Source organism: Mycolicibacterium wolinskyi str. Jessa 2025, from assembly GCF_049241375.1.
GTDB classification, from domain to species: domain Bacteria; phylum Actinomycetota; class Actinomycetes; order Mycobacteriales; family Mycobacteriaceae; genus Mycobacterium; species Mycobacterium wolinskyi.
The window spans coordinates 2883712-2941382 of sequence record NZ_CP185960.1 but is presented as its reverse complement, the minus strand read 5'-3'; the positions used below and the strand labels follow the sequence as shown (position 1 = coordinate 2941382).

At 65.2% G+C, this 57671-nt stretch carries 47 protein-coding genes, 1 tRNA gene and 1 pseudogene (1 of these 49 running past the window's edge); 14 read left to right on the top strand and 35 right to left on the bottom strand.

What is annotated here, in order from left to right; genetic code table 11:
• Nucleotides 1-191 precede the first annotated feature (191 nt).
• The 10 genes from pdxS to ACOI2T_RS14410 all read right to left on the bottom strand — a co-directional run bounded on the left by pdxS (nucleotide 192) and on the right by ACOI2T_RS14410 (nucleotide 11633).
• Entirely contained in the window at nucleotides 192-1103 is a 912-nt protein-coding gene (gene pdxS / locus ACOI2T_RS14455) for a pyridoxal 5'-phosphate synthase lyase subunit PdxS (protein WP_409501711.1), read from the bottom strand.
• A 395-nt stretch (nucleotides 1104-1498) separates the two neighbouring features.
• Nucleotides 1499-2164, bottom strand: coding sequence for a TetR/AcrR family transcriptional regulator (locus tag ACOI2T_RS14450; protein ID WP_409501710.1), 666 nt, complete (start codon nucleotides 2162-2164; stop codon nucleotides 1499-1501).
• Nucleotides 2165-2226: 62 nt separating this feature from the next.
• Nucleotides 2227-3384, bottom strand: coding sequence for an aspartate aminotransferase family protein (locus ACOI2T_RS14445; RefSeq protein WP_421877308.1), 1158 nt, complete (start codon nucleotides 3382-3384; stop codon nucleotides 2227-2229).
• A gap of 142 nt (nucleotides 3385-3526) precedes the next feature.
• Entirely contained in the window at nucleotides 3527-4909 is a 1383-nt protein-coding gene (locus tag ACOI2T_RS14440; RefSeq protein ID WP_409501709.1) for an amidase family protein, read from the bottom strand.
• 126 nt (nucleotides 4910-5035) lie between these two features.
• Complete coding sequence (locus tag ACOI2T_RS14435) at nucleotides 5036-6373, bottom strand: MFS transporter (protein ID WP_409501708.1); 1338 nt, start codon at nucleotides 6371-6373, stop codon at nucleotides 5036-5038.
• 219 nt (nucleotides 6374-6592) lie between these two features.
• Nucleotides 6593-6904: a hypothetical protein gene (locus ACOI2T_RS14430; RefSeq protein WP_421876841.1), complete on the bottom strand. Its 312-nt coding sequence runs from the start codon at nucleotides 6902-6904 to the stop codon at nucleotides 6593-6595.
• A 50-nt stretch (nucleotides 6905-6954) separates the two neighbouring features.
• On the bottom strand, nucleotides 6955-7320 hold the full coding sequence (locus tag ACOI2T_RS14425; protein WP_409501706.1) for a YidH family protein: 366 nt from the start codon (nucleotides 7318-7320) through the stop codon (nucleotides 6955-6957).
• A gap of 135 nt (nucleotides 7321-7455) precedes the next feature.
• Nucleotides 7456-8805 carry an aminotransferase family protein gene (locus ACOI2T_RS14420; protein WP_409501705.1) on the bottom strand — a complete coding sequence of 450 codons (1350 nt, stop codon included), beginning with the start codon at nucleotides 8803-8805 and terminating at the stop codon, nucleotides 7456-7458.
• Between the two features lie 287 nt (nucleotides 8806-9092).
• Complete coding sequence (gene kal / locus ACOI2T_RS14415) at nucleotides 9093-9503, bottom strand: 3-aminobutyryl-CoA ammonia lyase (protein ID WP_409501704.1); 411 nt, start codon at nucleotides 9501-9503, stop codon at nucleotides 9093-9095.
• A 33-nt stretch (nucleotides 9504-9536) separates the two neighbouring features.
• Complete coding sequence (locus ACOI2T_RS14410; protein ID WP_409501918.1) at nucleotides 9537-11633, bottom strand: acetate--CoA ligase family protein; 2097 nt, start codon at nucleotides 11631-11633, stop codon at nucleotides 9537-9539.
• A 116-nt stretch (nucleotides 11634-11749) separates the two neighbouring features.
• Between ACOI2T_RS14410 and ACOI2T_RS14405 the strand changes: the two genes are divergently transcribed.
• Nucleotides 11750-12757 (top strand): acrylyl-CoA reductase family protein, encoded by a 1008-nt coding sequence (locus tag ACOI2T_RS14405; protein ID WP_409501703.1) that lies wholly within the window; start codon nucleotides 11750-11752, stop codon nucleotides 12755-12757.
• Between the two features lie 63 nt (nucleotides 12758-12820).
• Here the strand turns inward: ACOI2T_RS14405 and ACOI2T_RS14400 are convergent, their stop codons facing one another.
• Entirely contained in the window at nucleotides 12821-13792 is a 972-nt protein-coding gene (locus ACOI2T_RS14400; RefSeq protein WP_409501702.1) for an IS481 family transposase, read from the bottom strand.
• 613 nt (nucleotides 13793-14405) lie between these two features.
• Between ACOI2T_RS14400 and ACOI2T_RS14395 the strand changes: the two genes are divergently transcribed.
• Nucleotides 14406-16013, top strand: coding sequence for a PucR family transcriptional regulator (locus ACOI2T_RS14395; RefSeq protein ID WP_409501701.1), 1608 nt, complete (start codon nucleotides 14406-14408; stop codon nucleotides 16011-16013).
• Between the two features lie 998 nt (nucleotides 16014-17011).
• Here the strand turns inward: ACOI2T_RS14395 and ACOI2T_RS14390 are convergent.
• Nucleotides 17012-17142 (bottom strand): annotated as a pseudogene (locus ACOI2T_RS14390) (IS481 family transposase); the annotation flags it as partial.
• A gap of 260 nt (nucleotides 17143-17402) precedes the next feature.
• Here ACOI2T_RS14390 and ACOI2T_RS14385 point away from each other — a divergent pair.
• Genes ACOI2T_RS14385 through ACOI2T_RS14375 form a run of 3 tightly spaced genes read left to right on the top strand, consistent with a single transcriptional unit; the run spans nucleotide 17403 to nucleotide 18873 of the window.
• Nucleotides 17403-17720 (top strand): ArsR/SmtB family transcription factor, encoded by a 318-nt coding sequence (locus ACOI2T_RS14385; protein ID WP_067858827.1) that lies wholly within the window; start codon nucleotides 17403-17405, stop codon nucleotides 17718-17720.
• Nucleotides 17717-18223, top strand: coding sequence for an SRPBCC family protein (locus ACOI2T_RS14380; RefSeq protein ID WP_409501700.1), 507 nt, complete (start codon nucleotides 17717-17719; stop codon nucleotides 18221-18223). The genes ACOI2T_RS14385 and ACOI2T_RS14380 overlap by 4 nt, the downstream gene beginning before the upstream one ends.
• Nucleotides 18224-18225: 2 nt before the next feature.
• Nucleotides 18226-18873: a flavodoxin family protein gene (locus ACOI2T_RS14375; protein WP_409501699.1), complete on the top strand. Its 648-nt coding sequence runs from the start codon at nucleotides 18226-18228 to the stop codon at nucleotides 18871-18873.
• Here ACOI2T_RS14375 and ACOI2T_RS14370 read toward each other — a convergent pair.
• The 6 genes from ACOI2T_RS14370 to ACOI2T_RS14345 all read right to left on the bottom strand — a co-directional run bounded on the left by ACOI2T_RS14370 (nucleotide 18824) and on the right by ACOI2T_RS14345 (nucleotide 24280).
• Entirely contained in the window at nucleotides 18824-20200 is a 1377-nt protein-coding gene (locus tag ACOI2T_RS14370) for an FAD-containing oxidoreductase (protein ID WP_409501698.1), read from the bottom strand. The genes ACOI2T_RS14375 and ACOI2T_RS14370 overlap by 50 nt on opposite strands.
• Nucleotides 20201-20203: 3 nt before the next feature.
• The gene (locus tag ACOI2T_RS14365) at nucleotides 20204-20686 is read right to left on the bottom strand and encodes a DUF4126 family protein (protein WP_085149553.1); all 483 of its coding nucleotides are present in this window, start codon (nucleotides 20684-20686) and stop codon (nucleotides 20204-20206) included.
• 65 nt (nucleotides 20687-20751) lie between these two features.
• Nucleotides 20752-21606, bottom strand: a complete 855-nt coding sequence (hisG, locus tag ACOI2T_RS14360) for an ATP phosphoribosyltransferase (protein ID WP_409501917.1) — start codon at nucleotides 21604-21606, stop codon at nucleotides 20752-20754.
• A gap of 14 nt (nucleotides 21607-21620) precedes the next feature.
• A complete protein-coding gene (locus ACOI2T_RS14355; protein WP_067858838.1) occupies nucleotides 21621-21902 on the bottom strand; it encodes a phosphoribosyl-ATP diphosphatase in 282 nt (93 codons plus the stop codon).
• Nucleotides 21903-21938: 36 nt separating this feature from the next.
• Nucleotides 21939-23540: a sugar porter family MFS transporter gene (locus tag ACOI2T_RS14350; RefSeq protein WP_067858843.1), complete on the bottom strand. Its 1602-nt coding sequence runs from the start codon at nucleotides 23538-23540 to the stop codon at nucleotides 21939-21941.
• 56 nt (nucleotides 23541-23596) lie between these two features.
• Nucleotides 23597-24280 (bottom strand): HAD family hydrolase, encoded by a 684-nt coding sequence (locus ACOI2T_RS14345; RefSeq protein ID WP_067858845.1) that lies wholly within the window; start codon nucleotides 24278-24280, stop codon nucleotides 23597-23599.
• A gap of 77 nt (nucleotides 24281-24357) precedes the next feature.
• Here ACOI2T_RS14345 and ACOI2T_RS14340 point away from each other — a divergent pair, with 77 nt between their 5' ends.
• Entirely contained in the window at nucleotides 24358-25152 is a 795-nt protein-coding gene (locus ACOI2T_RS14340; protein ID WP_409501697.1) for an SDR family oxidoreductase, read from the top strand.
• A gap of 3 nt (nucleotides 25153-25155) precedes the next feature.
• Here the strand turns inward: ACOI2T_RS14340 and metH are convergent, their stop codons facing one another.
• Entirely contained in the window at nucleotides 25156-28944 is a 3789-nt protein-coding gene (gene metH, locus ACOI2T_RS14335; RefSeq protein WP_409501696.1) for a methionine synthase, read from the bottom strand.
• Between the two features lie 442 nt (nucleotides 28945-29386).
• Between metH and ACOI2T_RS14330 the strand changes: the two genes are divergently transcribed.
• On the top strand, nucleotides 29387-30265 hold the full coding sequence (locus ACOI2T_RS14330) for a PAC2 family protein (protein ID WP_067858854.1): 879 nt from the start codon (nucleotides 29387-29389) through the stop codon (nucleotides 30263-30265).
• Here ACOI2T_RS14330 and ACOI2T_RS14325 read toward each other — a convergent pair.
• The 9 genes from ACOI2T_RS14325 to ACOI2T_RS14285 form a co-directional block, all read right to left on the bottom strand.
• A complete protein-coding gene (locus ACOI2T_RS14325) occupies nucleotides 30262-31671 on the bottom strand; it encodes a DUF1254 domain-containing protein (protein ID WP_421877305.1) in 1410 nt (469 codons plus the stop codon). The two genes, ACOI2T_RS14330 and ACOI2T_RS14325, sit on opposite strands and share 4 nt — an antisense overlap.
• A 23-nt stretch (nucleotides 31672-31694) precedes the next feature.
• On the bottom strand, nucleotides 31695-32570 hold the full coding sequence (locus tag ACOI2T_RS14320) for an SDR family oxidoreductase (protein ID WP_409501695.1): 876 nt from the start codon (nucleotides 32568-32570) through the stop codon (nucleotides 31695-31697).
• 36 nt (nucleotides 32571-32606) lie between these two features.
• Nucleotides 32607-33854, bottom strand: a complete 1248-nt coding sequence (mshC, locus tag ACOI2T_RS14315; protein WP_409501694.1) for a cysteine--1-D-myo-inosityl 2-amino-2-deoxy-alpha-D-glucopyranoside ligase — start codon at nucleotides 33852-33854, stop codon at nucleotides 32607-32609.
• 117 nt (nucleotides 33855-33971) lie between these two features.
• Entirely contained in the window at nucleotides 33972-34733 is a 762-nt protein-coding gene (locus tag ACOI2T_RS14310) for a 3'(2'),5'-bisphosphate nucleotidase CysQ (RefSeq protein ID WP_067858859.1), read from the bottom strand.
• A 61-nt stretch (nucleotides 34734-34794) separates the two neighbouring features.
• The gene (locus ACOI2T_RS14305; protein ID WP_409501693.1) at nucleotides 34795-35634 is read right to left on the bottom strand and encodes an Rv2133c family protein; all 840 of its coding nucleotides are present in this window, start codon (nucleotides 35632-35634) and stop codon (nucleotides 34795-34797) included.
• Nucleotides 35618-36205, bottom strand: coding sequence for an Rv2134c family protein (locus tag ACOI2T_RS14300; RefSeq protein ID WP_067858865.1), 588 nt, complete (start codon nucleotides 36203-36205; stop codon nucleotides 35618-35620). Before ACOI2T_RS14300 ends, ACOI2T_RS14305 begins: the two co-directional genes overlap by 17 nt.
• A 35-nt stretch (nucleotides 36206-36240) precedes the next feature.
• The gene (locus ACOI2T_RS14295; protein ID WP_409501692.1) at nucleotides 36241-36912 is read right to left on the bottom strand and encodes a histidine phosphatase family protein; all 672 of its coding nucleotides are present in this window, start codon (nucleotides 36910-36912) and stop codon (nucleotides 36241-36243) included.
• A gap of 10 nt (nucleotides 36913-36922) precedes the next feature.
• Entirely contained in the window at nucleotides 36923-37753 is an 831-nt protein-coding gene (locus tag ACOI2T_RS14290; protein WP_409501915.1) for an undecaprenyl-diphosphate phosphatase, read from the bottom strand.
• 56 nt (nucleotides 37754-37809) lie between these two features.
• Nucleotides 37810-38121: a hypothetical protein gene (locus ACOI2T_RS14285; protein WP_067858873.1), complete on the bottom strand. Its 312-nt coding sequence runs from the start codon at nucleotides 38119-38121 to the stop codon at nucleotides 37810-37812.
• A 123-nt stretch (nucleotides 38122-38244) separates the two neighbouring features.
• Between ACOI2T_RS14285 and ACOI2T_RS14280 the strand changes: the two genes are divergently transcribed.
• The 3 genes from ACOI2T_RS14280 to ACOI2T_RS14270 are packed head-to-tail and all read left to right on the top strand — an operon-like array spanning nucleotide 38245 to nucleotide 40606.
• Nucleotides 38245-39279, top strand: a complete 1035-nt coding sequence (locus tag ACOI2T_RS14280) for a YncE family protein (RefSeq protein WP_409501914.1) — start codon at nucleotides 38245-38247, stop codon at nucleotides 39277-39279.
• Complete coding sequence (locus tag ACOI2T_RS14275) at nucleotides 39276-39545, top strand: DUF5703 family protein (RefSeq protein ID WP_067858879.1); 270 nt, start codon at nucleotides 39276-39278, stop codon at nucleotides 39543-39545. The genes ACOI2T_RS14280 and ACOI2T_RS14275 overlap by 4 nt, the downstream gene beginning before the upstream one ends.
• Nucleotides 39545-40606 (top strand): quinone-dependent dihydroorotate dehydrogenase, encoded by a 1062-nt coding sequence (locus ACOI2T_RS14270; RefSeq protein WP_409501691.1) that lies wholly within the window; start codon nucleotides 39545-39547, stop codon nucleotides 40604-40606. Before ACOI2T_RS14275 ends, ACOI2T_RS14270 begins: the two co-directional genes overlap by 1 nt.
• Nucleotides 40607-40708: 102 nt before the next feature.
• Here ACOI2T_RS14270 and ACOI2T_RS14265 read toward each other — a convergent pair whose 3' ends face one another.
• Nucleotides 40709-41236: a YbhB/YbcL family Raf kinase inhibitor-like protein gene (locus ACOI2T_RS14265; protein WP_067858885.1), complete on the bottom strand. Its 528-nt coding sequence runs from the start codon at nucleotides 41234-41236 to the stop codon at nucleotides 40709-40711.
• A gap of 30 nt (nucleotides 41237-41266) precedes the next feature.
• Nucleotides 41267-42610 carry a M20/M25/M40 family metallo-hydrolase gene (locus ACOI2T_RS14260; RefSeq protein ID WP_409501690.1) on the bottom strand — a complete coding sequence of 448 codons (1344 nt, stop codon included), beginning with the start codon at nucleotides 42608-42610 and terminating at the stop codon, nucleotides 41267-41269.
• Between the two features lie 115 nt (nucleotides 42611-42725).
• Here ACOI2T_RS14260 and ACOI2T_RS14255 point away from each other — a divergent pair.
• Nucleotides 42726-42811, top strand: a tRNA-Leu gene (locus ACOI2T_RS14255).
• A 337-nt stretch (nucleotides 42812-43148) separates the two neighbouring features.
• Here the strand turns inward: ACOI2T_RS14255 and ACOI2T_RS14250 are convergent.
• The 4 genes from ACOI2T_RS14250 to ACOI2T_RS14235 form a co-directional block, all read right to left on the bottom strand.
• Nucleotides 43149-45134 carry a lipase family protein gene (locus tag ACOI2T_RS14250; protein WP_409501676.1) on the bottom strand — a complete coding sequence of 662 codons (1986 nt, stop codon included), beginning with the start codon at nucleotides 45132-45134 and terminating at the stop codon, nucleotides 43149-43151.
• A 792-nt stretch (nucleotides 45135-45926) separates the two neighbouring features.
• Nucleotides 45927-46217, bottom strand: coding sequence for a hypothetical protein (locus ACOI2T_RS14245; protein ID WP_421876828.1), 291 nt, complete (start codon nucleotides 46215-46217; stop codon nucleotides 45927-45929).
• A 7-nt stretch (nucleotides 46218-46224) separates the two neighbouring features.
• Complete coding sequence (locus ACOI2T_RS14240; protein ID WP_421876825.1) at nucleotides 46225-47265, bottom strand: serine-threonine protein kinase; 1041 nt, start codon at nucleotides 47263-47265, stop codon at nucleotides 46225-46227.
• A 16-nt stretch (nucleotides 47266-47281) separates the two neighbouring features.
• A complete protein-coding gene (locus ACOI2T_RS14235) occupies nucleotides 47282-49102 on the bottom strand; it encodes a S8 family serine peptidase (protein ID WP_409501674.1) in 1821 nt (606 codons plus the stop codon).
• Nucleotides 49103-49659: 557 nt separating this feature from the next.
• Here ACOI2T_RS14235 and ACOI2T_RS14230 point away from each other — a divergent pair.
• The 3 genes from ACOI2T_RS14230 to ACOI2T_RS14220 all read left to right on the top strand — a co-directional run bounded on the left by ACOI2T_RS14230 (nucleotide 49660) and on the right by ACOI2T_RS14220 (nucleotide 55351).
• On the top strand, nucleotides 49660-51432 hold the full coding sequence (locus ACOI2T_RS14230; RefSeq protein ID WP_409501673.1) for a peroxidase family protein: 1773 nt from the start codon (nucleotides 49660-49662) through the stop codon (nucleotides 51430-51432).
• 45 nt (nucleotides 51433-51477) lie between these two features.
• On the top strand, nucleotides 51478-52587 hold the full coding sequence (locus ACOI2T_RS14225) for a catalase family protein (protein WP_409501672.1): 1110 nt from the start codon (nucleotides 51478-51480) through the stop codon (nucleotides 52585-52587).
• Nucleotides 52588-52708: 121 nt separating this feature from the next.
• Nucleotides 52709-55351: a LuxR C-terminal-related transcriptional regulator gene (locus ACOI2T_RS14220; RefSeq protein ID WP_409501671.1), complete on the top strand. Its 2643-nt coding sequence runs from the start codon at nucleotides 52709-52711 to the stop codon at nucleotides 55349-55351.
• A 2-nt stretch (nucleotides 55352-55353) separates the two neighbouring features.
• Here the strand turns inward: ACOI2T_RS14220 and ACOI2T_RS14215 are convergent, their stop codons facing one another.
• Nucleotides 55354-57671 carry the 3' portion of a bifunctional nitrate reductase/sulfite reductase flavoprotein subunit alpha gene (locus tag ACOI2T_RS14215; RefSeq protein ID WP_409501670.1) on the bottom strand. The gene runs 1720 nt beyond the window's last position, so the window shows 2318 of its 4038 coding nt (coding positions 1721-4038); its start codon lies off the right edge, out of view; the stop codon is at nucleotides 55354-55356.

The following is a 57671-nucleotide window of genomic DNA, read 5'->3' as shown; positions in this document are numbered from 1 at the left end:
TTGAAGATTCGAAAGACATGACGGGCCATCGGTATCGCCGCGCGTACTCCCACCGCTCCCCCAGTTAGGCGGCGTGGTCGTCACGCGGCTGCCTACCCGGCCGCTTGCCTCGCTCGCACGGAACGACCGAGGGCAGCACAGCACACTGCCCAGAGACGTGCGAGGTTTCACCCCGCTGTGGCGGTGATTCGCTACCAGCCGCGTTCTGCTAGCCGGTGTGGGGCCGGGATGTCTTCGACGTTGATGCCGACCATGGCTTCACCCAGACCACGTGACACCTTGGCCAACACATCGGGATCGTCGTAGAACGTGGTGGCCTTGACGATCGCGGCGGCCCGCTGCGCGGGGTTGCCGGACTTGAAGATGCCCGACCCGACGAACACGCCCTCGGCGCCGAGCTGCATCATCATCGCCGCATCGGCCGGCGTCGCGATACCGCCCGCGGTGAACAACGTGACCGGCAACTTGCCGGCCCGCGCCACCTCCACCACCAACTCATACGGTGCCTGCAGCTCCTTGGCCGCCACATACAACTCGTCCTCAGCCATCGAGGTCAACCGGCGGATCTCGCCACCGATCTTGCGCATGTGCGTCGTCGCGTTGGAGACATCGCCGGTGCCGGCCTCACCCTTGGAGCGGATCATCGCCGCGCCCTCGGTGATCCGGCGCAACGCCTCACCCAGATTGGTCGCCCCACACACGAACGGCACGGTAAAGCGCCACTTGTCGATGTGGTTGGTGTAGTCGGCCGGGGTCAACACCTCCGACTCATCGACATAGTCCACACCCAAGCTCTGCAGGATCTGGGCCTCCACGAAATGGCCGATGCGGGCCTTGGCCATCACCGGGATGGTCACCGCATCGATGATGCCCTCGATCATGTCCGGATCGCTCATCCGCGACACCCCGCCCTGGGCGCGGATATCGGCAGGCACCCGCTCCAACGCCATCACCGCCACCGCACCCGCACCCTCAGCAATGCGAGCCTGCTCCGGAGTGACCACATCCATGATCACGCCGCCCTTGAGCATCTCAGCCATACCACGCTTCACACGCGCCGTGCCGATTCCGTTCTGCATGGCAGCAGCATTCGGAGTGTTCATAACGGTTTCTCCAGGCAACTCGTCGCAGGGTGTGCACCATGCGTCCTCAGAAGTGAGCCCACCCGGCCCGGCGGGCACGAAATCGACGCGGCACACAGAGCATGGTCGATTCGCGGGCGGTGAAACACTTGGAAGGTCGATGGGTAGGCGCTATGTGTGGGCGACGAATGGTTCTCGCGGGTGTCGGACCACAGCATCGCTAGTGTTTCAGTAGCGGGGGTTTTATTGGCCCGACGAATTGTCGCCTACCAACAGCTGCGGCCAACACACTGTTGTGCCGCAGGGGTTTTGGCAGCACGAAGGCCGACATCCCACCTTGTCCGGGAACCCGGGGCCTCCGGCGAGCGTTGTTGGTTCTGACCTGAATGTTAACTACAGTCGAGCGACGGAACGCGCTACTTCAGCAGCGCGCGAATCAGTAGATCGCAAAATTCGTCAATCTGCTTTGAGGATGTTTCGGCCATCTCGAAGATCCGCCGGTACACCATGGGGGAGGCGATGAGCGTGGCGGCGGCATCAATGTCGATGTCCGGCCGTACGTCCCCCCGCGCAACGCCGCGCTTCAGGATCGTCCGTGAGGGGGCCATGAGGCGCGCGGTCGATTCGGCGGCCGCCACTCGGAAGCCTTCGTCTTCCGTAGCTGCGCTGGCCAATCCGGCCAGCACCTTGTCCGCTCCGGGAGCTGCGTAGATCTTGGCTCGGGCGGTAAGAAGCCAACGCAGTTCCTTTCTTAGATCACCGAGGTCAGGCGGATCGAGGTCGGTGATGACGGCACGGTATGCATCTAGCAGCAGCTCGTACCGGTTGCTCCAACGCAGGTAAATCGTCGGCTTGGTCACTCCGGCGCGCTCGGCGACCGCCTCGATGGAGACCGCCCCGTACCCACGTTCAAGGAGCAATTCGACGGCACTGGCGACGACGAGCTTGGTCGTGCGCTCTTTGCGGGGGCGACCACGGCGTGGGCGAGGGGATTCGCCCACGGCGTCGGTATCGCCGTCTACAGCTGTTCTCGGGCGGCGCGGCTTTCGATCTGCCAATTTGTGCCCATCACCGTCTGTCATAACTGGTCCACCCATTCGGAGTCGTCAACGGCGTGAACTGCAGCGTTTTCCACCATGTCGATTCAGTACAGTACCGACCCGCTTTGACTTGTAGGTGCCGTGGCCACGGGCTGTTTCGCAACTTCGGCGATCGATGTCGCGATGGCTTCGCAGGCGAGGGTGATCTCTGCATCGCTGATCAGCAGCGAGGGCGTGAGCCGCAGCGCACTACTGGTCACGGCGTTGACAGCCAGCCCCTGGCGCAAGCATTCGGTCGCCACTGCCACCGCCTGGCCAGTGTCGAGTTCTGCCGCCAAGAGGAGCCCCTCGCCCCTGACCTCGGCGATGCCGGCTACCCGTCTCAGTTCGACCCGTAACCGCTCGCCGGCACGCCGGGCCAAGGCCGGTGCATCTAGCTCGGCCATGATCGTAAGTACTTCCCGCGCAGCGGCCATGGCCAGCGGCTGGCCACCGACAGTGCTGCCATGCAGGCCGGGACGAAATCCGGTTCCTGCCTTATTGTTTGCCCAGCAGGCGCCAACCGGCACACCGTTGCCGAGGGCCTTGGCCAACGTCACTACGTCTGGTCGGAGGTCGTATAGCTGATGTCCGAACCAGGCTCCCGTACGAGATAGCCCGGTCTGCACTTCGTCGAGCATCAGCAAAGCGTCGTATCGATCACACAGGACACGGGCGCGATCCCAATACTGCTGCGTTGCAACATGTACACCGCCTTCAGCTTGCACGGTCTCCAGCAGCACCGCGGCGACGTCGCCGCTGGCCAGCTCAGCCTCGAGAGCGTCGTGGTTGCCGAATTCGACGTATCGGAACCACGGTGGCATCGGCGCGAAGGGCTCGTGCCGAGACGGCTGTCCCGTTGCGGCCAGAGTTGCGAATGTGCGTCCGTGAAACGACCGCTGGGCGGTAACGATCATCGGGCGCTCCCGCCCACCGTGACGGCGAGCGAGTTTCAGAGCGCACTCGTTCGCCTCGGCCCCCGAGTTGGCGAAGAACACCTGCCCGCCGCCGAGCAACCCGGTTAACTGCTCAGCGACATCGGTGGCGACATCGGTGGCGTAGTAGTTGCTGACGGCCAATAGCCGACTCGCCTGGCTCGCCAGCGCCGCGGCGACCCTCGGGTGGCTGTGGCCGAGGCTCGTCACTGCCACCCCGGCCACCATGTCGAGATAGCGCTGTCCCCGCGAGTCCCAGAGCCATGTTCCCTCTCCGTGAACGAACATGACCGAAGGCGGTGCGTATGCGGGCAGAAATGGGCACATGGCCCTTTTCGACTGCCCCATCGCGACGCGATGCTGATCGACGTCTGTCATTGCGCTCCTATCCCCTCACCGATCTTGCTCTCGCGCACGGGCGAGAATCCCGTCAGTCCGTGGTATTCATCGCTCGGTACCTCTCTAGCTGCCGAGCAGCCTGCAGAACGAGCGCGTCCTGGTGCAGGTCGCCGACGATCTGTATCCCGATGGGTAACCCTTCGCGGCTGGTTCCACCCGGCACTGAAATCGCCGGCTGCCCAGTCATATTGAGCGGATAGGTCATGGGAGACCATTTCGGCCACGTCAGCGCCGGTCCCCGTGGATCGCTCTGCGCACCCACGAGAGGAGCAGGTTGTGGAGTTGTTGCGGAGAGCAGAATGTCGAACCGCTGATGGATGTGACGCATGCGTTCGCGTAAACGTGCGCACACCGACAGCGCGTTCGCGTATTGAGCACCGGTGATCTGCATACCTTCCCGGGCGACCGCCGCCATACTCGGATCGAGAAGCTCGACATCGGCATCGGACATCGACATGAGAATTCCGGCCAGACCGGATCTCCACATGACGAGGAACGCGGCCTCGACCTCATCTTGATCCCACGCTGGACCCATGTCGGTGACGTCGGCGCCCATCGCCTGAAAGTGAGCGACGGACTCCGCAATTGAGCGTGCGACGTCTTCGGTGGCGCCCGAGGAGTTCTGCTCAATGACTCCTACACGCATCTTTTCGACGCTGCGCACGGGATGATCATGAGCGTGGCTGTTCCAGCCGAGTGTTCGGTCCACTCCGGTGGGGTATTCGTATGCGGCGAGAACCTCGAACACTGCCGCGGCGTCGGTCACGTCTTTGGTGAAGGTGCCCACATGTGCGAGGGTGCCGTACGGTGTCGGAGGCCACAGCGGCACTCGGCCTTGCGTCGGTTTGAAACCCACGACACCACAGAACGCTGCAGGAATGCGGACCGACCCGCCGCCGTCGGTACCGAGGCTTATCGGCCCGAGGTTCGCCGCAACAGCGGCTGCCGACCCTCCGCTGGACCCGCCGGCGGTGCGTGTGGTGTCGACGGGGTTACGCGTAATCCCATGCAGCACAGTATCTGTCGTCGCGGTCCACCCGAACTCGGCCATTGCGGTCTTGCCCACGGCAATGCAACCAGCCGCCAACATCGCCTCCACGGCTGGGGACTCTGCGGTCGCAGGATCTGTGTTCGTCGTTCGGCTCCCACGACGCGTTGTGGAACCGGTCAGATCGAGGGCATCCTTGATCGTGAAGGGAACACCGTCCAACGGGCTCAATGGACGACCTTCATGCCAACGCTTTTCACTTTCGCGAGCTTCAGTCCGCGCGCGGTGATCGAGCACGGACACCAAGGCATTGATCCGCGGTTGCTCGGCAGCCATGCGGTCGAGGACGCTGGAGACCACCTCGACAGGAGAAAGTCGCCGCGTTCTGAAGCCTTCCGATAGCTGTGTCGCTGTCAATTCGGCCAAGCCCGTTTTCTCTGGACATGTTTGGACGTCGTTTCGAGGCACTTCACTTCTCGCGTTTCTTTTGTGGCGGCACATACCGTCAAGCTCATTTTCAGCCATGGCGCTAGCTCGGTGTGAGGGCTTGAGTTAGAGATAAGTGAGGCGGCGCATTTGGATTCGGATTCCAAGCAGACCAACGATGCTGACGACTGCCACCATCGCCACGAGCACGCCCACCATCCATAGTTGCCCGTCGACCAGTGACATGACTGCGGTTGCTAGTAACGGCGTAGCACCGCCGACGGCACTCGAAATGTTAAAGGAGACAGCCGTTCCACTGTACCGAGTGCGCGTCGGGAACATGGAAGCCAAGAGTGCCCCGATGGGGGCAAAAGGTATTGATACACACCCGATGACGACCACGATTCCAAGCACGATGGCCCCAGATGACCCTGATCCGATAGCCAACGTGCATGGGCCGGCGACCACGATTGTTGAGACGCAGCCGAACATGCACACCTGCCAGGGCCCGTATTTCGGTGAGAGGATGCCCGCGATGGCAATAACTATCAACTCGACAAATGCGCTGATGGCACTGGCCTGGAGGACCAGGTTGCGCGACAGTCCGAGCGTGGTTGTTCCGTAGCTCATCATGAAGGTTGTCATCAAGAAGTATCCGCCGATGCCGATGAACGCTGCCGCCGAACCCAGCAGGATCCGTGGCCAATCCTTGCGCATCACCTCAATCAGCGGCGATCTCGTGGTGACGCCTGAGCCATTGCCTCCGGCACAGTCCTCTTCGGCCTTCGAGGCGACGAACATCGGCGACTCGTCGACCTTGAGGCGCACCCACAGACCGATTGCCAACAGGCCGAATGAGACCAGGAACGGAATCCTCCAACCCCAGCTGAAGAAATCTGGATCCGGCAGTAGCGCAACAACAGTGAAGAACCCCGTGCCGAGCAGTTGACCGATCGGCGAACCGAGCATGGGGATAGCCCCGTACAGTGGGCGAAGCCGCGGCGGGGCGTGCTCCATCGACAACACGACTGCGCCTCCCCATTCGCCGCCCGCCGCGAGCCCTTGGCAAAGGCGTAAGAAGACCAGGGCAAGGGGTGCAGCGACGCCAATCGAGGCGTGAGTCGGCAACAGCCCGATCACGCCGGAAGCGACGCCCATCAGCACGATGGTGTAGATGAGCCCGATCCGCCGGCCGTACCGGTCACCGATGTGGCTGAAAATGACCGCTCCGATCGGCCTCGCGACGAATCCGACGGCAAAAGTCGCCAACGAGGCCAGCGTCGCTGCAAGGGGCGACGACGCCGGAAAGTACAAACGATTGAACACCAACGCAGCGGCGGTGCCGTACAGGAAGAAGTCGTAGTACTCGGATGCGGTTCCGACCAGCGATGCCGTCGCAACACGCGCCGGCGACGCCCCCGCGCTCTTACTGGTACTGGGCGATCGAACTATCGGGTGGTGCATGACTGACTCCCATCAGAACAAGAATTGCAGAGGATGCGGTCTGAGAGCCGACGAAAGTCCGCAGCAATTCACTCGATGAACCGAGCCCCTGCGTCGCGTGGACGCGAAAGCCCGAACGAAGTGATGACGACTATGAAGAGGTGAACGGTGTGGGCCGCGTTACATTAATATACGGTATCGAACCGTAAACGAATAGCCTTTGGGAAGGGTGATCTTCGGTCACGCGATGTTAAGGACGTGTACCAGGGCGACAGTGCTGCTACACGAGGCGATGAGTGCCAGTAGCGCGAGGGTTAAACCGTCGGGTCGTGAGGGGCTCGTCGGTAGATGCCCACGGTGGTACAGATCAGCCAGGGGGAAGCTCTCCATAGTGTGCTGCCTCCGGCGGTGCGCAAGAAACCACAGAACGCCCAGTGCAACAACTGAATTGACCACCCCAGCGATAACCCAGCTAGTCAGTTCAGGGAAATAGAGGCGCATGCCTATGGTGTTGGCTGCGGCGAGCGAGACGATGGTGCGCTGCCAGGCCATCACCGTCCGTTCGGGTTGCAGTCCGGGGTCACGTCCACGCCGGCAGTCCATCAGGAAACGATCGTCGCGTAGGTAAGCGCCACGCCAACGACGAGTAGCCCGCCGACCAACAGCCCCGACACGATCGAGCTAGGTGGCAGCGGTTCGTCGCGTCGCAACGCGCGCTCAGTGCGGCCCCAGTGCCACCACGATGACAGAGGGAGGGAAATGCCCATGATCAGCAACGTGATTGACGCCGCTTGTTTGAGATGGACATTCAGAGGCAACGCGATCGCCTCCAGCGCGACCCCCGCGGCCACAAGGGCCAGCCCGGTGCGGATCCATGCGAGGAAGGTCCGCTCATTAGCAAGGGTGAACCGCGGGTCTGGTTCTTCGCCGCGCCCGTACACCCAACGTGGAAAACGCCGTCTCACCATGCTCTTGCGCACCTCAAACGCGGCTATGTAGGGAGCTACAGGAGGCGTCGACACAAAGCTGCATGCTCGTCGACGCGACCCGGTCACCGCTGGGGCAGGCAGTTTCAAGCCCCCGCAGCGGTGACTGGGCAGTTCTTAGTACTGCGATTTCAGCCATTTCTCGACACCGCGCACGGTGGCGGCGGTGCGGTCTACGATCTGCGCAAGCTCACTCTCACTTGACACATATGCAGGGGAAAGAAGGGTCTGGTCCCCCGTGTATCCATCCCTCGTCGCCTGCGTCGAATAGAGGAGAAGTTCGTTGGAAAGCGCTTCTTCATCAATACGCCGGAACACCTTGAGCGCGGGGTCGATGAAGGACGCTCCATCGCGCGGATCGACGTAATCGATGCCGAGCAGGTAGCCCGCGCCCCGCACCTCGCGCACCATCTCGCAGTCCGAAAGCGCTGCTTCCAAATCCGCTCGAAGCCGGGGGCCACGCTCGCGGACGTGCTCGATGATTTGAGTTCGTTCGAGTTCGTCTATGACGGCGAGCGCGACGGCGCACGGCAAGGGCGCCCCATCCCAGGTATGTCCTAACTCGAACCGACGCGATCCTCCACCGAGGCCTTCATAGATCCCGTTGGTGCACATGACGGCGCCAATAGCGGTGTAACCTGCGCCGAGGCATTTCGCGGTGGTGATGATGTCGGGTTGGAGCGGCAGCTGCTCTGTGGCGAACCAGGTGCCGGTTCGGCCCATCCCGGTCACCACTTCATCGAGAATGACCAGGAAACCGAACTCTTGGCGCAATTCGTCGACACCCCTCCAGAACCCCTCCGGTGGGCTGTATGCGGGCAGTGCCGAGCCGCTGAAGGGTTCGGCGATGAAGGCGGATACATTCTCGGGGCCGGCTTGTTCGATCAGCTGACGCATCACCGCCAACGCTTGGGCACCGTCTGGGTCGTTCGCGCGCCAATTGCACGGTGGCACGTGGAGCTGTGGCGTGCGATAGGGCCCGTAGGGCGCGACGAAGCTTGGACGACCGGTGATCGCCAGTGACCCTGCGGTCACGCCATGGTAGGCCTGAGCCGGTGAGATTAGCAAATGTCGACTCGGTTGCCCCCGGTCGACGTGGTAGTGGCGGGCCAGCCGGATGGCCATCTCGTCGGCCTCGGACCCCCCGGTGACGAAGTGAACTCGGTCCATTCCAGGCGCATGGCCGAGCAGACGTGTCGCGAGTTCTTCTTGGCGCGGGTTCGAGAATTGTTGGTTGTAGACATACGCCAGCTCTCGGGCCTGAGCGTCGGCGGCATCCATGATGGAGGTCACTCCGTACCCCAAACTGGTAACCATGGCGCCGCCGCCGACGGCATCGAGGTGGGCACGACCCTCACCATCAAAGAGCCAGACGCCCTCACCACGAACCATCAGCGGGTACTTGCGGTCGAGGTCACGTGGCAACACGGAGGTCTCGTCGCTGGACACGAATGTACGGGTGCTCATGAACTACTCCTGTGAATCGGATACTGCGCGAGAGAGATTCGACCGCGCCGAATCCATGGGGTGAAAGTGGGGCGGCAGTAACGCCAGTTGACTCTGCTGCCAGCTCAGCCAGGTTCAGCGATCTGGGACTGACAATTCGGAAGCGCCACTCATATGATGCTGACCGGGGTCCTGTGACGTAAGCGGCGATGTGTCGGACATTCACCACTGGCGGCGTCAGTCTGTCGCCATCGGGGAGGGTCAGAACAGCTGACGCCCGTCTCCAGTGCGTGCGTGTCGTAAGCCCGTCAGGCGTTGCGCTTTCGACTGTGAGCCGACGGAATAACAGTGGTCCCGACCGCCCGTACGACGACAATTGGCTCTTCGAGGACGTCGGCTGCCGAGGCGCCCATGTCGTAACGAGCTGCGATCACCTTGCGCGCCTGCAGTTCGACGGTGCGGCTCGTATTGCCGATCCGGGTGACCCTGCCGCTGACTTCAAGGAAGTCGCCGGCGTACACCGGGGCGAGAAATTCCACCTTGTCGTATCCAACGAACAGTCCTTCGTCACCGTCGGTGATGATGGCGACCTCGGTGACGATATCGCCGAACAGTTTCAGGACGCGGGCGCCTTCGACGAGGTTGCCGCCGTAGTGGGCTTCTTCCTGTCCAATGCGGACGCGGAGGTTCGCGGTGATGGTCTGGGTGATCTCGGACATGGGGCTTCCTTTCGGGGTGGGTTGTGCAAGGTGTCAGGGGCTGACGGTTATGGCGGCGTCGACTGCGACCGCCCTGGTCCTGCCCACGATGATGGGGTTGACATCAATGGCGTTGATCTGTGGGGAGGACACACCCAGCTTGCTCACAGCGCACAAGGCGCTCAGGACGCCGCCGCGGTCGAGCGCTCCTCCGCGTGCGTTGGCCATCATCTTGCCGACGCGGCTATTGTCGAGGAATCGGCTAGCGCCGGCTTCATCCAGTTCCCCGACGTGGATATCCACGACGTCGAGATACTCGGCCCACACGCCGCCGAGTCCCACCAGGCAGGTTGCACCGAAAGTCGGATCGCGGTGATAACCGACCAGAACCTCCAACTCACCGCGAACCATCTCCGCCACAAGCAATTCCAGATCAAGGTCTTGTCGTAGGGCCCAGTCGAGCATCCGCTCAGCTTCGCGGTGTACCTGCTCTGCGGTGGTCAACCCAACTGCGACGAGACCGGCCTCTGTCTTGTGCAGCAGTCCTTCGGCGACTCCCTTCACGACGACGGGGCCGCCTATTGCTACGAATGCCTGGACGGCAGTATCGCTGGAGACGACCCGGATTGACTGCGGCACGTTCAATCCAAGGCTGCCGAGCGCAGTGAGCAGCTCGTCCTCCGTTGAAGGCAACTCCGCTGCGTCACCAGCGTTCCTGCTGGCGTTGGGCTCTACGATCGGGTTCTCGGCTCGCAGTGAAGTACGAATGTCACGGTTGGCTTCGGATTCCGCCCGCCTGCCGAGAGCGGCGAGCACGGCTAGGCCGGGCCGAGCACCTCGCAGTAACGGAATATCCGCGCGCGCGCAGAACTCGACGAGCCGGTCTGGAGGATCTTGGCTGGCCGGACTCAGCATGACGGGGACGGCGGTGGCGTCGTTGCTGGCGTGTGACAGCGCGCGGGCGAGAAACAGTCCCAAATCCTTTTCGTATTCACCAGCTGTGCGTTGCTGATCAATGCCGACTACCAAGAGGTCTGTTGACTCGTGCGCCATCACGCGCAGCACCTCCGGGTAGATGATCTCGTGGTCGTCGGCGCCCCATGGGTCGATCGGGTTGCGAGCCGTAAACAGTGGCCAGCGGGCGGTAAGCACGTCGGTGGCGGCGTCACCTAACGGGGGCAGCTCAAGTCCGGCGGCGGAGGCCACGTCAGCGAGCATGTTGGCCTCGCCGCCGGAGTTGGTGATCAGGTGCATCCGGCGTCCTGCGACGCGACGGCGTGTGCCGAAGATCTGACCGAGGTTGAGCAGCTCGTCGAGATCAGCGGCCAGCACGGCGCCTGATTGAACAAGCGCGGCAGCGGCCGTACGCACCGAACCCGCCAGTCGACCGGAGTGGGCCTGTACGCCTTTTTGAGCGATTTCGGAGTGGCCGACCAGACATACACCGAGTGCCTTGCCGGCTTCAGCGAGTTGCCGACAGGCGGCCAACGCTTCGGGGCCATCGTCAATCGCTTCCACGAACGCAAGCACCGCGGTTGTCTCCGGATCGTCGACGAAGAATCTCAGATGATCGGCGAAGGTGAGTACGGTCTCGCTGCCAGAGGAGATGGCCGTAGAAAGCGGCACGCGTGGTCCGGCGTTGACGAAGGCTTCGACGATGGCGCCGCTGTGTGCGACGAGGCCCACGCTGCCGCGTCGGAGGTGGGCCCCCACCGTGCCGATGTACGGCGCGGCGCCCGAGACCAGATCCAACACGCCCATGCAGTTGGGGCCGATGACGGCCACCTGTTGGTCCTGCTGAAGTCGTTGCAGTTCCCGTGCCAACGCGGCCGCCTGAGACCCGGAATCCGTCGTTCCCGCTCCTGGAATGACGAATGTCTTTACACCCGCGGTGATCCCGTCTTCGACGATCTCGAGCACGCGTTCGGTACGGACTTGCACGACAGCGACGTCGACCGGCTCACTGAGATCGGTGAGCCGGGGCACTGCGGGTACGTCGGCAACTTCGGTGTATCGGGGGGTCACCGCTACGAGGCCGCCTTGGTAGCCCAAGCGCCGACAGTTGTCGAAGACAACCCTACCGATGAACCGCGACGGTGATGCGCCGACGACGGCAATGGAGCGGGGTCGATATCGCAGGGACTGTGACATACCCAAATCCTGCAGCGGCCCAGTAGAATTCGATGGCGACATTGTGTCGCCAATCACCCCAATCGTCGAACGCGGTGTGTCATTCGGATCCGATTCGCGCGACTTAGCATCGCTGCATGCCTAAACTTCCCCCTTCATTTCGAGCCCTCGTCGCTGAATCATCCGGCCCTGACACGCATCTGAGCATCCAGGAGCTGTCTGCCGATCGCCTCGGCGAGGGCGACGTCACCATCGCCGTCACTTGGTCGAGCGTGAACTTCAAGGATGCGTTGGCCTCGCACAAAGACGGCAAGGTCGCCCGGATTGATCCCATCGTGCCGGGTATCGACTTGGCTGGCACCATCGTGGATCCTGGACCATCCGGGTTGGATATAGGCGCGTCGGTCCTAGTCCACGGCTACGACATCGGGGTGGCCCATCACGGTGGCTACAGCGAATACGCGCGCGTGCCGGCTAGCTGGATCGTGCCCATCCCCTCCGGGCTATCCGAACGCCAGACAATGACACTGGGCACAGCTGGCTTTACCGCAGCATTAAGCATCATTGCGCTTGAAGAGCACGGTTTACGACGCGATACCGGACCGGTCCTGGTCACCGGGGCAACCGGAGGTGTGGGCAGCGTCGCCGTGTCAATCCTGGCCGCTCGGGGCTACGAGGTCACAGCGCTGACCGGAAAAGCAGATGCCGAGGAGTGGTTGCGCTCACTTGGTGCACACACCATCATCGACCGATCTTCCCTCGGAGACGCTGCACGACCGCTGCAGCGCGAGACGTGGGCAGCGGCAGTCGATTGCGTCGGAGGCGCGACTTTGGCCACAGTACTAGCGTCTCTGAAGTACGGGGCCACGGTAGCGGCCTCGGGCAACACCGGCGGCGCCTCCCTAAGCACCACAGTTTTCCCCTTCATTCTGCGCGGGGTCTCACTAATAGGGATTGACTCGGTACAGTGCCCCATCGAACGACGTCGCCAGGTGTGGGAACGGCTCGCCGAGGATTTGCGGCCGCCAGCGCTCGACAACCTGGCTACCGACGAGGTGGATTTGTCGGGCCTTCACCTGGCGCTAGCGCGCATTCGTAACGGTAGCAATCGTGGCCGCACCTTGGTCCGACTGCATCCGCGATAACAGCCACCCAAAGAGGTCGAGGCAGGGCCCGTCGGCTAGCTGTCGTGACCTGACACGTTGTTGTCAGGCGGCGAGCCGGCTGATGGGTGGTTGACCGCCGAGGGCGGAGTGGCCTCGTTGAGTGTTGTAGCGATGCAGGAATCGGTCAAGGCCTTGTGCGCGCAAGCTGTTTGAGGTCCAGGGGCGGGCGTAGGCCCATTCGGTGAGCAAGGTTCGGTTGAAGCGTTCTGCTTTGCCGTTGGTCCAGGGCCGGCCGGGTTTGATGAATCGGCGTTTGAGCTGCCACGCTGAGCACACCCAACCCCAGTTGGTGCCGCGCCGGTAGACCAACGCGTTGTCGGTCAGCAACCGCCGCACGCGCACGCCGTGAGTGGTGAACCAGGCCAACGCTCGGTGCAGGAATCCCGCGCAGGTCATGTCTTTCTCGTCGGGCAGCACTTCGCTGTAGGCCAGGCGGGTGTGGTCATCGACAGCGGTGTGGACGTAGTCGTAGCCAATCTTGATCTTCTTGTGCCGGTTGGCCACCGATACCGCGGCGTCGCGGCCGTGCAGGCGCCACCCGCCTCCCTGGGGGATGCGGCCGAGCTTTTTGACGTCGACATCGACCAGTGAGCCCGGGGTGCGGTGTTCGTAGCGGTTGGGAGTGCGCCGCGAGCAGCGCACGGCCTGGCCGGTGATCGGATCGATGGCAGACAGGTGCGGCACCTGGTGGCGGGCCAGGATCCGTCCGACCGTGGACGGATTCAAGCCGAGTTCACCAGCCAAGACGACAGCGCCGCGCTTGAGGCGGCGTCGGGCGTTGAGCACTTTCTGCTCGACCCGAGGACTGGTGCGCTGGGGCATTCGGATCGGGCGCGAGGATCGGTCGGCCAACGCTTCCTCGCCGCCCTCGGCATACCGGCGCAGCCACTTGTAGACCGTCGCTCTCGAAATGCCCAGTTGTTCAGCGACATGCGCCGGTGGCCAACCGGCTGCAACACGCTCAACGATCAGGCGACGAGCGAACACGTTGGTACGGGCGTTAGCGTGAGACACGCGGACCTCCTACGGGTGAATGCCAGACACATCCACTCCGTCAGGAGGTCCTCCCACTTTCAAGCAGGCACGCCGTCAACAACCTCACAGGTCACGACAGCTAATCCGCTGCTCGGGCCGCGGTTGCTACGCTTCATTGCCGGCCTGGCAGAACCGAGCGGTCGGGCGTGTTCGTGTCCCATTGCATGCCCATTCCTTCAGGTCGCGGGCCTCGAACTTGCCAATCGGGTTGCGCTCATGGCGCTTTCCGTAGTATTGCGTCCGCATTTGCCGATGGCATCGACCAGATGTCGCTGCGGGGCGTGGCGCGCGCCGCTGCCTCACACGTCTCCTAATCCACCATGGGCGTGAGCAAGCCGCCAAAACAGCAGCCCCGCACGGACAGTCGGCTTGGCCGCGGCTCGCTCTCTGCGGCTAACTCACTCATGCCTGGCGCCCCTTCCGTGGCTGGCTCTTACGGCCTAACGGGTCGCCCTGCGCTAATCGCCTCCGTACGACCAAAGCTGTATATTTACGATTCGGTACCGTATAGTTACACGGTACGGCAGAGAGGCTGTCACATGAGCAACTCGTATCTTGAACCGCCGCAGAGTCAACAGTCACAGGGCCAGCAATGGTACAGATGACTGTGGGCGAGGCCCTCTCCGTTCCCGTGCTGCGCGCCGCCGGCCCCGTCCTAGTCGCGGGCGCAAAAGGCTTGACGCGCACGGTTCTGTGGGTGCACACCACTGAACTCGCCGACATTGGCCCCTTACTGCGGGGCGGTGACCTTGTAATGACGACCGGAATCAGCTTGCCTGATGCTGCTGAGGCACTGACGACGTTCGCATTGAGCCTCGACCGCAGCGATGTCGCAGGTCTCATAGTCGAGCTGGGACGCCGCTGGCGCGAAGTACCCGAAGCTTTGATAGCCACATGCGAGCAGCTGCAACTGCCCCTCGTGGCGTTGACACGAGAAGTCCGCTTCGCTGCGGTGGCCCAAGCCGTAGGCGAACAAATTGTCGATCGCCAACTCGAGGAGTTACGCCAGACCCAACACATCCACGAGGTATTCACCGAACTCAGCATCGCCGAGGCGAGTCCTGTCGATATTCTCGAATCCGTGGAACGCCTGGCCGGCGCCGCGGTCGTCCTCGAAGACGGACAGCACAGAATTGTCGACTACAGGTTGGGCCCAAACGATACAACGACGTTCGCAGCCGACTGGACTGGCCGCTCGCGAGCCACATCACTCATCGGACGCACCACTTGGGATGAGTCTCAAGGGTGGCTACTGACCCGCATCGGCAAGCCTGAACGCGGCTGGGGCCGTTTGATCATCGAATCACCACAGCCTCCAAGCCCACGCCTCAAAGCCACCGCGGAACGAGCCGCCGCGGCTCTAGCCCTACACCAGCGTCATGCTCGCCAGCGCGATAGCCTAATCCGCCGCACTCACCATGAGCTGGTAATGCGATTGTTGAGCGACCCTAGTGCCCCAGACATCGCCCGGCGTTGCGAGCTGGCCGGCGTTCCGCTGGAATCACGCTGCTTGGTCGGAATGTCCATACGGGTGCCAGGACCAGCAGTCGAACCGCTACGACGCGTCGAGCGGATCGACTCGGTAGTCACCGCAACCGTCAACGCCGCCGCAAGGATGACGTTGCCTGCACTAGTCTGCGACATCGACGACACAATCCGGGTGCTGATGTCCGTCCCACTAACCACCGATGCCGACCAGATCGCCAATGAACTAGCTGCACGACTGCTCGATCGTGTACGAGTCACCATCGGCGTGGGGCGTCCGGTGAGGCGCGCGGCCGAAGCCGACCGCACACTGCGCGAGGCTTTACACGTCCTGAATTCACTGCCGCCTACCGCCCCGCATCGAACAGTGTACCGGCTAGAAGACGTACGTTTGCGCGGCTTGTTGAGCATGCTCGCTGACGACGACCGGTTGCGTCTGTTCTGTGCCCGAGAACTCGGCCCAATCAAAGCGTGGGACACCGAACGCAATGGCGATCTGCTCGCCACGCTGCGGGCCTACCTTCGCCACCCAACAAGCAAATCTGATGCCGCCGCTGAGTTGCACATGTCGCGCTCGGCGTTCTACGACCGGCTGGCACGCATCGCCAGCATCCTCGATGTAGATCTCGAGGATCCCGATATCAACGTCTCGCTTCATGTGGCATTGGTTGCCGAAGACGTTCTACGCGAGAACAATTCAGAGCAACGGACCTGAACGATAGAACCGCCGCTGCACAGCACACTTGTCATCCGAGAAGCCACCCCCAGCAGATTCAGCCGCGGCTCCGGCAACCCCTGCCCGAACGGTGGTTCAGCTTGTCTGCCAACCGGATCCAGACGCTGAAGTCGCGACCTTCCACCTGGATTCCTGACCGGGAAGGTGGGGCCTGGACGCAAGTATGCGGCGACGACGCGGGCGCATTCGGAGACGGCGCTTCGCAGCTTCTACGAGTTCCATCGTGAGGCTGGGACCGCCCAGACCCTGTTGATCGCCTCGGGCAGCCGTTTGAGCCCGACCCGCTGGTAAATCCGTTTACGTCGTCCCGCAATCTCAGTCGCGCGGATCGGCCGCATGCGGGCATCACAATCCGATGGAACCGCATAAACGGGAGCGGCCGGGGCAGTTTCGGCCGCGGTTGCCGCCGCGCAGCATTCCGGATGCCCGGTTCGATGAGTTGTGCGCCCGACTGGGGTCGCATCGGGATCGCGCACTTGGTGGCGTTGTGGGTGTCGACCGGTGCTCGGGCTTCAGAACTGCTCGGCGCCTGCAAGGGCGATGCGGATCCGAGTAGGCAGATGATCGCGGTTGTGTGCAAGGGCTCTCGAGTGTTGCCGCAGGTTCCGGCGCCACCGGATGCGTTCGTGTGGTTGCGGCACCAGCATCAGATGCGTGGTCTAGCTAGTGCCCGACGGGTCCGATCAGCGCGTAGTCATTACCTTGGCAGCCAACGGAACCCAACGCGCATCGCCTAGTCAACTTCTTTGCCGTACATCCGGAACAGTCACCGTCGGATCGACGTTCTGATTATCGACGCGCGCCTCCGCTGCAAAGCCCTGACGAGTCCGCCTGGCGTGTTCCCCGTGAATGAGTCCGGTGGCCCGAGGTCGGGCCGGAAGGAACGATGAAAACACATGGCTAGTCGCAAGCGGCATTCCGCGGAGGACATCGTGCGCAAGTTGCACCGCGCTGACGAGTTGGCTGCTGAGGGCAAGACCGGTGAGGAGATCGATGTGCGATAGCCAGTTGATCGGCACCGGATCAGTACCGCGTCCACCGTGGATGCCGCCATGCCGAGCTGGCCGATGATCTGAACTGGCCCCAGTCGCTGGCGCCACCGTAGTTTCACGACCCGCCGCACGGTGCTCATTGGGCGACATACTTATGGCGAAACAATCCGACGAGACGAGTGGATATGGCATCGCCGAACAAATCCGACGTAATCCCAACTCGGTGTCACAGATGCCAAATCGCATGACACTCAGCTGGGACTACGACTTCGAGATTGGGATCCTACAGGCGCCCCAGGTCGACCTCGTACCTCGCGGGCGCCCGGGGCGTAAATATTCGCTTGCATCTATATAGACGTGATGCAATACTCAACACATGGACGTCTTCGAGGCCGTAGCCGAACCGAACCGGCGGGCGTTGTTGGATGCGCTCATCGACGGTGAGCGCACCGCCGGTGAGTTGGTCGCGACCCTGCCCGAACTGACACAGCCGACCGTGTCGCGCCATCTGAAAGTGCTGCGGGAAGTCGGCCTGGTCGAGATGCGACCCGATGCCCAGCGGCGCATCTACGCGCTGCGTGCCGACGGCCTGGTGCAGATCGACGAATGGATCGAACGCTATCGCCGCTACTGGACCAACCATCTCGACGCCCTGGAACGCCACCTCACAAAGACCCAGAAGGAGACGAAATGATCGGCCGCGAAGGAAAACTCACGATCGAGGGTGATCTGGCGGTGCTCACATTCGAACGCCGGCTCCCCTTTCCGGTCGACGCGGTGTGGTCGGCGATCACCGATCCGGCAGAGCGCAGACAGTGGATGGGCGAGACGACAATCGATGCCCGCGAAGGCGGCACGATCGAGACCGTCGCCGACGGCCCGCCGGTACCGCCCGAGGTCAAGAAGATGACCGGGCGGATCCGGGTCTGGGATCCGCCGAACGTGTTCGAGCACGAGTGGAGCCAGCCGATACTCACCGACACCGGTTGCGGTGTGGTGCGTTACGAGCTCACACCGGATGGCGACGGAACCCTGTTGAGGTTCAGCCATCGTGGCCTGACGGTCCGGGACGGACAGGGATTCTTCCCCGGAACGCACGCCTTCCTCGACCGGATGGAGGCCCACCTCGCCGGCGAACCGCTGCCGGAATGGGACCAGCGTTATCAAGAAGTCGCACAATCACTGGGAGAGAATTAGCCATGTACCACAACGGAATTGACATCGCAGCACCGACCGTCGCAGTCGCATACCACTCCGGCTTCGGCCACACCGCGACCCTCGCACAAGCGGTCGCCGCAGGCGCCCACGAAGGCGGCGCGGCCGTCAATGTCATCGCCGTCGACACCATGACCGAGGCCGACTGGGATGTCCTGGACAACGTGGACGCGATGATCTTCGGCAGCGCGACGTACATGGGCAACGTATCCGCCGGATTCCAGGCGTTCGCCGAACAGACCGGGCGGCGTTGCCTCAACGGCACATGGCGCGACAAGATCGCGGCTGGATTCACCAACTCCGGCGCCAAGGCCGGTGACAAGCTCAACACGCTGAGCTCGTTGGCGATATTCGCCGCGCAGCACCACATGCATTGGGTGAACCTCGGTTTGGGCGCGGGCTGGAACAGCTCTGCCGGCAGTGAGAACGATCTCAACCGGCTGGGCTTCTGGCTCGGCGCGGCCGCGTCGACCGATGTCGATGCCAACCCCGACCAGGTTCATCCCTCCGATGTGCAGACCTGCCGTCACCTCGGCCGGCGGGTCGCCGAGGTGACGCGGCAACTCAACATCGGCCGAACCGTCAGTTCAGCGGCTTCAGGTCCTGCAGCATCGTCGGCACCAGTTCGCTGACCGTCGGGTGGATGTGCATGGTGCGTGAAATCGCGGTGTAGGGCTTTTTCGCGGTCATGATGTCGAGAATCGAGTGAATCACCTCGTCGCCACCGACGCCGAGGATGGCCGCACCGAGTATCTCCTCGGTCTCGGCATCCACCACGACTTTCATGAAGCCCTGCGTCTCGCCCTTCTCGACCGCACGGCCGACTCGTGTCATGGGACGCTTGCCCACCAAGGCTTTTCGGCCCGATGCCCGAACCTGGTCGACGGTCATCCCGGCCCGGCCCAACGGTGGGTCGATGTACAGGGCATAGGTCGTGACGCGGTCGCTGACGCGGCGTGGATCGTCGTCGAGCAGATTGGCCGCCACGATCTCGAAGTCGTTGTAGGACGTGTGGGTGAACGCACCCTTGCCGTTGCAGTCCCCCATGGCCCAGATGTGCTCGACGTTCGTGCGCAACTGATCGTCGACGACGACGTAGCCCCGCTTGTCGGTCTCCACACCGGCGTTCTCGAGCCCGAGATCGTCGGTATTGGGCACCCGGCCTACCGCCATCAGCAGATGAGTGCCGACGATGGGTTCCGCCCCATCTGCCGGCACGACCTCAAAGCCGTTGTCGCGCTTGGTGAACCGGATGCCGGTCGCGTCGAGCACCACCGTGATGCCCTCGGCCTCCAGGATCTCTTTGATGGTGGCCGAAACGTCCTCGTCTTCGCGCGAGGTCAGGCGCGGCCCTTTCTCGATCACGGTGACCTGAGCGCCGAAACGCCGGTACATCTGCGCGAACTCCAGGGCGATGTAGCTTCCGCCGATGATGACGAGATGCTCGGGCAGTGAATCAAGTTCCAGGATACCGACATTCGTCAGGTACTCGATACCGTCGAGGCCCGGGAAGTCGGGCGCGACAGCGCGGCCGCCGACATTGAGAAAGATCTTCTCCGCGGTGAGAAGCTGCCCGTCGACGTCGACCGTGTGCGGGTCGACGAACCGGGCATGACCGCGAATCAGCGTGGCGCCGTCCATACCTTCGAGCCACGATTCGACCCCGTGGCGATCGTCGAGCATGATTTTGTCTTTGCGCGCCTTGACTTTCGCCATGTCCACCGCGATGTCGCCGGTGCCGACACCGTATTCGGCGCCGCGACGGGCGAGGTGGGCGGCGTGGGCACTGGCCACGAGCGTCTTGGTGGGGATGCAACCGTAGTTGACGCACGTACCGCCGACGAGTTTGCGTTCGATGACCGCCACCGTCTGGCCGTCAGCGGTCAGGCGCCCGGCCAGCGACGGTCCGGCCTGGCCCGCGCCGATGACGATGGCGTCGTACTTCTGCGCCGGGGCCATCGGTTAGACGACCGCAGTCAACGCCGCAACGGCGAATCCACCGAGCACCGCGACGGCGTCTTCGACGAGGGCGATCGGCAGATCACGTCCATCGTTGGCCGCCACCAACCGTTTACGCGCCTCGTACCCGCCGAGCGTTCCCAGTACCGCACCCACGATCCCCGCACCGAGACCGCCGATGGTGTAACCCCACGCCGTGCCGATGACCGCACCCGCGAAGCCACCGGTGATCAGGCGGGCCCCGAACTGGATGGGGGTCTTGCGGCTGGGCGTGCTCGGAAGCTGGTCGGTAACCAGTTCTCCCACAGCAAGAATCGTCAGAATCGTGACCGTCACGGGATGTGCCAGCCATTCGACCCACGTGCCGTCGAGGTTGATCCAGCTCAGTGCCGCCGCCCATGCCACCGCCGCGGGGGCGGAGAATGCGCGCAACCCTGCCACCACACCGATCAGCAGAGCCAGCAACAGAACCAGAAAGTGCGTCATGGCAACCTCCGAGGCGGGAATGTCACCCGGACGCTAGCACGCACGACGCCGCAGTGCCGGACTTATCAGAAGCGGCAGAACCGGATGTCGGAGGCCAGTATCGCTTTCGCGCCGATCGCGGCGATCTCGTCCATGATGGAGTTCACGTCACGGCGCGGCACGAGCGCCCGCACCGCCACCCAGTCCGGATCGGCGAGCGGCGCGATCGTCGGCGACTCCAGGCCCGGCGTGACCGCGGTGGCCTGCTCCAAAACCGCACGCGGACAGTCGTAGTCCAGCATCAGGTACTGCTGGCCGAACACCACGCCCTGGACCCGTGCGGTCAGCTGATCGCGCGCCGCCGCGGCCGCGTCGCCGTCGGCCCCGTCGCGTTCGATCAGCACGGCCTCCGATTCGCACAGCGGTGCGCCGAACGCCACCAGATTGTGCAAGCCGAGCGTGCGCCCGGAGCCCACCACGTCAGCGATCACGTCGGCGACGCCGAGCTGAATCGAGATCTCGACCGCACCGTCGAGCCGGATCACCGTGGCGTCGATCCCCTGTGCCGCCAGGTCTTTTCGGACCAGGTTGGGAAACGACGTCGCAATCCGCTTTCCGGCCAGATCCTGCGGGGTCCACTCCCGCCCGGCAGGCGCTGCGTAGCGGAACGTCGAGGCGCCGAAGCCGAGCGAGAGCCGCTCACGCACCGGCGCGTCGGAGTCGGCGGCGAGGTCACGTCCGGTGATGCCCAGGTCGAGCTGACCGGAGCCGACGTAGATCGCGATGTCCTTGGGCCGCAGGAAGAAGAACTCGACGTTGTTGGCCGGATCGACGACCGTCAGGTCTTTGGGATCGCGGCGGCGCCGGTAGCCGGCCTCGGCGAGGATCTCGGCGGCCGATTCACTGAGCGCGCCCTTGTTGGGGACCGCGACGCGCAACATCTGGTCAGCCACGCTCACAGCTTCCGGTAGACGTCGTCGAGGGTCAGACCGCGCGAGATCATCAGCACCTGGGTCCAGTACAGCAACTGGCTGACCTCCTCGGCCAGCGCCTCGTCACTCTCGTGCTCGGCGGCCAGCCACACTTCGCCGGCTTCCTCAAGGATCTTCTTGCCGAGCCCATGCACGCCGGCATCAAGCGCCGCGACCGTGCCGCTGCCGGCGGGCCTGGTCTGCGCTTTGTCGCTGAGCTCGGCGAACAGGGCGTCGAAGGTCTTCACAGGCATGAATTGTTTCATGCGTGCCGCCGGTCATTGTGCGGGGTGGGGACGCTGTCAGGTTCGCAGCGCCTCGGCGTGCATGTCCTCGAGGTGCTTGCCCTTGGTCTCCTCAACCCAGCGCCAGACGAAGATGAACGACAGCACCGCACACAGCGCGTAGAAGCCGTACGCCACGCCGAGCACGTTGCGAAGCTCCGGGAAGGACACGGTGATGAGCCAGTTCGCCACCCACTGGCCGGCCGCGGCAAGGCCGAGCGCCGCAGCGCGGATGCGGTTGGGGAACATCTCGCCGAGCAGCACCCACACGACCGGCCCCCAGGACATCCCGAAGGCCACCACGAACAGGTTGGCCGCGATCAGCGCGATGGGCCCGGCCGCGCCGCTCAACTGAGGCTGGCCGTCGACCTGCGGAGCGGTTCCGAAGATCACCGCCATGGTGCCGAGGGTGACCGCCATTCCGGTGGAACCGATCAGCAGCAGTGGCTTGCGGCCGATCTTGTCGATCAGGGCGATCGCGATGAGCGTCGTGACGATGTTGGTCACCGACGTGATCACCGTGATGGTGAAGGCCTGGCTCTCGTCGAATCCGACGGCCTCCCACAACACATTCGAGTAGTAGAAGATCACGTTGATACCGACGAACTGCTGAAAGATCGACAGACCCAACCCGACCCAGACGATGCCGTAGAGCCCGCCGATCACCGCGACCCCGACACCGAGCGCCCCGAACACCAGCGCCAGCAGCCACCATCCGAAGAAGACCGCCACCACGGCCAGCACAATGAAAAGCAGCATCAGCCACCACAGATACCGCCGCACCCATGCGGTGAAAGAGCTCGCGGACATCCCCGGCAGCCGCGGCTTGAGCAGGTCCTGCCACGACGGCGGTTTCTCCGACTTCAGCGAGTCTTCGATCCGGTGGATCGTGATCTCCAAGTTCTTCTCGCCGAGAAGCATGGTCAGGACTCTGCGGGCCTCCGGGATCCGGAACTGGGCCACCAGATACCGCGGTGACTCCGGGATGGTGTAGGCCAACACGCCGTAAACGACGGCAGGCACAGCCATCACCAAGAACATCCACCGCCAGGCCGCCATCCCCAGCCACAGTTCTTCGCGCGAGCCGCCGGCCAAATGCGCGAGCAGGTAATCGATCGACAGGGACAGGAAGATGCCCGTCACGATCGCGAGCTGCTGCAGGGAGCCGAGCCGACCGCGGATACGCGGCGGTGCGGTTTCGGCAATGTAAGTCGGTGCGATGACCGATGCCACGCCGACGCCGAGACCGCCCACGATGCGGAAGATGACGACGAGCCAGATGTGTGTGGCAAAGGCGGTGCCGATCGCACTGACGAAGAACAACACCGCCGCGAGCTTCATGACGGAGCGCCTGCCGATCTTGTCGGCCAGCCGCCCCGCGGTCAGCGCCCCGACGGCCGCACCCAGTAGTGCCGAGGCCACCGCGAAGCCCAGTGTCACGTCGTTGATGGCGAATTCGTCCTGCAGGGCGGCGACCGCCCCGTTGATCACCGCGCTGTCGTAGCCGAAGAGCAGGCCCCCCAGCGCAGCGACGGAGGCGATGCGGACCACCTTGCCGCTGTGCTCGGATTCCTCGTAATCGACGCCTGATCCAGAATCACCGACCGGCCCATGAGTCATGTGACACCCCTCCGCAGCAATGCGTGATCAGGATCACATTCAATCACAGGGCGGGATCAGGCGGTGCGTTCTCCGGCTTGCGAATTCAAGCTGTGGTAGACCGCGCGAAGCTCTGCCACGTCGAGTTGGGTCAGCGATGAAACATGCCTGCGGTGCGGACCGTGCGGCACCTCGACGTCGTTGGGCACGACGAGAACCGGGCAACCCGCGGCCTCGGCCGACGTCGTGCCCGTCACCGAATCCTCGACCGCCAGGCAGTGCGCTGTCGACACACCGAGCAGTTCGGCGGCACGGAGGTACGGATCTGGTGCCGGCTTGCCGCTTTCGACCTCGTCGCCGCACACTGTGACCGAAAAGTAATGGCGGCCAATGCTATTGAGGGCTCGCTCGGCGAGTTCACGGCGGGTGTTGGTCACCAGAGCCATCGGTATACCTGCCGCGGTCAGGCTGTCGAGCATCTCTTGCGCACCCGGCCGCCAGGGCAGGCCCTGCTCGAAAAGCTCACCGGTGTAGTCATGCAACCAATCGGCGGATTCGGCCATCGCGACCGGATCAGGGTCGAGGCCGATGTCGTCGTAGACGATCCGCATGACGGTCTCGGCAGAACCGCCGACCGTGGATTCCCGCACCTCGGGCGTGAGGACCGCACCCATGCGCGCATAGAGCGCATGCATCGAGATGTCCCAGAGCTTTTCGGAATCGACCAGGGTGCCGTCCATGTCCCAGAGCACCGCCAGCATGTACTCGATTGTGTCATGACGACGACAGCCGAGTCACATCAGCAAAGTTGTCGGACCGCTCACTTACCGTGGAACCCATGACAATTCTTGTGACCGGCGCCACGGGAAACATCGGCCGACGCATCGTGGACGAGTTGATCACCTTGGGGGCCACCGACATCCGGGCACTCACCAAGAACCCGGCCAAGGCGAACCTGCCGCACGGTGTGAGCGTTCTCACCGGCTTCCTCGGCGACCTCGACTCCCTGGACGGGGTCTTCGACGGGGCCGAGCGCATGTATCTGGCTCCGTATCCGCCGACGCTGGACGCCACGCTCGAGCGCATCAAGCAGGCCGGGGTGGGCTACGTCGTCGCGCTGTCGGGCGGCGCGCACTGGACCGAACACGCCGACGCCGTGCGCGCGTCCGGTCTCCCCCACACCCAGCTCGGGCCGGGAGAATTCATCGACAACTTCACGATCTGGGCCGAGCAGATCAAGCAGACGGGAACCGTCCGCGAGCCCTATCCGGCGGTGGTCGAGGCGCCGATCAGCATGGACGACATCGCCCGGGTCGCCGCGCGGCTGTTGGTCGAACCCGCGCACCACGGCGAGATGCTGGATCTCACCGGACCCGAGGCGCTGAGCCGGGCCGAGATCGCCCGCCAGATCGGCGTGGGCATCGGCAGGCCCGTCGCGTTCGAAGAGTGCGACCGCGCCGAAGCCGAAGCCACGCTTCGGCCGATCATGGGTGACGCCGCGGCGTGGTACCTCGACGCGGTCAGCGGCAACGAGGAGCCGCAGCGGGCCAACCAATTGGTGGCCGAACTGACCGGAACCCCGGCGATGTCCGTGGCGCAGTGGGCCACGCGAAACGCCGAACAGTTCCGTTAGACGTCAGTCCTCCGGGTTGTAGCCGAGGTTGGGCGCGAGCCAGCGCTCGGCCTCGGCCAGCGTCCAGCCCTTGCGCTTGGCGTAGTCGGCGACCTGGTCCTGGGCGAGCCTGCCGACCACGAAGTACTGCGACTGCGGGTGGGAGAAGTACCAACCGCTGACGGCGGCACCGGGCCACATCGCCATGGACTCGGTTAACTCGATGCCGGTGCGCTTTGTCACGTCCAACAAATCGAACAACGTCACCTTCTCGGTGTGCTCCGGGCAGGCCGGGTAGCCGGGCGCTGGCCGGATGCCCACGTACTTCTCGGCGATGAGTGCCTCGTTGTCCAGCTGCTCGTCGGGCTGATAGCCCCAGAACTCCTCGCGGACCCGTTGGTGCATCCGTTCGGCGAACGCCTCTGCCAGCCGGTCGGCGAGCGACTCCAGCAGGATCGCGCTGTAGTCGTCGTGATCGGCCTTGAACTCGGCGATCTTGTCCTGGCTGCCGAGCCCCGCGGTGACGGCGAACGCGCCGACGTAGTCGGCCAGACTGGTGGCCTTCGGGGCAACGAAATCACCCAGCGACCGGTTCGGGATACCGTCGCGGTGCTCGCCCTGCTGACGCAGGTTGTGCAGCGTCGTCAGCACCTCGGAGCGGGTCTCGTCGGTGTACACCTCGATGTCGTCACCGACCGCGTTGGCCGGGAAGAACCCGATCACCCCGTTGGCGGTCAGCCACTTCTCCTTGATCAGGGTGTCGAGCATCTCCTGGGCGTCGTCGTACAGCTTGCGCGCCGCCTCACCCGAGGCCGGATTGTTGAGGATGTCGGGGAATCTGCCCTTCATCTCCCACGCGTTGAAGAACGGCTGCCAGTCGATGTACTCGCGCAGCTCCGAGAGGTCGTAGTTGGTGAACTCTCGCACGCCGAGCCCCTGGGCCGGCACCGGCGGCGTGTAGCCGTCCCACTCGATCGGCGTCCGGTTGGCACGCGCCTTCTCCAGCGTCACCATCGGCCGCTCGTTCTTCTGGGCGTGCCGTTCGCGCAGGGATGCGTAGTCCTTCTCGGTGGCTTCCAGCAGCGCCGGCCGCTGCCTGTCGTCGAGCAGCGCGGCGGCGACCGGCACCGAGCGGGACGCGTCCTTGACCCAGACCACGGGACCGCTACGACGTGGCGCCACCTTGACGGCCGTGTGGGCCCGTGAGGTGGTCGCGCCACCGATCAGCAGGGGGATCTCAAGCCCTTCGCGTTCCATCTCGACGGCGAAGTTGACCATCTCGTCCAGGGACGGGGTGATCAGGCCGGACAGCCCGATGATGTCGGCGTCGTGCTCCTTGGCCGCGTCCAGGATCTTCTGCGCGGGCACCATCACACCGAGATCGATCACTTCGAAGTTGTTGCACTGCAGGACGACTCCGACGATGTTCTTGCCGATGTCGTGGACGTCGCCCTTCACGGTGGCCATGATGATGGTGCCGTTGGTGTCCTTCGCTGCCTTGCCATTTCCCGTCGCTTCGCTCGCCCCGGAAGTACCGTTCCCTTCCTTCTCGGCTTCGATGAACGGCAGCAGGTAGGCGACGGCCTTCTTCATCACCCGCGCCGACTTCACGACCTGGGGCAGGAACATCTTGCCCGAGCCGAACAGGTCACCGACGACGTTCATGCCGTCCATCAGCGGGCCCTCGATCACCTCGATCGGGCGACCACCTGCGGCGGCGATCTCGGCCCGCAACTCCTCGGTGTCGTCGTCGACGTGCGTGTCGATGCCCTTCACCAGGGCGTGCGTGATGCGCTCGCGGACCGGGAGGCTGCGCCACTCGGCCGCCTGCGTGTCGTCGGACTTATCCGTCTTGTTGAACCGCTCGGCGATCTCCAGGAGCCGCTCGGCCGCATCCTCGCGGCGGTTGAGAACGACGTCCTCGATGCGGTCGCGCAGTTCGGGGTCGATCGAGTCGTAGGGCACCAGCGCGCCCGCGTTGACGATGCCCATGTCGAGGCCGGCCTTGATGGCGTGGAACAGGAACACGGCGTGGATCGCCTCGCGCACCGGGTTGTTGCCCCGGAACGAGAACGAGACATTGGAGATACCGCCGGAGATGTGCACCCCGGGCAGGTTCTCCTTGATCCAGGCGCACGCGTTGATGAAGTCGATGCCGTAGGTCGCGTGCTCCTCGATACCGGTCGCCAGCGCGAAGCAGTTCGGGTCGAAGATGATGTCCTCGGCCGGGAAGCCGACCTCTTCGGTCAGGATCCGGTAGGCACGCCCGCAGATCTGCTCGCGGCGCTCCAGGTTGTCGGCCTGCCCCTGCTCGTCGAACGCCATCACGACGACGGCGGCGCCGAACTTCCGGCACAACCGCGCCTCACGGACGAACTTCTCCTCGCCCTCCTTCAGCGAGATCGAGTTGACGATCGGCTTGCCCTGCACGTTCTTCAGGCCTGCCTCGATGACCTCCCACTTCGAGGAGTCGATCATCACCGGGACACGGCTGATGTCGGGCTCGGCCGCGATCAGCTTGGTGAACCGGTCCATCGCGGCGACGCCGTCGATCATGCCCTCGTCCATGTTGATGTCGATGACTTGCGCACCGACCTCGACCTGTTGCAGGGCGACCGACAGCGCGGTGTCGTAGTCCTCGGCCTTGATCAGGTTGCGGAACCGGGCGGAGCCGGTGATGTTGGTGCGCTCACCGATGTTGACGAACAGCGAGTCTTCGGTGATGTTGAGCGGCTCCAGGCCCGACAGCCGGGTGGCCACCTCGATCTCAGGCACCTGACGCGGCGGCTTGCCCTCGACGGCCTTGGCGATCTCGGCGATGTGCGCCGGTGTGGTTCCGCAGCATCCACCGACGAGGTTGACGAAACCGGCTTCGGCGAACTCGGCGACATAACCCGCCTGACGCTTCGGGGACTCGTCGTACTCGCCGAACGCGTTGGGCAGGCCGGCATTCGGGTAGCAGGAGACGAAAGTGTCGGCGATGCGCGACATCTCGGCGATGTAGGGCCTCATCTCGGGGGCACCCAGGGCACAGTTGAGTCCCACCGCGAGCGGCTTGGCGTGCCGGATCGAGTTCCAGAACGCTTCGGTGACCTGACCGGACAACGTCCGCCCGGACGCATCTGTGATGGTGCCCGAGATGATCACTGGCCAGCGGCGGCCACGCTCCTCGAACAGCGTCTCGATGGCGAACACCGCGGCCTTCGCGTTCAGCGTGTCGAAAATCGTCTCGACGATGATGAGGTCGGCGCCACCGTCGACCAGGCCGTTGGCGGCTTCGAGGTAGGCGGCGACCAGCTGGTCGTAGGAGACGTTGCGGGCACCGGGGTCGTTGACGTCGGGCGAGATCGACGCGGTCCGCGTCGTCGGCCCGAGCGCGCCGGCGACGTAGCGGGGCTTGTCGGCCGTGCTGAACTCGTCGCAGGCCTTGCGGGCCAGGGCGGCGCCTGCGTAGTTCAGCTCGTAGCTCAGCTCGGCCATGTCGTAATCGGAGAGCGAAACCGCGTTCGCGTTGAACGTATTGGTCTCCAGGATGTCGGCGCCCGCCTCGAGGTACTCGCGGTGGATTCCCTCGATGATGTGCGGCTGCGTCAGGTTGAGCAGATCGTTGTTGCCCTGAACCGGGCTCGGCCAGTCCTTGAACCGCTCGCCGCGGTAACCGGCCTCATCCGGGCGGTCGCGCTGGATCGCCGTGCCCATCGCGCCGTCGATCACCACGATCCGTTCGCGCATGGCAGCCGTCAGTTCGTCGCTGCAGTCAGGGCGGATGTTGGGCGCGAAATCTGGCCGTGAGGCGGTTACGGGGGTGGTCACAGTGCACTCCTTCCGTAGCGGAAGGCGTCCTTGACTCTGTCGAGCGTGGCGGATACCGGCGTAACCGGAATCCGTTGCAACGCCTCTCGACCAGAAAAGTCTACGTCGTCACCTGATCGACGTCTGGACGCCCAACCCGTCGCTGCGATCGACCCGACCCGGTCAGTGCTACCAGATTGCGGCCGAACGTATTTCATCGCGACCGCGTCGGCGCACACCGTTGGGCACCCGCGACGCGATCGTCAGCAGCAGTCACATGAACAGGGTAGTCCGTCTATGCAAGTTGCCTCGTCGCGCAAGCGGCTCATCGGCGCAAAGTTGCTCTTCGCGCAAGCGGCTCATCGGCGCAAAGTTGCCTCGTCGCGCGACCGACTCATCGGGGCGAAGCCGACCCGCCCGCTCAAGCGGCTCATTGGCACCACCCAGGGCTTACGCTGGCAGTGTGACATCGTCGTATCCGAACGCCGGCCGGCCCGCCGACCTGCCCGAATTGGAAGATGCCATCGTGGTGGCAGCCTTCGAGGGCTGGAACGATGCCGGCGATGCGGCCAGTGACGCACTGGACCATCTGGATGCGATCTGGGAAGCCGAACCGATCGTCGAGATCGACGACGAGTCGTACTACGACTACCAGGTGAATCGGCCGGTCATCCGCCAGGTCGACGGCGTGACCAGGGAACTGGTGTGGCCGTCGATGCGGATATCGCACTGCCGCCCACCGGGCAGCAACCGCGATGTCGTGCTGATGCACGGTGTCGAGCCGAACATGCGCTGGCGTACCTTCTGCGCCGAGTTGCTCGCGATCGCCGACAAGCTGAACGTCCAGACGGTCGTGATTCTGGGCGCGCTGCTCGCCGACACGCCGCACACCCGCCCGGTGCCGGTGTCGGGCGCGGCGTACTCGTCGGATTCGGCGAAGTTCTTCGGTTTGGAGGAGACCCGGTACGAGGGGCCCACCGGCATAGCCGGCGTCTTCCAGGACGCGTGCGTGCAGGCCGGGATCCCCGCGGTGACGTTCTGGGCGGCGGTCCCCCACTACGTGTCCCAACCGCCCAACCCGAAGGCGACCGTGGCCCTGCTGCGCCGGGTCGAGGACGTGCTCGACGTCGAGGTGCCACTCGCCGATCTGCCCGCGGCCGCCGAGGAATGGGAGGCGGCGGTCACCGAGATGACCGCCGACGACGAGGAGATCGCCGAGTACGTCGCCTCACTGGAGCAGCGCGGCGACGCCGAGGTCGACATGCACGAGGTGCTGGGCAAGATCGACGGCGACGCGCTGGCGGCGGAGTTCGAACGCTACCTGCGCCGGCGCGGCCGCTAGACCCGCTCGGGCTTGGGCGCCTTCCACGTTCCGTTGAGCGCGTCCGGCTTGGGCCAGTAGAGCCGCAGGACGAGCATGAACGGACCCTTCGGGGCAGGCAGCCAGTTGGCCGCCTGCGCAGGGTTGCCGACGCCAGGTGACTCGTTCTGGATCGTGAGCGTGTAGCCCCCGTCGGGATCGGGCACGAGGGTGTCCAGCATCTCGGAGTTGATCAGGTAGCGGTCGATCGGGTTGGCCACGAGCTGGCTGGCCGGCAGTTCGTACATGGTCAACGACCAGAACGCGTTGACCGGCGGAAGCTGGTCCTTCGCGAACCGATAGGTGTACCTGTTCGCCCCGGTCAGCGGTTCACCCTTGGAATCCGCCGTCGCACCGGGATAGACCGCCTCGGCCGCGGTGTTGCCGTAGATACCGAGCACCGCGCCGGCCATCCGGTACAGGTAATTGCCTTTGAGGTCGGCCGCGGTCCCGAAGAACTGTGCCGAACCGACCTGGTCGGTGTCGACCTTGTCCTTCTTGAACGTGTTGAACTCGGCCCAGGCATCGGCCATTCCGTCCTCGATGGCCTTGCGCGTCTCCGGCGTCAGCTTGTCGGCGTCGAAATCGCCGTCGGGACCGACACCGATGGTCGCGAACCGCGCCCGCATCTCCTGTTCCTCCGGCTTGACCGGGGCAAACCGCAGCGCGGTGTTGAGGATCTCGAAGAACTGCGGCGAGGTCTTCTGGGCCTCGGGCGTCAACGGCGGGGTGAAATCGATCGGCGGAGCCGCGGGCGGCGACGGCTGTTTGAGGTACACCGACAGCGGGGCCACCTGGTACCCGGCCTGAATCTTCTTGACGGCGTCGAGGTCGGATTCCCCGAAGAGCTGGGTGCGGTACAGGACGAACGCCAGGTCGGTGTCGGACCGGATGACCTCTTTGATGCCCTCGGGCTTGTCCCCCTGCCAACCGGGCCCGGCCAGCAGGTAGCTGCCGCCGCCGTTGCCGGTGGTGCGGCTGCCGACGTAGGCGAAGTTGTAGGTGTAGCCGTCGATGAACTGCAACGAGTAGTAGCGGTCCTGCTCGATCGGCGGAACCGTCAGCACGAGAGGTTCGGTGCGCAGGTCGGCGCCGACGAACGAGTACGGCGTGTCGGAGTTCGGCGTCTGGATCGCCTTGTCCTCGGGCGTGTACACCCGCGCGGTGTTGTGGATATCGTTCCAGCCGCCCTTGTACTCGGGATCGTCTTTGTTGACGAAGTAGGCGTACTGGACCCGGTAGGTGTCGACCATCGGGAAGCCGTAGATGTAGGCCTCCTTGGCGATGGCACGCACCTGGTCGAGCGGCACGGCCTGCTGCGGCGGTGCCGGCTGGTCGGGCTGTTCGGGCTCGGTCGCGCAGGCCACCAGGCTGGCCGCGAGGATCATGACCAGAGCCAGAATCCGCACGGTCAGCTCTCCAGGGCTTCGGTGCGGGCACTGGTCGAGCGCCCGAGCGCGGCGGCCTCGGCATCGAGCCTGGGCAGCAGTTCCGGGGTGAACTTGCGGATGTCGCGCTCGGCCAGCGGCGTCGCCACCACCGGCCGGATCCAGCGGAACAGGCCGACCCAGTCCGGGCAGTAGATGCGCTTCTTGCGGCCCTCGATGCCCTTGACGAAGGCTTCGCCGCACTTGGCCACGGTGGTGGTCTGCTTGAGGGGGCCCGGCATCTTGGTGAGCATCTCGCGGAACGTCGACAGGTCCGCTTTGGCGTCCTGCACGAGCGGGGTGTCGATCCAGCTCATGTGCGCCGATCCGACATCCACGCCGAGGTGGGCCACCTCGAGGCGCAACGTGTTCGCGAAGTACTCGGCGCCGGCCTTCGACGCGTGATACGCGGCGAGCCCGGGAGCGGACGTGAACGCCGCGAGCGACGACACCACCAGGACGTAACCGCGCCGGTCGATCACCGCGGGCAGGGTCGCCCGGACGGTGTTGAACACGCCGACGACGTTGACGTCGATGACCCGCTTGAACGCCTCGGGATCCACCTGCATGACCGAGCCGAAACTCGCGATGCCCGCGTTGGCGAGCACGATGTCGATGCCGCCGAACCGTTCGACGGCGGCGTCCGCGGCCTTCTGCATCGCGGGCAGATCGCGCACGTCGGCCAGCGCGGTCATCACGTGTTCGTCGCCGAGCTCGGCGGCCAGCGCGGTCAACGGTGCCTCGTCCAGATCGGTGAGAACGAGTTTGGCGCCCTTCTTCCGCAGCCGTCGGGCGACTTCCTCCCCGACGCCGCGGGCGCCACCGGTGATGAAGACGACCTTGCCGTTGACTGAGCTCATGGCGGACATAGTCGCCTAAGGTACCCGCCGGTCGAGTTAGAGGTCCACACCCAACAACGCGTCGACGGTGGCGGCGACCAGCCGGCCGGATTCGGTGTCGTGCCCGCCGTACGACAACGCGTCGGTACACCAACCATCAACTGCCGCAAGCGCTTTCGGCGTGTCCAGATCATCAGCGAGGTATTGCCGCACGCGCGCCACCACGTCGGTCGCGTCCGGCGCGGCGGGCAGGGCCGTCGCGCTGCGCCAGCGCGCCAGCCGGGTGTTGGCCTCGTCGAGCACCTGCCGGCTCCACGACCGGTCGGCGCGATAGTGCCCCGACAGCAGCCCGAGCCGGATCGCGCCGGGATCGACCCCGTCGGCGCGCAGCCGCGACACCAACACGAGGTTGCCCCGGCTCTTGCTCATCTTGTGGCCGTCCCAGCCGATCATGCCGGCGTGCACGTAGTGGCGGGCGAATCGCCGCTCCCCCGTTACCGATTCGGCGTGCGCGGCCGAGAACTCGTGGTGCGGGAAGATCAGGTCGCTACCGCCGCCCTGGATGTCGAGCCCGGTGCCGATGCGGGTGAGCGCGATCGCCGAACACTCGACATGCCAGCCGGGGCGGCCCGGACCGAACGGTGACGGCCAGCTCGGCTCGCCCGGCCGGTGCGCGCGCCACAGCAGCGCGTCGAGTTCGTCGCTCTTGCCGGCCCGGTCGGGATCGCCACCGCGTTCGCCGAACAGCCGCAGCATCGTCTCGCGGTCGTAACCCGACTCGTAGCCGAACTGCGTGGTGGCGTCGGCCCGGTAGTAGACATCGGGATATCCGGGTTCGTTGGGATCATCGACGACGTAGGCCGCGCCGGACGCCAACAGTTTCTCGACCACCTCGATCACCTCGGCGATGGCGTCGGTGGCGGCCACATAGTCGTGCGGCGGCACCACCCGCAACGCCGTCATGTCCTCGCGGAACAGCTGCGTCTCGCGGTCGCCGAGTGCGCGCCAATCGATGCCGTCGCGCTCGGCGCGCTCGAACAGCGGGTCGTCGACGTCGGTGACGTTCTGCACGTAATGCACGGTGTGCCCGGCGTCGAGCCACAACCGGTGCACGAGGTCGAACGTGAGGTAGGTGGCGGCATGGCCGAGGTGGGTCGCGTCGTACGGGGTGATGCCGCACACGTACATGGTGGCCTTCGGGCCCGGGGACACCGGGCGCACCTGGCGGTCGGCGCTGTCGTAGAGCCGCAACTGCGGACCGCGCCCCGGCACCACGGGGATCTGGGGAGCCGACCACGATTGCATGGCATCGACTTTAAGGTGCTCGCTCAGAACGGCCTCCCGCCGGTCGGTTCCGCACAGTTCAGGTAGACAGACAACCGCGCGCGCCGATCCATTCCCGGCCCGGCCGTCACCGTGCCCTCACCGGGCCGAACCGATCGCGTCCAGTAGCACCGACGCGAGCTCGGGCCGGCACATGACGAAATCGGGCAGATATGGGTCGGGACGGTTGTACCGCAGCTCCGAACCGTCCAGACGCGACGCGTGCAGACCCGCGGCGAGCACCACGCCGGCGGGCGCCGCCGAATCCCACTCCCACTGGCCGCCCGCGTGGATGTAGGCGTCGACGTCGCCGCGCACCACGGCCATCGCCTTGGCCCCCGCCGAACCGATACGCACCATCCGGAAGTCGAGATGTTCGCGCATGCGCCACAGCACCGGCGGCGGCCGATTGGAGCTCGCGGTGATCAGGATCGGGCCGTCTTGGCGAGGCGGCGGCGGGGTGACGGTGTCGCTGCGGTACACCTCACCGCGCGCCGGAAGCGCCACCACCGCGTCGGACAAGCCGCCGTGCGGCCCGAGCGAGCGCTGCCACAACGCGATGTGCACCGCCCAGTCTTCGCGTCCCGGCAGGGAGAACTCCCGGGTGCCGTCGACGGGGTCGACGATCCACACCCGATCGGCCTCGACACGGGCGAGATCGTCCACGGCTTCCTCGCTCAGCACCGAATCGCCCGGCCGGGCTTGCGCCAACCGGTCCAGGATCAGCGCGTTCGACCGGCGGTCGCCTTCGTCGCCGAGGTAGTACGGATCGTAGAAACCGACCTCGTCGCGGACGGCCAGCAACAACTCCCCGGCCTCCTTGGCCACTGCTGCGGCCACGTCGGCATCGGAAAGTGTCACCGAGCCAGTATCGGTGCCGTGAACTTTCGGTGTCAGGCCGGGGCAGCCCAATCGATCCCGGCTAGAACGCCGGCCACGGGATCGGCCTGCGCCGGTCGGGCATCGGCATCACCGGATTGTCCAGCAGGGCAAGGATTCTCGCGTACAACGCGGCGATCTCGCGTTCGGTGACCAGACCACACAACTGTTCTCCGAGACCAGCGCCGAACCCGTCGCGCAGGGCCGCGACGTCGGCCAGGGTGTCGTCGTCGACGGGTTTACCCGCCCAGCCCCACAGCACCGTGCGCAACTTGTCCTCGGTGTGCAGGCTCACACCGTGGTCCACGCCGTACACCTGCCCGTCGACGCCGGACAGGATGTGCCCGCCCTTCCGGTCGGCGTTGTTGATCAGCACGTCGAACACCGCGAGCCGGAACAGCCGCGGGTCGTCGGCGTGCACGAGCGTCACCTCGTCGCCCGCGTAGTCGTAGGCCTGCAGGATCGGCAGGAAGCCGGGCGGGATGCGCCCCGCGGGCAGCAGATCCACCAGGTCGGGTCCCGACTCCGGCTCGTCGCCCACCTCGTCGCCGGGCTGGTCGACCCACAGCTGCAGCATGCCCGGCCCGGCGGGCCCGTCGCGAATGATGGTGTAGGGCACGACGTTCCAGCCGAGCGCGGCGGACACGAGGTAGGCACCCAACTCGCGGCCCGCCAAGGTGCCGTCCGGAAAGTCCCACAGCGGCGCCTCGCCGGCCACCGGCTTGTACACGCAGTGCACCTCGCGGCCCCGCAGATGCGCCTCGCACAGGAAGGTGGCATTGCTGGCCGACCGGATCCGGCCGATCACCGTCAACTCACCGTTGTCCAGCACCTCGCCGTCGGATCTGGATGGGCCCGGCCCGCCGTCAGCCGTCGACGTCATCTTCAGGTTCGGCCGTGACGCCGCGCCGGTAGCCGTTGGTGCGCACGCAGATATGACCGTCCGGATCGAGCGGCTCGTCACACAGTGGGCACGGCGGGCGCCCGGCCGAGATGACCCGGTTGGACCGCGTCGCGAACTCCCGAGCCGATTCCGGCGTCAGGAACACCCGCACCGCGTCGGGGCCCTCCTCGGCGTCGTCGAGCACCACCGAGGCATCGAACTCGCCGTCGGACACCGCGAGCAGTTCGACGACGATCGTCTGCGCTTCCGAGTCCCAGCCCAGCCCCATGGTGCCGACCCGGAATTCGGCATCCACCGGGGTGATGAGCGGCCGCAGATCGGCGACCTCCCCGGTGTCCGGCGGGATGGGCGTGCCGAACCGGCGGTTGACCTCGAGCAGCAGTGCGGCGATGCGCTCCGCCAAGACGGCGACCTGCTGCTTTTCGAGCACGACGGAGATCACCCGCTTGTCGTGAACGGCCTGCAGGTAGAAGGTCCGATTACCGGGTTGGCCAACCGTCCCGGCCACGAAGCGGTCGGGCATGCGGAAGACGTGAATTGCGCGGGCCATGGCACCTTCCAAAATACCGTCATCGGTATCGCCGGTCAGTCGGTGGACCCGCCGACCACCGCATCGGTGGTCGGCTTGGCGGCCAACCCGGCGCTGAGTTGGGCGCCGGTGTGGTTGATGTGCATCACGAATGGGCGTAGATCGGTGTAACGGATCACGCTCATCGACGCCGGGTCGGCGGTGATCCGCTGAAAGCCGTCGAGGTGCACACCCAGCGCGTCGGCCAGCACGGCCTTGATGACGTCACCGTGTGTGCACGCCACCCACAGCACGTCCGCGCCGTGTTCCTCGGCGAGTTCGCGGTCGCGCCGGCGCACCGCCGCGACGGCACGGGCCTGGACTTGGGCCAGCCCCTCGCCATCCGGGAACACCGCGGCGCTCGGCTGCGCCTGCACCACGCTCCACAGCGGCTCTTTGACCAAGTCGGCGATCTTGCGGCCGGTCCAGCCGCCGTAGTCGACCTCGGTGAGCCCCTCGTCGACGATGGGCTCCAAACCCAGCGCCGCGGCCAGCGGTTCGACCGTGCGCCGGCACCGCAACAACGGCGACCGCACGATCGCACGCACCGGTAGGTCGCCGATGCGCGCCACCACACCTGCCGCCTGCTCGACACCGCGGTCGTCGAGGTCGACACCCTCCGACCGGCCCGCGAGCGTGTGCGCGGTGTTCGACGTCGAGCGCCCGTGCCGCAACAGGATCAAAGTCATTGTGCCGCCTTCACTGTGCCGCCACCACGCCGGTGCCGAGCAGGACGAGCACCACCGTACCGAGCAGGATCCGGTATCCGACGAACCAATACATGCTGTGCGACACGAGGAATCGCAGGAACCAGGCGATCGCGGCGAATCCGACGACGAAGGCGATCAGCGTCGCGATCAGGAGTTGCGGCCCGCTGGCGCTCATACCTTCCCCGACCGGATGGAACGCGTCGGGCAGCGAGAACAGGCCTGAGGCGAAGACCGCGGGAATGGCGAGCAGAAAACCGAAGCGCGCGGCCAACTCCCGGTCCAGGCCCAGGAAGAGCCCGGCGCTGATGGTGGCGCCGGAACGCGAGACACCCGGCACGAGCGCCAGACATTGCGCGAGGCCGACGATGACGCTGTCGCGCAACGTCAGCTGTTCGACGTGGCGGGTCTGCCTGCCGAAGTACTCGGCCGCCGCGATGACCGCCGAGAACACGATGAGCGCGGACGCCACGAGCCAGAGATTGCGTGCGCCCGTGCGGATTTCGTCCTTGAAGAGCAGCCCGAACACCGCGATCGGGATGGTGCCGATGATCACGAACCAGCCGAGGCGGTAGTCGGCGTTGCGGCGCGCGGCGTCGAACAGGCCTGTGCACCAGGCCTTCGCGATGCGGCCGATGTCCTTGGCGAAGTACACCAGCACCGCGGCCTCGGTGCCGAGCTGGGTGACCGCGGTGAACGAGGCGCCGGCATCGTCGTCGAAGAACACGCGCGACGTGATGGCGAGGTGGCCCGACGACGACACCGGCAGAAACTCGGTGAGCCCCTGCACAATCGACAACACGATCACTTGGAGCCACGACATCGCAGGCACGTCAGTCACGACGACGACCGTACCGTGGCACCCCGCGAAGGGTTGGCTCAGCGAGCGGTGCGCGCCACCGGCTGCGCCTCGGCAACGGCGTCGCGAACCGTCGCCGAAAGGCTGCGCTCGTCGGTGAGGTCGATGTCGGTGAGTTTGCGGGCAGCGACGGCCACCACATCTTCCTCGGCGGGAACCGGACCGGAAAGCCTCGGCCGATACACCTCGATCATCAGCTGCTGGCGCTCGATGTGGAAAGAAAATGTCCGCCCATCACCAACTTGGCCAAATCCGCTGGCGTGGACACCAGTGGAAATGTCCTCGATAGCAAACTTCTGGTCTCCCAGGTGTCGGTCTGCGGCGAGGGTCATGTCCCGACCATACCTCCACTTATGGCGAGATGCTTGCATACGGGAACAAAGGCAGGCCGCAACCGTGCCTAAACTGGACTCTTGCCCGTTTACAGATCGATCACCCCGACCGAGAGCCGTCCGTTGCGCCTAATCACTGCAGGTCAGCCGGTTTATGCCGGCGTGGCCGCGTTGGTACTGCTGTTCACGGCAGGCTGTTCGTCCAATCCGGCCGACACGCCGCCGCCCACCATCGAGCCGGCCCAGGCCGCAGTTTCACCGCCGGTGACCGCCACCCCGGACGGCCAGGTCCGACCCGTGACCGGCCACGCGCAGGCTGCCGTCTTCGACGCAGCAACCAGCACATTGGCGGTTCTCGGGCCCGGACCAGACGGCCAGTCGTCGCTGACGCTGCTGGCCGGCACGGCCCCGCCGCGCACAGTTTTGCTGGAATCGAAAGCGACCGCATTGTCCGGCGACGGGCGCGGCGGGCTACTGCTGCCCACGCGCGGCGGCTATTTCCAGCTGGACCTCGCGCGCGCCGGAGCCAAGCCCGAAAGGGTTGGCATCGACGGGCAACATGATGTCGACTTCACCGCCATCGCGGTGCGCGCGGACGGCAAGCTGGTCCTCGGCAGCGCCGACGGCGCGGTGTACACCCTCGACGGCCCGACGACCGTGGGCGCCCGGCTGAAGATCTTCGCTCGTGTGGATTCCCTGGTGACACAAGGCAATACCGCGGTGGTTCTCGACCGCGGGCAGACGTCGGTGACGACAGTGGACGCCGACGGGACCGAGGCCGACCACGCGCTGCGGGCCGGCGAGGGGGCCACCACGATGACCACCGATCCGCAGGGCCGGATTCTCGTGGCCGACACCCGCGGCGACGGGCTTCTGGTGTTCGGCACCGACCCGCTGATCCTGCGCCAGCGCTATCCCGTGCGCGGCGCGCCCTACGGACTGGCCGGCTCCCCTGGCCTGGCCTGGGTGTCGGAGACCGCGACCAACACGGTCATTGGTTACGATCTTGACACCGGCATACCCGTCGAAAAGGTGCGTTATCGAACCGTGCAGCAACCCAACTCCCTGGCATACGACGACAAAGCCGACACGCTCTATGTGGTGTCGGGCTCGGGAGCGGGCGTGCAGGTGATCGCGAACGCGGCGGTGAAACCATGACGGCCGTGCAGCGCGGCCGGATGCCACCGGGCTGGGACAAGGTGGTCGCCGAAGATCTCTCCGACGAATACGACTGGGTGCCGTTGCGGCTGCCGCCCGATGTCACACGGGTCAGCGCCTCCATCCGGTTGTCGATCGAAGCGGAATACCGCGGCTGGGAACTGACCCGGGTGCGGGCCTACACAGACGGGAGCCGACGGGTGCTGCTGCGCCGCAAGAAGACGGCCGCCACCATGCCGGGAACACCGGACCAGCCGGCGCTGTGATGTACGCCGCGTTGCGGCGGGCAATGTTCCTCATGCCCGCGGAACGGATACACACCTGGGTTTTCGCGCTGCTGCGCACCGCGACCGGCCCGGCCGCCCTGCGCCGGGTCCTGTCGCGACGGCTGGCCCCCACCGATCCGATCCTGGCCAGCACGGTGTTCGGCGTGCGGTTTCCCGGGCCGCTTGGTCTGGCGGCAGGTTTCGACAAGGACGGCCGCGGCCTGAACGCCTGGGGCGCATTGGGTTTCGGTTATGCCGAGGTGGGTACCGTCACCGCGCAGCCGCAGCCGGGCAATCCCGAGCCCAGGCTGTTCCGGCTGCCGGACGACCATGCGCTGCTCAACCGGATGGGCTTCAACAACGCGGGTGCCGCCGCGCTGGCCGCCCGCCTGGCCAGCCACACCCCGGACGTGCCGATCGGGGTGAACATCGGCAAGACGAAGGTCACCCCCGCCGAAGCCGCGGTGTCCGACTACGTCACGAGCACCCGGTTGCTGAGCGCGCATGCGTCGTTCGTGGTGGTCAACGTGAGCTCGCCCAACACTCCCGGCCTGCGGGATCTACAGGCGGTGGCGTCGCTGCGGCCGATCCTGGCCGCGGTCAAGGGCGAGACCGACAAACCCGTTCTGGTCAAGATCGCGCCGGATCTGTCGGACGCCGACATCGACGAGATCGCCGATCTGGCAGTCGAATTGGGCCTGGCGGGCATCGTCGCGACCAACACCACGGTGTCGCGTGACGGGCTGCGCACCCCCGGCGCCGCCGACCTCGGCCCCGGCGGGATATCGGGGCGTCCGGTCGCCCGGCGCTCCGCCGAGGTGCTGCGACAGCTATACCGCCGTGTCGGCGACAAGTTGGTGTTGATCAGCGTGGGCGGTATCGAGACCGCCGACGACGCGTGGGACCGCATCACCTCGGGCGCCTCGCTGCTGCAGGGCTACACCGGGTTCATCTACGGCGGCGGCTTGTGGGCCAAGGACATTCACGACGGCATCGCCGAGCGGCTGCGCCGGGGCGGGTTCGCGTCACTGGCCGATGCGGTGGGCTCGGCCGCGCGTTGACCGGACACTGACCCAGCGCGAGCGACCGCGAATTGCCGACACAGACCGGCGTGTCGGCGTACAAACACAGTCGCTCGCGGTGTGGGGTGAGGTTACTTCTGGTCAGTTCTGTTCATAGGTGCCGTGGATGACGGCGCGGGCGATCGCGTGGCCGAACAGGTTGAAGCCGAGGTAGGCCGGGGTGGCGCCGTCGGGCAGATCGAGCTTGTCCACGTCGAGCGCGTGCACGGCGATGTAGTAACGGTGCGGGCCGTGCCCGGCCGGCGGCGCGGCGCCGATGAAGCGCTTCTGGCCCGCGTCATTGGCCAGGGTGACCGCACCGCCCGGCAGCGGGCTGCCGTCGCCCGCGCCCGCGGGAAGTTCGGTGACCGTGGCAGGCAGGTCGGCGACTGCCCAGTGCCAGAAGCCCGACGCGGTCGGCGCGTCCGGGTCGTAGACCGTCACCGCGAAGCTCTTGGTCTCGGCCGGGAAACCCGACCAGCTGAGCTGCGGCGAGATGTCTGACCCGCCGGCGCCCATGATGCCGCTGACCTGGTCGTTGCCGAGCGGCTGCCCGTCGGTGACCGATTCGGATGTGAGGGTGAAGCTCGGGAGTTGCGGCAGATTCGCGTAGGGGTCAGGACGGCTCATGTGCTTCCCTTCGTGTCGTCAGTCGTGTCGTCAGCAGTTCTTGAGAAAGTGTTCCAGAACGTTCGCCCCGAATTGCAGGGCATCGACCGGCACGCGCTCGTCCACACCGTGGAACAGCGCGGCGAAGTCGAGGTCCGGCGGCAGGCGCAGCGGCGCGAACCCGAAGCATCGAATCCCCAACCGCTGGAACGACTTGGCGTCGGTCCCACCGGACAGCATGTACGGCACGATGCGGGCGTCGGGGTCGAGCGCCAGCACGGCCTCGTTCATCGCGTCGACGAGGTCGCCGTCGAATGTCGTCTCATACGACGGCAGGTCCCGCTCCCAACTGCGCGTGACGTCCGGCCCGATCAGCTCGTCGACCTCGCGCTCGAAGGCCTCCTTGCGACCGGGCAACACGCGGCAGTCCACGACCGCCTCGGCCGACGCCGGTATGACGTTGGCCTTGTACCCGGCTTTGAGCATGGTCGGGTTGGCGGTGTCGCGCAGTGTCGCCGACACGATCCGGGCCACCCCGCCGAGTTTGGCGATAGTGCCCTCCAGATCCGGGGAGTCCACGTCGAACGTGTACCCGGTTTCCTCGGCCACCGCGGTCAGGAACTGCTCGACCGCCGGATTGAGCACGAGCGGGAACTGGTGGCGGCCGAGCCGGTCGACCGCACCCGCGATCGCCGTGACGGCGTTGTCGTCGTGCACCATCGACCCGTGACCTGCGCGCCCGCGGGCCGACAGCCGCATCCAGGACAGGCCCTTCTCGGCCGTCTCGATGAGGTAGAGCCGCCGTTCGCCACCGTCCTTGCGCGGCACCGTGAGCGAGAAGCCGCCGACCTCACCGATCGCCTCGGTGACACCCTCGAACAGATCGGGCCGGTTGTCGACGAGCCAGTTGGCCCCGTACGTGCCGCCGTGCTCCTCATCGGCGATGAACGCGAACACCAGATCGCGCGGCGGCACGATGCCCGCCCGTTTGAAGTGCCGGGCCACCGCGATCGACATGCCGACCATGTCCTTCATGTCGACCGCGCCGCGGCCCCACACGTACCCGTCCTTGACCGCTCCCGAGAACGGGTGCACGCTCCAGTCCGCCGGCTCGGCAGGCACGACGTCGAGATGCCCGTGCACCATGAGCGCACCTCGGGAGGGGTTGGACCCGGGCAATCGGGCAAACACGTTGCCGCGGCCCGGCGCGCCGGATTCGATGTATTCGGTCTGGTAGCCGACCTCCTGCAGCTTTTCGGCCACCCACTGGGCACACTCGGCCTCGCCCTTGGTGGTCGCCGGATCACCGGTGTTGGACGTATCGAACCTGATGAGTGCGCTGACGAGATCGACGACCTCGTCCGCACTAGCCGCCGGGACAGTCACAGTCACCATTCGTACCACTGGCGTGCGCTTCGGGGCGGAGTCGACGGCGAGAGCCGGGCTGGTTTGGGTTCCGGGCCCTACATCCGATAGCCTTAGGCGCCCAACCCGCAAGGTTGGTTCGCAGGTCCGAGTGGCGGAATGGCAGACGCGCTAGCTTGAGGTGCTAGTGCCCTATTAACGGGCGTGGGGGTTCAAGTCCCCCCTCGGACACAACAAATGCCACTGCGTATACGCAGCTAGACGGCAGTTATGCGGCGCCGGCGGTCGGCAGGCGCCTTGGACACTCTCCAAGATCTTCGCGTCCAGATTCACTGCCACCGCGGCGAGCTGTCGAACAGATCCGCGTAGATCCGCAGAGTCAGGCTGGGGTCCTTCTGCCCGAGCATCCGCGACACTGTAAGGGCGTTCGCGCCGGACTGACGGCCAGGCTCGCGCACGTGTGTCGCAGGTCGGAACGTAATCGTCTGCACCGGGGCGCGTTCGATTCGCTCGGTTAAGACGATTGTGCGATCACCTCGATTGCTTTATTACAAGATGAGAATCCTTTTCAGATTAAAAGCTTCTTGCGGCGTACTTCGAATACTATCCAGCAGACTGCGATGAAGAACGTCACTGGACCCGGCACCAAAATTAGACCCTGCCAATAACTAATTGACTGCGCCAGAAGAATGCCAATCGGCAAAAGACCAATTGCAATAGCCCCGACGTATGTGCGCACTCTAGGAGCTGGATAGCCGGCACCGAATCGTGGAGCAAAGTAGAGGATCCCGATTATGCCAATATAGAACATAAGTAACCCGGTCAATTCATGCAAGACCACGCCTGGTATCCCATTAACGTAATAAGCCGCTCCGAGGACCACTGCAGTAGATATTACGGTGATGCGCATCCAGAGGTTCGGCACGGGTATAAGTACCGGCCCATCAGTTAGGTAGCGATCAACGATCGGTTGATTAACGGAAGGCGCCCAAATAGACGACGCACGTTTGCGTGAAGCGCGTCTACCAACAAGATGAGTGACGATAGAGGCTCCTAACGTTATCCATAATGGCCACGCTAACGTGTTGATCGTAAGGGCGCTATGCGGAAGCGCTGATAACAGTGTCGGCGCAAATATATTGAAGGTGGTCATCGCACGACGCATATAGGCACGTCGCGATAGTTCTCGATGGAGGTTTACTCCGTTTTCAATTCTAGCTAGATGCGTTGATGCTCGAGGGACCTTTAGAAGCGTCGCAAACTCAGCCGCGATCCACACCGGTAAAGGCGACGATGGAGATAGGTAGTGCTTGAGCGAGTGGTCACCAAATGGACTACCCTCTCCGGGCAAATCATTCGTTTCCATGCCACGAATTTCACGTACACTTTGAACACGACCAACGATATCGTGCACTGAAAAATACTCGCACCAACGTTCTATTTTCAGCTCTTTCAATAGGTCCACGGAATCTACCGGTGCCTGTGTCGCTCTTTTGCTAATATTGTAAGCTAACATTCCGCAGTAAATAACGATCGAGACTGCAACGACGATCCAACGTGTGATGGTTATCGTTTCAAACCCATCTAGTGCTCCGTAAAAGGGTGCGGTGGAGAATTCGTACATTGCTCGCATGGCAGACCCTTGAAGCGATGAGCCTAGTGCCGGAAACGCCATGATCTGTACCATTGCGCCGACGAATAAAACAAACTTTTCACAAAACCGGGTAACCGTCGAATCTAATATTGGAAAAAGAGCAACGCAAGTCGCCCCCAAAGCAATCAGTGCCATGAGCGTGGTGAAGCCGATCCCGCCAAATATCCGCATACTCAATATGCCGCGAAGGCCAGACCCGATTGTATGTACCGATTTAATCCTTTTAACCCGATCCAACGGAAGTCGGCGCAGCAGTTCATAGGTAAGAAAACCGCCCTGAGAATGGGCCACGATGACGATTTTCCTACACTCATCTTCGATCGTTCTCAGTTCCGCATCCAACTTTGCGATTATGCAATCTAGACGCTCACCACCAAGCGATGCGATACGCACCTGCTCAGCGACATTTAGCGGTGACAGAAGGAACCAGATTGCTCCTGCCAGGACCACAATACTCGCAAGAATGCCCACACCGACCGATTTACCAAATACATACGAGAAGAACGACGCTGGGACAGCTATCCAGCACAACGCAGTCAAAATCCGCCAAAACAGTCCCAGGTCATCGAATCGATCCTTCGGGTGCCTAGCAACGCGTGCATGCCCATCCGCAACAAGAAAAGCAAGCATCGGCAAACACGCCAGGAGCCACCAGCCGAAGGCGTGCAGTTGCCGCGGTGTAAGCCGCCACCGCTTTCCGGCGTCATCCAACGACCAATACGCTTCTCGAAATACGACGCGGTCACGTCGTCCGCCATGCAGAAGACTCCATCTGTCGGCGGACTCGGACTCCTGCACAGTAGTACAGCCGACTCGCTCGAAACCCGCTAACAGTGCTTCGGCGAATCTACGGCACGTGTCGCCTTTAGCCTGATTGCCGACGCCATGTACTACCAACACGCCTAGATCACATAGTGGCTTGTGCTTGTGAGTCGTCCCAGGCTTGGAGCGTCGCTGCGCTCGTCGGTTTTCCTGAAAGATCGGTCGATGTCCGGTCGAGACAAGCCGATCTGACGTATGGCGACGCCGGTGCCTGGGCATGGCCTGACACTACGAGTAGACACCGACAGCTTCGGCCATAAAGAGGGGCTCCGTAGCGGTACACGTGGCTTTACGGGCTCCTTCCCCAGGACAACCAGGTGGCGCAATGCGATCGCTAGCGGCGTTCGTCGGGAGCGTCGGCACCGCGCGTGGCGATCTGTCCCAACGGATCGACGTTGTTTATTGCTGGCTTCAGCTGCTGACCGACCGCTGTAATTGGTAGACACAAGGCTCTACCGATCACCGTTTGTCCTAGGCGTGGTACCTCACCGACCGGTCCGGCGCCCTCCACCCGAGGCACAGCTCCGCCATTCGGTCGGCAACGCGCACGCAGATCGATTCCGGCCAATAAACCTCACCGAGGTCAACCTTCGAGCGGATGTCCGACCTTATCGAACTGGACGCCAAGGCGGCTGGGCAGGACCGACGCTTCGCTGGCCGCGGTCGCCGACAGCGACTGCCACCATGAACTGCAGAGACTTCGAAAACCCACGGCCTGCCATGTGCGAGCGTTCAACATCGTCCCCTACCTAACCCATGCCGCATTCGCCCCAGCCGTTCACCGTCCAGAGAAATAGCAACCGCAAACTCGGTTTCGGTGTCGGTCGCCGGCAAGTCCCCCTCGGACACACATCACACATCTCCCCCGGTTCAGAGTTCGTTCAGTCGCCCTGCCACGGCCACCACCCAGGTCAGCTCCTCGTGGAAGATGTCACTGTGCGCACCGGACGGCCCGTCGTCCTTGGCGACCACGCCGGACGCATCGAGGTTCAGAATCTGGCCGGTTTGAAATGGGTACACCGCACCGTCGGCGCCGAGGCTCTGCGTCGGCGAGTTGAACGCGCCGTGTGATCCCATCGCGCGCCACCGGAACAGCGGATCGGCCGCGGCGGCCGAATCGTCGCCCGCGGCGGCTGATGCGAGCGGGTAGAACGTGCCCAAGGCCCGGTCATGGCTCGAAGAAGCAGACCGTCAGCGGGCCGTCGATCCGGCTGAGCATGCCGAACAGGGCACCCGAGCCCTTCCGGAACGGCAGCTTCTCGGTGAACGCGAAGCGCGAGTACGCCCCTTGCAGGAGCGTGACCGATTTGACCGGTGAGGGCTGCGCGGCGGTCATCCCGGCCAGCGCGTAGGAAACCACCCGCGCCCCGAAGCTGTGCCCGACCAGGTGGATGCGCAGACCCGGGAACCTCGCGGCGAATCGGTCGATCACCGGGCCGAGCCCGTCCTTGCCCACCACGCCGGCCCGGTTCTTCATCTTCCAATAGCTGAGCTGGCGCAGCGCCTCCTTGGCGCCGTGCCACAGCTTGGCCGCGAAATCGCCGAGACCCGCCGCACCGCCGCCGTCGTCGCTGAACTCCACCCCGGCGGCCAGCAACTGGTCGGCGAACGTGTTGAACAACTCCGACGGATCCTGGTCGTCGGCGACCATTCCGGGCCCGGCGTCGGGTGCGTCGGCCTCACCGTCGCTGAACCCGTCGGGCGTCGCGGCGTTGAACGCCTGCAGCGCCTCGAACAGATCGGGAACCGCATCCATCGTCGGCGGCGCCGCGAGCAGTTGCGCGAGGGTGTCCAATTCCGCTGTGCCGCTTGGGAACATGTTCTTCAGATCGGCGAGTTCGGCGGGGTCGAGCGAGGGGTCGCCGGCGGCGACGACCCGCTCCTGGCCCAGCGCGGCGGCGCCACCGCCACCGGCGGCCACCGCAGGCTCGAAGTCGGGTATCGGCTCGTCGCGCCACAGTTGCGACGGCCAGCGCACGCCGACGAATCCGACGGAGCGCGCCGGATCCAGTTGCTTCGCCAGTAGCCGAAACCAGCGGTCATACAACGACTTCGCGGCCGCCTCGTCGTTGTTCCAGCCGTGCGAAAAGATCACCAGATCGCTGAGACCTTCGGCGCGGTCGACGAGTTCGGCCACGGCCGCGTTGTCCGAATGCCCCTCCTCGTCGAACACCAGGCGCCAAATCCGGTCCGTCACATCATCGGCCATGGGAAGTCCCTTCGGGTCATACGGATTGCAGTGCGCGCATGAGGTCGACGAGGCCGCTGCCCTGGAATGCGGGATCGCGCCCCAACGAGGTGGCCGAGTCGACGAAGATGCGCTTGATCGCCTCGGGCTTGCTGATGAACTCGCGCTGTACCGAGAGGAACGCCGCGATCGCGCCGGACACGTGGGGCGCGGCCATGCTCGTTCCGCTCTCTTCGAGGTAGACCGGGACGCCGTCGTCGACATCGATCTGGTTCGTCACGCTGTCGCGCCGGGCTCCCGCCGCGGCCGATGTGATGCGCTCGCCTGGCGCGACCAGATCGGGCTTGCGCCGCCCGTCGCCGGTCGGTCCGCGCGAGGAGAAGTACGAGACCCCGAAGGTGTGCGGGGAGCTGCGGTGGGTCGATCCGACCGTGATGGCGCTCTCGGTGTTGCCCGGATCGTTGATCGTCATGTCGACGGTGAACTTCTGCGAATCCTTGCTGGAAGACGTGCTCAGCGAGACGTATCCGGAGTTTCCGGCCGCGACGACCACCACGACTCCCGAGCGCACGGTCTTGTCGACCTCCACGCACATCGGGCTCTGGCCGCACGCGTACCACTCCGCGTTGAACGTATAGCCCAGGCTCAGGTTCACGCCGTGGATACGCGGCGCCCGTTCGCTCCCGGCGTTGAGCTCGCGGACATAGGCGAGGGCCTGCATCACGCGGCTCACCCGCGACACGTCGTCACCGGGACCGAGCACTTTGAGACTCACGAGCTTCGCCTTCGGCGCCATCCCGGCGAGGCGGCCGGGTTCACTGACATCGCGCGGCTGCATGATGGGGTCGCCGCCACGCTCGGGATCGTTGAGCCGCTTCTCGGCCACCACGAGTTTCTTGTCCGCCCAATCCACGAGCCCGCCGGCGATGATGCCCGCGACGTGCGTGCCGTGCCCGTCGGTGTCGGTCAGCGGCGCGTCGCCTCCGGTGAAATCCTTGTGCAGCGCGGACACCAGCGGGTCGGTCACGGTGTGGTGGTGTGCGAAGTGCGGATGGGTCTGCTCGATGCCGGAATCCACGACGGCCCAGACGATCTTGTCGCCATAGCTGTCGAAGGAGCGCTGCGCGGCGACAGCCTTGATGGTGTTCGACGACGCGTCGATCTGCGGGGTGACCTCGAAATCGGGCCAGATCCGGTAGATGGCGCGATGCGGCCAGCTCTGCGGCACCGCGTCGGCCGACACCAGTTGCTTGACCTGGGCGGCCGTCAGATCGCCGATCATGAACTGGTCGGCCAGCGGCTGGGGTGTGCCCGCGGCGCCGACGAGCTGCCACAGGTCGCGGACCCGGTTCATCGCGTCGGCCACCGATGGCTGGAAGCCCAGGTTCAGTTCGATCATGATCGGCATCGGGGACTCGGCAATGGCACCGGCCTTCATCTGCTCACGCAGCGGCGGGGTGATGACGCCGGCCAAAACCGGATCGCGCCTTGGCTTTTCGTCGGGTGGCGGTGCCACGGCGGCGCGCTTTGGCGCGGCGGCGGCCGGAACCGTTGCCGTGGCCGCCGCACATGCCCGCTCGACGTCGCGCCGCCCGGCCGCCGTCAACGTGAACTCACCGGTGCGGGACCGGCTGATCAAGCGCCGCTTGCGCAGGCTCGCGACGGCATCCCCGACACGGTTGTGCCAGTACGGCTTGTCCTTCTCGTACTGCCGATCCCGCTCGACGAACTCGGAGGCGAATCGCGCCGCCACCGCTTCGGTCACCGCGGCGATGTCGGCGGGTTTGTCCAGCGCCGCGAGGTCGGCAAGCGCGCACTGCACCCGATCGGACCAGATTCGACTCTCGGCTGAGCTCACCGCGCTCCCTCGGCATCGTCGTCGACCCGGCGGGTCCACTCAGTCAATGGTGCTATGGGCGGCGGGCGCCCGTCCCGATTTCTCGGTTCCCCGGCACCGGCGTTTCGCGGCGGCCCGGCCGGCAAATTCGGGTTGTTGGACTAGGGAAATACATTCATGGACAACGTCAATCGGCCAGGTGCCGGTCGTAATCACGGCGTTCGAGCCAGCGTTGCAGGTCGTATACGCCGAAGGCGGCGAAGATCAGCGGCAGCGCGGCCAGCCAGCCAGTCACAACCGCTCCTGGTGTTCGGCGGATTTTGTGAACATTTCCGGCACTCCTGACGTTTGATCCACCGATAATCCCGGTGATGCTCGAACCGTACGACCGGAGGACCGCCAATTCACGAGTGGAGCGCTACCTGTATTCGGCGGGCAGTCGCCGGATTGCGCAACGCCGCGCGCTGGCGCGTCGGGCATGCCGCGACTCGATCGAGTAGCCGACTACTCGTGCCATGTCGCCGCACTCCCCCGAGAATCGTTCTGGGCGGGTCAACGGGCAGGGTCGGGAGGACACCATGAGGATCGCGGCTCTGGCGGCGCGGCTGGCCGAGCGGCTGGACCGGTCCGTCGGGTGGTCCCGCCTGCCCACGGTGATCGGGCTCGGCGTACTCGTCGGTTTGCGCCACCAACTGCGTACCGCGAACCTCTACGACTCCGGCAGCGTCCCCGCCGACACCCCGCGCCCCGGCGACTACCTGGTCGCGCGCACACGCGACGGCACATACAACGACCTCGCCAACCCTCAGATGGGGGCCATCGGCTGCCGGTTCGGCCGCAACGTCCCGCCCGCATACGCCTATCCCGAGACCGGCAGTCGACTGCTCGACCCGAACCCCCGGTTGATCAGCCGGAAACTCCTGACACGCGAAACCTTCCAACCCGCGACAACACTCAACCTGCTTGCCGCGGCATGGATCCAGTTCGAGGTGCACGACTGGTTCAGCCACGGATCCGTGACGTCACAGCCGTTTGTGGTACCGCTGCAGAACGACGACCCGTGGCCGGACCGCCCGATGCACGTCGAACGCACCGCACCCGACCCGAACCCCGATCCGACCGGTCCCGCCACGTTTACCACACAGGATTCGCATTGGTGGGATGCCTCCCAGATCTACGGCACCACAGCGGAGTTCGCGTCCGCGCTACGCGCACCGGACGAGGGCAAACTACGCATCGACGACGCAGGCCTGCCGCCGCCGGACGTCGAGGCGCTCCTCGATCTGAACAGCACCGCGGGCAACTTCTGGGTCGGTCTGGCGCTGCTGCACTCACTGTTCATGCGCGAGCACAACGCGATCTGCACCCACCTCGCCCAACGCCATCCACACCTGTCAGGCCAACAGCTCTACGACAAGGCGCGGCTGGTCAATGCGGCACTGATGGCCAAGATCCACACCACCGACTGGACCCCGGCGATCATCGCGCACCCCACCACGGTCTATGCCATGCGGGCCAACTGGTTCGGACTTCTCGGCGAGCGGATCGGCCGCAGATTCGGGCGGCCCACGCGCAGTGCCCTGCTGCACGGGATTCCCGGCTCACGCACCGAGCACCACGATGTGCCGTACTCGCTGACCGAGGAGTTCGTTGCGGTGTACCGGATGCATCCCCTCATCCCCGACGAGTTCGCGTTCCGCTCGCTGCGCGACGACCGCGTCACCGCGCGGCACGAGCTACCCGACCTGTCGGTGCTAAACGTGCGTGCGCGCCTCGCCGAGACACCCATGGCCGACCTGTTCTATTCGTTCGGCCGCGCCCATCCGGGCGCCATATCGCTACACAACTTCCCGCGTCATCTACAGGAGATGCGCCGCGTCGACGGGACACCGGTCGATCTCGCCACGATCGATCTCATCCGGTCCAGGGAGCGGGGCGTGCCACGCTACAACGAGTTCCGCACGCTGTTCCGGCTCAAGCCGGCTGCCACGTTCGAGGAGCTGACCGGCGAGACCACACTGGCGGCAGAGCTCCGCGAGATCTATGACGACGTCGACCTCGTCGACCTGATGATCGGGCTCTATGCCGAGCCGAAGCCACGAGGATTCGGCTTCAGCGACACCGCTTTTCGGGTCTTCATTCTGATGGCGACGCGCCGGCTGGAGAGCGATCGCTTCTTCACCGCCGACTTCCGCGACGAGGTCTACACCACCGCAGGCATGGATTGGATCCGTGACAACGACATGCGCTCGGTGCTCCTGCGTCATTTCCCGGAGCTCGCACCCGCCATTGCCGGCGTCGCCAACCCGTTCGCACCGTGGCGGGCGGTGGACCAGAAGACGCCGACGTAGTTCACGACTCCTCAACCGAATTCGACAAGGAAAGGCCTCCCGCGCATGACCGAAGCAATCGACAAGATCTGGACCACCCCGCCCATCCCTTACCGTCCCGAACTCGAAAATCCGCCGGCTGACGAAGAGCAGCTGATCAACAAGATCATGGCGAAGCTGCTCAAGAACAATCAGCGCGCCTACGAGAAGTACAAGCACGGCCTGCGCGACGCGCACGCCAAGAGCCACGCGATTCTGCGCGGCGACCTCATCGTGAACGACGACCTCAGACCCGAGTTGGCCCAGGGCATCTTCGCCGAACCTCGCCGTTACCCGGTGATCGCCCGGATCTCCAGCACATCCGGGGTACTGCGCGGCGACAAGATGCGCGGTGTCCGCGGACTCGGCATCAAGGCGATCGGGGTGGATGGCGAACGCCTGCCGGAGGACGAACCGAGCACGACCCAGGACTTCGTCCTGGTGACCCACGAAGACTTCTTGTTCGCCGATGCCCGCGCCTACGCGGGTTTGGGCATGTTCACGGCAAGTCTGCTCGCGCGGCTTCCCGACACCGCCCTGTGGGCGGGCAGTGAACTCCTCAGCGGGCTCGACAAGCTGGGCCTGCACATACCGGCGAATCTGAAGGTGTTCATCGCGCCGAACCGGCCGATCCTGGGTGAGACGTTCTTCTCGTCGGCTCCCATCCGCTACGGCGACTACGTCGCGAAGTTCAGGTACGCACCGTCGTCGGAGAACGTGAAAGCCCTTGCCGGCGAACTCCTTCCGCGCAATCCGAGCCAAGATGCCCACCGCGATCTGATCATGGAGTTCTTCGAGAACAACACCGCCGAATACGAGTTCGGCGTGCAGCTGTGCATCGACGAGAAGACGATGCCGATCGAGGATGCCAGCGTCAATTGGGACCAGAAGAAGTCCCCGTATCTTCCGGTCGCGAGAATCGTTTTTCCGCCACAGAACCCGTACAGTCCGCTGCGGCGCGCCTACGGCGACGACGTGTTGTCGTTCAACTCGTGGCGCGGTCTGAAGGCACACCAGCCGCTGGGTTCGATCAACCGCCTGAAGAAGCTGGTCTATGAGTCGTCCAGCAATTTCCGCCACGACGTCAACCGGGTTCCCCGGCACGAGCCGTCCGACATCTCGGAGCTGCCCGACTGATGATGGCAAACTCAGAAAGATTTGCTGCATGCCGACGAAAATCCGTCAGAAACGGCGACTTCACGTCGCTGACACCATATTCGGCAGCGATGTCAGCCTACGACACTTAGACTCTGAATCCATGCCTGGTAAATGGCAGTTGCTGGACCGGCCCACGGAGTACGAGGCGATCCGCTCGGCGCTCAGCAGCGAAGACAGTTGCGGCGTCGTCCTCGTCGGTGCGGCCGGTGTCGGCAAGACGACCCTGGCCCGCACCGTCACATCGTCGTTGCGCAAGAAGGTCCACTGGGCCGCCTGCACGGAGTCCTCGCGCAGCATTCCGCTCGGGGCCTTCGCGCACTGGGTGCGGCCGTCGGCTTCCCGCGATCCGATCGCGCTCATCGGATCGGCACGGGAATCGCTTGTCGCCGACGGTGATCCCGTGGTGGGCATCGACGACGCCCACCTGCTGGACCAGCTGTCGGCGACGCTGCTGCACCAGATCGCGGTGGAGCGCGCGGGGCATGTGGTGGCGACCGTGCGCAGCGGTGAACCGGTGCCCGACGCCGTCACGTCGCTGTGGAAAGACGGCTACCTGCAACGGTTCGAGCTGCAGCCGTTCACGAAACAGCAGAGCATCGCGCTGATCGAGACCGTGCTCGGCGGCACGCTCGAGGGGCTCAGCGCCGACGTGATGTGGGAATCCTCGGGCGGCAATCCGCTGTTTCTGCGCAACATGGTCGAGGGCGCGGTCGACGCCGGGGCCCTCGCCGAGGTCAACGGCGTGTGGCAGTTCCGCGGACCGGCCGTGATCCCGTCCGGGCTCGTCGAGCTGCTCGACGAGCGGCTCGCGCATGCCGGTGAGGATGTGCTGCACGCACTGAAACTGCTGTCGCTGTGTGAACCGCTCGACATCGACGTGTTCTCCGAGCTCGCCGGGGAGGAGGCGGTCGACGCGGCCGAGATGCGCGGCCTGATCCGCATCGTCGCCGACGATTCGGACGGGCAGATCACCGCCCGGTTCAGCCATCCGTTGTTCGGCGAGGTGGTGCGCCGCCGGGTCGGGACCGCCTCGGCGCGCAAGCTGCGCGGCCGTATCGCCCAGATCCTGCGCGAACGCGACCTGACGTCGGCCGCCAGCCGTATCCGGCTGGCGCAGCTGTGTGTCCAGAGTGATCGGGGCGCCGAGATCGACTTGTTGATCACCGCGGCGAAAGACGCCGTGTTCCTGTCGAACCTGCCGCTCGGCGAGCAGTTGGCGCGCGCGGCGTTCGATCACGGCGGCGGCCTCGGTGCGGCGGCGCTCCTCTCCCGGGCACTGCTGTGGCAAGGCCACCCGGCACAGGCCGACAGCATCCTGGCCCGCTTCTCACCCGACCACATGGACGAGATGGAGCTCGTGCAGTGGGGGGTTCCGCGGCTGTCGATCCTGTTCTGGTCGATGGGTGACGTCGCACGCGCCAACCAGGTGCTGGAGCTGTTGAACTCGCGGGTGACCCATCCGATCCTCAAGTTGATCGTCGACGCCACCGGCGCCGGAATGGCCATCCACGAGAACAGGATCGCCGAGGGCCTGGAAACCGCCGAGCGGGTGCTGGCCAATCCCGAGGCACCGCGGCAGGCCGTGGATTTCGCCGCGTTCAGCGCCGGCCTCGCGATGCCGGTGGCGGGCCGCGGCAAGGACTTCCTGCCGATCGCGTCGCGGTGCCGGGCACAACGCAAGACCACCGACGGCATGATCCGGATCATGGTGTTCTACGGCGAGGTCCTTGCGCTCGCCTACACCGGCCAGCTCGAGCTGGCCGAGCGGCGGGCCGCCGAGTACGCCGAGTTCTCCTCGGCCGGACAGTTCGCCGGCTGGGCCATCGCCAAGATCATGGCCGGCGCGGCCGCGACCCACAGCGGCAGGTTCCAGGACGCGATCTCGGCGATCGAACAGGCGCTGGCGGCGCTCAACGCCGAGAATTCGCTGCCGTGGCAGCTGCCGGGCCGTCTCCTGCTGGCGCGGGCATACGCGGCGGTGGGCAACCCGGCCGATGCCGAGCGGGTGCTGGAGGACGCCAAAGAACACTCGGGCGCGTTCATGGCACTGCACGAGCCGCAGCGGATGCTGGCCAAGGCCTGCGTGGCGGCCGCCAAGGGCGGGCACCGTTCGGCGATCGACCTGTCGCGGGCGGCAGCCGATGCCGCGCGTTCGGCGGGCCAGTACGCGGTCGAAGCCGAAGCCCTGCATCACGCCGCCCGGTTCGGTGACCGCACGGTCGTGCGTCGGCTTCAGGGGCTCGTCGACCGCGTCGACGGCCCGCTGGCCGCCCTTTACGCGCGGCACGCGGCAGCAGTGGCGGCGGCCGACCCCAAGGAACTCGACGAGGTCTCGACGGCCTTCGAGGAGGCGGGCCTGTTGTTGTCGGCGGCCGACGCGGCCGCACAGGCGGTCCCCTTGCACGACAAGGCCGGTCAGCGCCGGCGCAGCACCGAGTCCGCTGCGCACGCACTGCAATTGGCGTCCAAGTGTGGCGGCGCGGCAACGCCGGCCATCCGCTCGGCGGCCCGCCCACTGCCGGTCACGTCACGTGAGCGTGAGGTGGCCGGTCTGGTGGCTCAGGGATTGTCGAATCGCGAGATCGCCGAGCGGTTGACGGTGTCGGTGCGCACCGTGGAGGGACACATTTACCGGGCCGGCATCAAACTCGGTGTGGCCGACCGTGACGACCTCGCCAAGATCGTGTGGAACGACTTGGGGAAGAACGGGCGCAGCAACGGCAACAAGAACGGCAACCCGTAGCGTCAGTACACGTCTCGGACGTAACGCTTCTCGGCCACGAGTTCGCGCTTGTAGTCGCGTGCGCGTTCCTCGGACATCCCGCCGTGTGTGCGGATGATCGTCGTGAGGGCGGCGTCGACGTCCTTGGCCATCCGGCCGGCGTCCCCGCACACGTAGAAATGTGCGCCGTCGTCGAGCCAGCGCCAGACGTCGGCGCCGTAGTCGAGCATCTTGTGCTGGACGTACACCCGCTTGGCCTGATCGCGCGAGAACGCGAGATCCAGCCGGTTCAGGAAACCGTCGTGAACCATGTCCTCGAGATCGTCGCGATAGTAGAAGTTCTCGTTGCGATGCTGGTCACCGAAGAACAGCCAGTTACGGCCGGTGTGGCCCAACGCCCGGCGTTCCTGCAGGAATCCCCGGAACGGGGCGATCCCGGTGCCGGGGCCCACCATGATCATGGGTGTGGCGGCGTCTTCGGGCGGCCGGAAGTGCGGGGATCGCTGCAGGAACACCGGTGCCGCGGCAGCACGATCGGCGAGAAAGGTCGAGCACACGCCGCCCCGCACGCCACCCTGCGCACCGGGGTAGCGCACGACCGACACGGTTAACTGCACCTCATGCGGGCTCACGAGCGGGCTCGACGATATCGAGTAATTGCGCGGTGTCAGCCGCACCAGCACCTCTTGCCACTGCTCGGGCTCGGCGTATACGCCGAACTCGGTCACGACGTCGAGGGCGTTGCGGTTGCGCAGCCACTTCTTCAGCCGTTCACCGGATCCGCGCAGTACCTTCGCCGATCGATCGGTGCACGAATCGGCGACGAACCGCAGCAGATTCGGTGTCACGCGGCAGATGTCGTAGGACGAGATGAGTGCGTCGCGCAGGGACTGCTCGGTGCCGTCGACCTCGACGACGGCGTCCCCGTTGAGCGCGGTCGCCGCGAGCCAGGCATCCACCACGGCCGGATCATTGGTGGCATACACCCCCAACGAGTCGCCGGCAGCATAGCTGACGTCGTAGTCCGAGATGTCGAACCCGAACTGCCGCACCTCTTTTGCCGAACCGGGCGCGGTGAGCACCGTGTTTCGGCTGAGGGTCGCGAGAATCGGCTTGGCCCTGGTGAATTCGTCGGGTTCGGTTCGGATGACGGTGCGGCCGCCCACCGGTCTGCCGGGCGGCTCGGTGGGTTGACCGGTGAGCAGTTCGGTGACGGTGTCGGCCCACTGTTGCATGGGCCCGTCGTCGTAGACCTCGCATTCGGTGCGATCGAGTAGCTTGGTAGCGCCCAGATCGGCGAGCCTGCGATCCAGCGACTTGGCGTGACCGCAGAAGTTGTCGTAGGCCCGGTCCCCGATACCGAGCACGGCATAACGCATTCCGTGCAGTTCGGGTGCGTCGGGCGCTTCGAGGCGACTCCAGAAGTCGGCACCGTTGTCCGGTGGCCCGCCGTCGCCGAATGTGCTGGTGACGACGAGTACGTCGCGTGCGGCGGCAAGCTCCCCCAGCGCCAGGTCATCCATGTTCACCAGCGTCGCCCCGTCGAGCCGGGTGGCGAGTTTCGCGGCGAACTCCTCGGCGTTGCCGGTCTGCGATGCCCACAGCACCAGCGGTCCCGTTGGCACCGATCGCTCCGCGACGCTGGTCCGGGAATAGCGGCCCGCGAGCACACCGTCCACCCACAACCGCACCTTGGGACTCACGGGCGCGGAGCCCGGGAGCACCGGAACACCGGCCGGGCTGTCCGGCAGTCCCGTGAAAAACCCGGCCAAATAGGTCTTCTCGGCCTCGCTGATACCGGGTTTGAGGTCGGTCGTCACACCGAGTTCGGCAGCCACCGGGTGCGTGTAGCCGGCGCCGCCGACCGATCGTGCGGGGCGCAGGCTGACCGCGCAGACCTTGAACTCGGGCTGCAGCGAGTCGGCATCCACCGCGTCGTTGGTGACCGCATTGACCGTGAGGTACTCGCCGTGTTCGTCGTTCCAGTGAAACGGTGCAAAGCAATTGCCCGGCCGGACCCGGTCGGACAGCACCGCGGGCAGCACCGCACGGCCGCGGCGCGAGGCAACCTCGACCGGCTGGCCCGCGACTATCTCGAGCTCCAACGCATCGATCGGGTGGATCTCGATGAACGGCGCGGGATTGAGCTTGTTGAGCCCGGCGACCTTGCCGGTCTTGGTCATGGTGTGCCATTGGTGTTGCAGCCGGCCGGTGTTGAGCACCATCGGATAGTCGTCGTCGGGAAGTTCGGCGGCGTCCATGTGCGGCCGGGCGTGGAACACCGCCCGTCGTGTCGGCGTCGGGAAGGCCAGCCGGGGCCGGTGCCCGGCCTCGTCGACGA

Excerpts from the sequence above, each read along its gene's own strand:
- pdxS (WP_409501711.1), bottom strand. The coding sequence starts at position 1,103 with ATGAACACTCCGAATGCTGCTGCCATGCAGAACGGAATCGGCACGGCG.
- ACOI2T_RS14450 (WP_409501710.1), bottom strand. The coding sequence starts at position 2,164 with ATGACAGACGGTGATGGGCACAAATTGGCAGATCGAAAGCCGCGCCGC.
- ACOI2T_RS14445 (WP_421877308.1), bottom strand. The coding sequence starts at position 3,384 with ATGTTCGTTCACGGAGAGGGAACATGGCTCTGGGACTCGCGGGGACAG.
- ACOI2T_RS14435 (WP_409501708.1), bottom strand. The coding sequence starts at position 6,373 with ATGCACCACCCGATAGTTCGATCGCCCAGTACCAGTAAGAGCGCGGGG.
- ACOI2T_RS14430 (WP_421876841.1), bottom strand. The coding sequence starts at position 6,904 with ATGGCCTGGCAGCGCACCATCGTCTCGCTCGCCGCAGCCAACACCATA.
- ACOI2T_RS14425 (WP_409501706.1), bottom strand. The coding sequence starts at position 7,320 with ATGGTGAGACGGCGTTTTCCACGTTGGGTGTACGGGCGCGGCGAAGAA.
- ACOI2T_RS14420 (WP_409501705.1), bottom strand. The coding sequence starts at position 8,805 with ATGAGCACCCGTACATTCGTGTCCAGCGACGAGACCTCCGTGTTGCCA.
- kal (WP_409501704.1), bottom strand. The coding sequence starts at position 9,503 with ATGTCCGAGATCACCCAGACCATCACCGCGAACCTCCGCGTCCGCATT.
- ACOI2T_RS14410 (WP_409501918.1), bottom strand. The coding sequence starts at position 11,633 with ATGTCACAGTCCCTGCGATATCGACCCCGCTCCATTGCCGTCGTCGGC.
- ACOI2T_RS14405 (WP_409501703.1), top strand. The coding sequence starts at position 11,750 with ATGCCTAAACTTCCCCCTTCATTTCGAGCCCTCGTCGCTGAATCATCC.
- ACOI2T_RS14395 (WP_409501701.1), top strand. The coding sequence starts at position 14,406 with ATGGTACAGATGACTGTGGGCGAGGCCCTCTCCGTTCCCGTGCTGCGC.
- ACOI2T_RS14385 (WP_067858827.1), top strand. The coding sequence starts at position 17,403 with ATGGACGTCTTCGAGGCCGTAGCCGAACCGAACCGGCGGGCGTTGTTG.
- ACOI2T_RS14380 (WP_409501700.1), top strand. The coding sequence starts at position 17,717 with ATGATCGGCCGCGAAGGAAAACTCACGATCGAGGGTGATCTGGCGGTG.
- ACOI2T_RS14375 (WP_409501699.1), top strand. The coding sequence starts at position 18,226 with ATGTACCACAACGGAATTGACATCGCAGCACCGACCGTCGCAGTCGCA.
- ACOI2T_RS14370 (WP_409501698.1), bottom strand. The coding sequence starts at position 20,200 with ATGGCCCCGGCGCAGAAGTACGACGCCATCGTCATCGGCGCGGGCCAG.
- ACOI2T_RS14365 (WP_085149553.1), bottom strand. The coding sequence starts at position 20,686 with ATGACGCACTTTCTGGTTCTGTTGCTGGCTCTGCTGATCGGTGTGGTG.
- hisG (WP_409501917.1), bottom strand. The coding sequence starts at position 21,606 with ATGTTGCGCGTCGCGGTCCCCAACAAGGGCGCGCTCAGTGAATCGGCC.
- ACOI2T_RS14355 (WP_067858838.1), bottom strand. The coding sequence starts at position 21,902 with ATGAAACAATTCATGCCTGTGAAGACCTTCGACGCCCTGTTCGCCGAG.
- ACOI2T_RS14350 (WP_067858843.1), bottom strand. The coding sequence starts at position 23,540 with ATGACTCATGGGCCGGTCGGTGATTCTGGATCAGGCGTCGATTACGAG.
- ACOI2T_RS14345 (WP_067858845.1), bottom strand. The coding sequence starts at position 24,280 with ATGCTGGCGGTGCTCTGGGACATGGACGGCACCCTGGTCGATTCCGAA.
- ACOI2T_RS14340 (WP_409501697.1), top strand. The coding sequence starts at position 24,358 with ATGACAATTCTTGTGACCGGCGCCACGGGAAACATCGGCCGACGCATC.
- ACOI2T_RS14325 (WP_421877305.1), bottom strand. The coding sequence starts at position 31,671 with ATGATCCTCGCGGCCAGCCTGGTGGCCTGCGCGACCGAGCCCGAACAG.
- ACOI2T_RS14320 (WP_409501695.1), bottom strand. The coding sequence starts at position 32,570 with ATGAGCTCAGTCAACGGCAAGGTCGTCTTCATCACCGGTGGCGCCCGC.
- mshC (WP_409501694.1), bottom strand. The coding sequence starts at position 33,854 with ATGCAATCGTGGTCGGCTCCCCAGATCCCCGTGGTGCCGGGGCGCGGT.
- ACOI2T_RS14305 (WP_409501693.1), bottom strand. The coding sequence starts at position 35,634 with ATGACGTCGACGGCTGACGGCGGGCCGGGCCCATCCAGATCCGACGGC.
- ACOI2T_RS14300 (WP_067858865.1), bottom strand. The coding sequence starts at position 36,205 with ATGGCCCGCGCAATTCACGTCTTCCGCATGCCCGACCGCTTCGTGGCC.
- ACOI2T_RS14295 (WP_409501692.1), bottom strand. The coding sequence starts at position 36,912 with ATGACTTTGATCCTGTTGCGGCACGGGCGCTCGACGTCGAACACCGCG.
- ACOI2T_RS14290 (WP_409501915.1), bottom strand. The coding sequence starts at position 37,753 with ATGTCGTGGCTCCAAGTGATCGTGTTGTCGATTGTGCAGGGGCTCACC.
- ACOI2T_RS14285 (WP_067858873.1), bottom strand. The coding sequence starts at position 38,121 with ATGACCCTCGCCGCAGACCGACACCTGGGAGACCAGAAGTTTGCTATC.
- ACOI2T_RS14275 (WP_067858879.1), top strand. The coding sequence starts at position 39,276 with ATGACGGCCGTGCAGCGCGGCCGGATGCCACCGGGCTGGGACAAGGTG.
- ACOI2T_RS14270 (WP_409501691.1), top strand. The coding sequence starts at position 39,545 with ATGTACGCCGCGTTGCGGCGGGCAATGTTCCTCATGCCCGCGGAACGG.
- ACOI2T_RS14265 (WP_067858885.1), bottom strand. The coding sequence starts at position 41,236 with ATGAGCCGTCCTGACCCCTACGCGAATCTGCCGCAACTCCCGAGCTTC.
- ACOI2T_RS14260 (WP_409501690.1), bottom strand. The coding sequence starts at position 42,610 with ATGGTGACTGTGACTGTCCCGGCGGCTAGTGCGGACGAGGTCGTCGAT.
- ACOI2T_RS14240 (WP_421876825.1), bottom strand. The coding sequence starts at position 47,265 with ATGGCCGATGATGTGACGGACCGGATTTGGCGCCTGGTGTTCGACGAG.
- ACOI2T_RS14230 (WP_409501673.1), top strand. The coding sequence starts at position 49,660 with ATGAGGATCGCGGCTCTGGCGGCGCGGCTGGCCGAGCGGCTGGACCGG.
- ACOI2T_RS14225 (WP_409501672.1), top strand. The coding sequence starts at position 51,478 with ATGACCGAAGCAATCGACAAGATCTGGACCACCCCGCCCATCCCTTAC.
- ACOI2T_RS14220 (WP_409501671.1), top strand. The coding sequence starts at position 52,709 with ATGCCTGGTAAATGGCAGTTGCTGGACCGGCCCACGGAGTACGAGGCG.